This is a genomic window from Variovorax sp. UMC13, assembly GCF_014170375.1.
Classification (GTDB): Bacteria; Pseudomonadota; Gammaproteobacteria; order Burkholderiales; family Burkholderiaceae_C; genus Variovorax.
This window is the reverse complement of the sequence record NZ_LZZW01000016.1, coordinates 111,722-165,932: the sequence shown is the minus strand read 5'-3', so window position 1 is coordinate 165,932 and position 54,211 is coordinate 111,722. Positions and strand designations below refer to the sequence as shown.

Genomic DNA, 54,211 nt, shown 5'->3' with positions numbered 1-54,211 from the left:
ACATTTAGCAATGAACAACGAAACTGGCTCAGTCGAGGTCGCTGTCGAATTTGTCGACGGGAGCCGCAGGGACTTCACCCAGCCGGTAGGCATCCTGGCGACCCATGAGCGCCTGGCGCACCGAGGCCTCCAAGGCAAGGCACTCGTTGATTGCCTGTTCGGCGATGACTGGGGGCCGGCGCCGGTCCGCGTCACCTTCACCTACCAGGGCGATGGCGAAACGCATTCCTTCGATATCCGGTATGAATGACTGTTGGGCGATGAGTCAAGCTCGCATAGATGGGGTCGTCCGGGGCCAAGGATGAAGAAGTTTCTCCTAGGCCTTGCGTCGGTGGGCGTTCTGCTGATCGCAGCTATTTATGGGGTGCTCTCTGAGTTCCCAGCCGTCAGGCTGAAGGCTGCGGCAGTTGGGCGATACCTCTACCAAAATCCCGTGATCATCGGCGCACTGGTGGGTGGCGTGATCGCTGTCACAGTAGCTGCTATGACGTTGTTCGGCGTCTGGCTAACGCTCAGGGCCGCAGAGGCGCGAATGAAGGTCGAGTTAGGGCATTCAGCGGGTCAGGGATCGCGGGAACGCGATCACCGGGCGACTCAGGCGCATATCGATCGGCAGCATGCTGCAGACGAAGCGCAGCGCGAACGCCTTGCGGCCATTCGCCGCGAGGTTTATGTGAAGGCAATCGCAGAGCTTGTAGGGGTGCAGCTCTTCATTGGCAGCTTGCCTAAGCAGGACATTCAGACCCTCGACACCTCGAAGGCTCTCGGCGACATGGCCACCGCAGTCAGCAGGGTTGCAGTCGTTGGCGAGACCGGGACTGCCCTCATCGCGCGGGAGATCGGCGCGTTCTATAACGCGTTGATTTTGAGGCACTTGCCACGTCTCATGGAACTGAGCGCGCTCCGTGCGGCGGCGAAGGAAGCCAATGAATCTTTCGCGAAGGCGCGCGCCGACATCGCCTCACTGTCTGAGACAGCGCCTGCGGATCGATCCCCACAGCAAAGGGCGCAGCTGTCTGAAGCGCACAGCGCGGCCGTTGAGCACTCGACAAAGGCTGCTGCAATCATGAAATCCGTTGCCTTTGCCGAGCTCCATTTTGCCGAGGCTCATCGTGCGGAAACGCGGCCGGCAATCGATCGCCTGGACGACCTAGCAATCGCCGTGAGGGCCGAGCTTGGACTGCCGAGCGACGTTGAGAGTCTGAGGGCGCAGACCGATGAAATACAGCGTCGGCTCTCCCTGTTGTTCGACGATCTTCGTGCGCAGCTTGTCGAAATGCTTGGAGCGGAGGAATGAGCGCAGGTTGCCCTAAGGCAGAAGTCACTTTACCCTTTCTTCGGTTTACGCCCTCCCGGGCGAGAACGACTGTCGACGCATTTCGTCGGCAGTAACGCGTGACTCACGCATTAGTCGCGTGTGACAGACGCGGGACAGACCGCTGGTGTCCCGCGGGACAACCAGGGGACAGCGACCGGCTGTCCGGCGGACAAGTCGCGGACAGCCGCCGACCGTAAGGGTGAAGTGGCTTCACCCTTACCGCTGGTTTACACCCTCGTGGGTGAGAACCCAATCGAACGATAGCCGTCCGAAGGCCGCCGACCGAGGAACTCACCCAAACGGGTGACCAGCCCGACGAAATTCGTCGTCTTGCCATCACCCGGTCGGGAGGCATCGCCCTGCAGCCGCTGCTCCTAGAGCGAGTCCGGGAAAGACGCGAGCACCTTGTATCTGATTCGAGTATTGGTGGCCTCGATGACCTGGATCCGCACGCTCTTGAAGCCAATCGTCTGTTCAGCAGTCAAATCGTACTGAGCTTCCTGGGTGAATCCTGGTCTGATGAGATCGCCTGCAAACTCGCGATACGTGACCTTGATCTGGTTGCCAATTCGCCCGCCATACAGCAGTTCCTGCCTGAAGTTCGGCTGGGTCTTGTCGATGATCTTGCCGACGCGGTGCCGTGGCGCCGCCGGGGTGATCTGGCCGGCCCCTGTCATGTCGTAAGAGCCGACCAGCTGCAATGTGCCGTTCCTCTTTTTTGTGAGGTAGCCACCGAAAGGTTCAGCGCGGCGACGTGTGTACTTGTCGTTGATCCAGTAGGCGCCCGGTGACGCGAAAAAAAACTGAGTTCCTTCTGCGTCTTCCCTCTCAAGTCGCATTGCGTTCGGCTCCACGATGTACTCGCGCATGATGCCGTTGTCAGTGATGCGCTCCTGGAGCTCCAAGCCATCGAAGACGTAGAGCTTGCCCTTCGCCACCAACGTCTCGCCAATGTCCGCAGTCGACTCGACACTAAGCGGCGGGATGTTTGTGATCTGAATTTCCGGAGGCTTGATGGGCGGCGCTGTGACGCATCCAGCAAGCAGCAACGCCATGACGATGGCGGCAGTCTTCTTCATCTCGGTCTCTCCTCGTTGTGGACCGCAGATCGTAGCGGTTGCCAATCCGACGGGCTCACTTTCGAGCCTGTCCAGAAAGCGCCCTAGCTTTCACCAGCCGCTTCACGATCGCCTGATAGGTCGGCCCAGCGCGCACGTCGGCCATGCTGACAGTTCCGTGCACGGCGTAGAAGCGCTCGACGGCGGCAATGTAGGCTTCGCAGGTCAGCACCTCGCGGCGGTAGTCCTTCGCCCGCCTGAGAAGGATGGCCACCCGCTCGAACCAGTGCGGCGCCGGCACCCACTGCCTGGTCTCGGCCTCCGCCAGTTCCTCTCGGCACCCGGCGCACCATGGCCTCGAGGCACTGTTCGTCCATAGGGTTTTCAACCACAAAATAAATTGCGCATCGCTCGATTAATGTTTACATTACTCCCATGGCACCACAGAAACCAGCAGCGAAAAAGAAGCCCGGGAGGCCGGCGATTGATCCCGGCCAGGCAACACAGGTTATGGCGATTCGCCTGACGAAGGGCCAGAAGGACAAGCTGGATAAATTGGGCGGCCCGCCATGGGTGCGAGATCGCATCGACAAGGCGAAGCTGCCGAAGGAATGACGCCGCGCCTCAGGGTGCAAGGTGGACCCGGGGTCCACCTTAGATCTGAGGCAAATCTAGGCGGCCGGAAGGGTGGTGGAACACCCAACCGGCCTAACCACAACGTGCATACCAGCAAGGAGCGCACATCATGGCTACCGCTATTCTCGCCCGCACTCGGGCAACTGCTCAACCCACGCCCATGCAGGGCATCACGAAGCCCCGCCTGACCCTGGTCAGCGATGTCCGGCAGTTCGCCGGTGTCGAGGGGCCTTTCTCGCCTCTGGCCGGCGGCGACAGCCTCACGTTTTGCGGCGGGCGCAAGGCGCTGGCCGACTCGCACGCCGTCGACGTGCCGACGCTCGACGCGCTGGCGGAGGATCGCGTCACCGAGGCCACCGACGCGGCTGGGCACACCTGGTTCCTGCGCCTGTCCGGGACGTGGCTGATCGTTGCCTTTCGGGAGCGCACCGCGGCCGAGCTGGTTGAGGAAAACGACCGCGCCGACGACATGCGCCTAACCGCCATCCCTAGCAACCGGGTGCAGGCCTGCCGTCGGATTGCTTTCGAGCTCGGACGCATGGCCGGGGCAATGGCACCAGACCGCTGCCCGCCGCGCAGCCGCCGCCGCGCCCTGCAGCGACGGATTGCCGACCTTGCCGCGCTGCAGGCCGATTTGCTCTACGGCCGCTCGACACCCATGTCGGAGGTTCGTCGGCGGATGGGGGCGCTCGGGCTCTGACGGTTCCTCGTTGGTCGCCACGAACGACCGCCGAGGAAGATCACTCTTCAGGCGACCGCTCTACCATGGCGCGAATGCGTGCCATGCGATCGACAAGGTCCGCGCTCTGCTCGGCAAACTGGGCTCGAGCGTGCTGAACCTTCGCGAGCTCCGCGCGCAACTCGTTGGCCTGCTGGGTCAGCTCCGCAGCGAGTGCGGCCGTGGGGGCTTGCTCGATTCGTGACTGCAGGCGATCCAGACGCGAGTGCAGCAGTTCAGCCCGGAGGTCGAGCATCTCGCCGCGGGCCGCGACTTCGGAGACGCCGAGCTCGATCTCGCGCGCCCTGGCCGCGATCCGGTCGCGCGGAGCTTGGTAGCTCGCCTCGATCCTGGCCACTACCTCGGCATTGAGCGTGCGGTTGTTCTCCTCAGCCGACGCCTTCAGCCGATCACGCATGCCGTCGGGCAGCCGCAGCATGAATTTGTCCGAGTCACGTCCGGTCTTCGCGGTTTCAGTTGCCATCCCACAAGCATACGGCACGGTGACACGTTTTTACTTGCCGACTGAAAGTCACGGTGACATACTCAAGTCTTTAAGTCACGGTGACATATGAGGTAACTATGGAAATTGCACCAGTCGCACCGCCGAACCCGAAGGCGGCCAAATTCATGCTCCGATTCGAGGACGATGCCCAGCACGTCCGATTGAAGGCCACGGCGCGCAAGGAAAAGCGCAGCCTTAACAAGCAGATCCTGCTGCTGCTCGAGGCTGGCGAGGCCGCGCTGCGCCAGGTCCCAGGGGCGAGCAAATGAGCGCGGCCGCTGCCCCTACGCCGGATCGGCTGCTGCGCCTGCCCGATGTCCTCCAGCGCATCCCGATCGCGAAGTCGGAGTGGTGGAAGGGCGTGAAGTCGGGCAAGTACCCGGCTCCCGTGAAACTCGGTCCCCGCACCACCTGCTGGCGCGCGTCGGAGATCGACAAGCTGATCGCATCGCTATGAACGCGGTCGATCACGAAAAGGCGTTCGCCACGTTGCAGGCGAAAGCTGCACTCGTCGGGCTTGAATGCCGGGAGCGCAAGGCGCGGCAGAACGCCATCGTCCTCTTCCGCCGTCGCGCGCTGATCGACCGCCACGGCCGGCCGATAGGGTGGATCTCGCGCGCCTCGGAGTACTGGCTGTTCCCTGACGTGGCCTGCGCCGATCTCTGGCTGCGCAACCGTGAGGCCGCCGGGGACAAGCCGAGGGTGGGCGAATGAATGGCGGGCAAGTACAAGAAAGGCGCGCTTTCCTTCGAGTTCGTGCCGATTCCGAAGGAGATCCTGTTGTCCGCGGAGTGGCAGTCGCTGCCCCCCAACACGGTTTGCCTGGTCATGGACCTGACGGCGCAGTACACCGGCAAGAACAACGGCCGGCTGAACCCGTCGTTCACCGCGATGGAGAAGCACGGATGGAAGTCCGAGACGACGCTTATCAAGGCCAAGCGTGCCTTGCTGGAGTGCTCGTTCGTCGTGCACACCCGGCAGGGACACGCGCCGCATACGTCGGACTGGATCGCCTTCACATGGTGGAAGTTGGACTGGGAAAAGACGATGGACATCGAGCCTCGAGGATTCCCGTACCTCAATTTCATCAAGCTGCAGCCGCCGACAAAAACAATTCCTGCCCTCCAGAAACTGCAGGACAAACTTCCAAACAGACAAACCAGACCTACAGAAACTGCAGGGCTGGTGCCCCCATGAGAACCGTCAGTCCTCTAATTTCTACAGGTCTGTCATTGGAGAACATCGATTTCTTCAGACCTGCAGTTTCTGTAGGAGTTCTAGAGTTGCCATCTCTGCGGTGTGCTGGAGCAGCGCGTGTGCCCTTTGGGCTTTCACCATGAGAGCCCGAATGACTCGGGTCCGCGGAGCTGAATTTCTGCGGGAGCAGATCAGTGAGAACCGGTGCGTGCCTCGCTACAAGCAGCTCCAAGTGGCGCGTGCCGACGGGTGCTACGGGCTGCCCGGCCTGAACATGCGCCGCCTCTTCGATCAACCAGCCTACAAGCAGCGCCGTCTGCTGCACGACCACATCGCGATGCGCGCGTGGAGCTTTCGCGACCCAGTGGAATACCACCTGCCGGGCCAAGCCCGACCCACCATCCACAAGGAACCCCCATCATGGCTAAGAACAACTTGGACGAAGCCGCGGTCCAGTCGGTAATCGCCCTGGCTCAGGAGCTGAAGCCGTGGGGCGCTGAGTTCACGAAACAGTCCGCCCACGTGCTGGCCGGGTATGCGGACCAAGCCCATCCGGCGGTCGACACGCTCGAACTGCTGCTCACTGTTTACCTGCGAGTGCTGTCGGCCCGGCAAGGCCCTCAACGAGCCGCTGCAGCCCGTGCAGCAATCCTGCTGGCATCGATGTCGAAAGGTGATGTCGATGAATGAAAGCGCCTCGTCGCCGGGGACCTCGCACGTTCGTTGTGCCGTGACAGGCGTTGCAGGTGCCGTTGCAGATCGTGAGCAGCTCCCCCTTTTGGGTGAGCAGCTATCGTTCGGAACGCGGGATGGTGACCGCGGGGGCCTCTTCGAATGACTCCCGCCCAGCTCGTCGACAAGCTGCGCCTGGTGCAGTCACTCCTGCATGAGTTGCTGCCGGCCGCGCTGGCGCTGCAGGGCGAGCCGGTAGACAGCGTGCCCCGCAAGTACAGCGCGGCCGATCGCGCGCGGTGGCGAGAGATGGCCACGAAGCCCGACCTGATGATGCTCTCGGCCAGGGGCAAGGCCAGGCTGATCGCCTTGCGCGAGGGTCTGCCGCAGGGCGCCGCCGAGACGATCCGGCGAGAGCTGAGGATTCTGGGTAACGGGCGCTGATACCCACCTTACCCAGCTCACAGTGGAGTCATTCCAAGGGACTGATTCCATGACCACGAAACCGCGAACGCCGACCACTGCCGAGCTCGAACTCGTGAAGGCGCGCGCTGAGATCCGCAGCCTGCTGGGCGAGATCGAGCAATCGTTCGCCGTGATCCGCAAGGCCGCCGGCTTGCCTGCCCGCACCACTGCGACCACTCGGGGCAAGACACCCGTCGAGATGAAGCGCATCGAGGCCATGGAGCTCATGAAGAGCATGGGCTGCCGCATTGATCACAGCGACATCAAGCACGGCGCTGTGCGAATCGTCGGCCCCAGCTTCTCTGCCGAGTTCTTCGACATCGCCGACTTTGACGGCACCACCCGCAACGCAATCAACTAAGGGCAACACATGTTCTTCAAACCCAAATCCGCCCAGGCCGCCAGTGACTTCATCGCGCGCCTGAAGACCACGCCTGTTGTGCAGGAAGCACTGCGAGAGATCGAGGCCGGAGAGCTGGTCGAACGTCAGGCGTTGATCGCCGAAAGGGATGCGCTGCTCGCGACGCTGGGCACCTTCATGGGTAAGCGCACCAAGCGTCAGGCTGAGATCAATGCCGAGATCCTCGCTATTGAACAGCGGCGCACTGACCTCGGCAATGAGCTGCTGGCGCTGGACTGCACTGGCTCGAGCTTCCGGAGCACCACCGGTCGCGATCTCGATGCGCTGGCTTCGCAGATCAAGGCAGGTGCTGACCCGCGCATCAACAACTTCGTGGTCTGGGCGCAATTCGCACATGCACAAGCGGTGGAGCACACCTGGCGCCAAAGCGGTCAGAGCAAGCTCTACGCTGTCGAAAGAGGAAGCGAGGCCCGCGTTGCGCTCGATGCCCGCCTTGGCATCGAGTCGGTGGCGCGCCTCGCCCGCCTCGTGGGCGAGAGCCTTGAACGCGCGGAAGCCATGCGCATGGAGGCCGCGATGCCCGACGACGTGCTGCTCGAGCTGCAATCGATGGCCGCCGCGATCCATGCCGAGTACACCAGCCAACCGCGCAGCCCGCAGCTGTCGCCCAACTTCTTGGCGCGCATCCCGGGCTTCGTTGTCCTGCAGGTCAACGAATTCAACGAGGCGGTCGAGGGATGACCGCCGCTGAATGGCGCCGGCGCGTGACCGCTGAGCTGCACCTTGCGGGCGTCGCGGTGGAGAAGCTGCCCAGCGGCGTCTACCGGCTGTCGAACACCCACGGGCACATCCTCACCGCTGACATCCAAAACCTCACAGAGTCGGACCTCAAGACCTTCCGCGGTGGGAACCAGCATCGTGGCCGCGCCAAGGCTCTCCCGGCCGCCTCGACGCAGTAGGCCGAAGACCCACCCATACGAGACCCACCATGGCAGACACCGTCATCCTTGCACCTGGCCTGACCGCGGCCGATAGCGCCGAGTTCGTGATTCCCTGGACCCTGAACCGCCAGAACACCCGGGCATACCTGTTCGTGGCCAGCGGCACCCTGTCCCCGCTCGCACGCGTCGGCCGCTTCAGAAAGACGCTACGGCGCGTCAACCCGACCGACGCTGAGCCCACCGTCGCGCAGTACGAATCCCTTGATGGCTTGGACGCCTGGCATGCGCCCCAGCTGTGGTTCTGCGAGCACGGCACCTGGATCTTTCGTCGGCCCGACCTGACCGGCTCGGGCATGACGCCCTTCGGCGTGGCCATCGGCGAGATCGGCCAGGGGTGACAGGGCGATCGGCGACCACGCACGCGTTTCGACCGTCTAAATGCGACTTTCTCTCATTTATCTCGTCAGATGCGAAATATTCTCATTTGGACGGGGTAGGGGGTAAAAAAGTCGGTTTTCGAGCCTTTGGAAACCAGGCGTCCAGTCGTTTTTTTGTGTCCACAAAACCAGAAACATCATGTCCCGACCTCGCACCCCTACCAACGTCCTTGAGCTGAGGGGCTCCTTCAAGCGGAACCCTCAGCGCGGACGAGCTCGCGCGAACGAGCCTGAGCCGGCTGGCGACATCGGCGACCCGCCGGCGCACCTGACAGCCGTAGAGCGCGACTGCTGGGTCGAATTGGTCGGGCTCTGTCATGAGGGCGTGCTCTGCGCTGCCGATCGGCCCTTCGTGGAATACGGGGCGCGCGTGTTTGCGCAGCTACGCAGCGATCCGTTCATCGACACCAAGCTCGCCACCCGATTCGAGGCGATATGCGGTCGGCTTGGCATGACGCCGGCAGACCGGTCCAAGGTGCAGATCTCAAGATCCGCACGCGCAAAAGACCCCTACAGCGAGTTCGGCTCTACACAAGGATGACGCCATGACCATCGGAACAATCACAGTTGATCTTCTTGCCAAGACGGGTAGTTTCGAGACGGACATCAATCGATCGGCGAAGCTCGCAGCGAAGCGTGCCAAGGAGATCGACGATGCCGTATCGAAGGCGGGTGAGCGCGTAGGCGCATCCCTGGGCGCCGCGGGTGTTGCCGCGGTCTACTTCGGCAAGAGGTTGATCGACGGCTTGGACGCCCTCAACGACTACAAGGACGCGACCGGCGCGAGCATCGAGAAGCTGAGCGCGCTCGAGGACGTGGCCGGCCGGACCGGCGCAGGCATGGACACGGTCTCGAGCATCCTGACCAAGTTCAATAGCGTCCTCAAGGAGGCTGACGGCAAGAATGGCGCCTCAATGGCCCTCAAGGCCATCGGTCTCAGCGCCGAGGAGCTCAAGCGCCTGGATCCGGCTGAGGCGTTGCGAGTCACGGCCGTTGCCCTGTCGGGCTTTGCTGACGATGGCAATAAGGCGCGCCTGGTGCAGGAACTCTTCGGCAAGTCGGTCAAGGAGGCAGCGCCGTTCCTGAACGATCTGGCGCAGCAAACCGCGTTGGTGGGCAAGGTGACTGCCGAGCAGACCCAGGCCGCAGAGGACTTCAACAAGCAACTTTTTGCCATCCAGAAGAATGCGACTGACGCGGGCCGCTCGCTGCTGAACGACCTGCTTCCTTCGATGAATCTTTTTCTACAGAACGCGCGCGAGATCGGCAAGTTGGGCGGCTTCGGGTTGATCGTGAAGGATGCTGCAAAGGACCTCGTGGGCCTGGGCAAGATGACAGGCGACAACGGGGCCGACATCAAGCAGTTCATGCGCGAGCGCGATCGCCTGCAGAAAGACCTGGACTTTGCATCGCGCAAGGGTCTTCCCACACGAGACCTGCAGAGCGATCTGGCAGAGAACGCGCGTTACCTCGAGATCCTGAGGGCGAAGCAGCTCAACGAGGTAGCTGCCCGGTACGCCGGCGACAACGACGACGCGACGCTGCGCAAGTTCTCGCCCCAAGTGCGCTCCGTCGGCGATGTGCCAAAGCCAGCGAAGGCTGGAGCGGCACAGAAGGAATCCGAGTTCCAGAAGTACCTCGAGAACCTCGGCAAGCAGCTCGACAAGACCAAGGAGCTGACCGTCGCCGAGATGGTGCTTGCCGACATCGCCGGCGGCCGGCTCAAGTTGGCCAAGGGCGAGAGCGCGGAAGCGTTGCTGATCGTCGCTCGCCAGGTTGACGCGGCCAAGGCCATGGAAGAGTACAAGAAGCTCAGCGTCGCGGGCGAGGATGCGCGCGCTGCGGCGCTTCTCAAGGCGACTGTCGAGCAAGAGAACCAGGCGCTTAGTCTGGTCGAGGGGAACAAGTCCCTTATCGAAGAAATCCAGCTGATCGGAAAGAGTGCTGAGGCCCAGGCCGTCATTGAGCAGGCGCGCATCACAAGCTCGATCGCGATCAAGGAGGAAGAGCTCGCCAGGCGCGAGAACGCCGACGCGCTTATCCGCGAGACCGATGCGATCCGCGCGCAGATCACAGCCCTCAACGAGCGGAAGGACCTTGTCGGCCTGAAGGGAATGGCCGAGAAGCTGAAGACTGACGCCGACGAAGCGAAGGCTTTCGCAACGCAGATCGGCGCCGCGTTCGAGAGCTCGTTCGAAAAGGCCATTCTCGAGGGCGGCAAGCTGAGTGATGTGCTCACCGGCTTGGCAAAGGATGTGGCCGCGCTCTACATCCGCAACTCGATCACCGGGCCGATGGCCAAGTCGATCGGCGAAGCGGCCGGGGGCTTCGACTTCGGCAAGATCCTCAAGGGTGTGGCGGGCGTGTTTGGCATTGAGGGCTTCGCAGACGGGGGTAACCCGCCCGTCGGTCGCGTGAGCCTCGTGGGCGAGAACGGCCCGGAGCTATTCGTACCTCGCACGGCCGGCACCATCATCCCAAACCATGCACTCGGCGGAGGTGGTGCTCCCGTCAATGTCACGATCAACAACACTGTCGGCGACGTTGCCACCCTGTCGATGCTGAAAGAGGCTCAGGCAGGCACGGAGCGCCGCATTCAGGGCGCGCTCGGCCGCAGCCAGCGGTATGGTGGCGCGCTGGCTTAAGCGCTCCAGGCTCGCGTCACTGCTCTATCAACCGGATGTGTTCGCCCGACGGCGGGCGAGGTGGTCGAGCGCATACCTGGGCCCACATTTGCCTGAGGTCCTCATTGACATAGCCATCACGCACGTAGTGGATGTGTGGACCGCCTTGCTTCCAGTGATTGCCGTACCGAGAACGGTCACGCTGATCGAAGTAGAGCAAGTGCCAATGCTCGCCTCCTGGAACGTAGAACAAGTGAGCGGCGAAGAGCCGCCGCTCGATCATGGCCTGGTCAACCTTGCGGATGACTTTCCGAAGTGCTGGCGATGCGACGCCTACCTTTGCATCGCTCAAGTTCTGCAGATCCGCGTCCGTGAGATGCCGCGTTGCAGGCACGAGCTGGTCGAAGTGACAGGCGTAGCGGTAAGGCTCCAGCACTCCCGCTCGCCCTCCCAAGATCAGACTGTAGAGATCGTCTCGGGTGATGGTCAGTTGTCGACAGAACTTGGACACCTCGTTTTTCTTCGAGAGGTTGAACAGCTCCAGAAGTTGGTCGAAGCCCGGGCCCATCACGTGCCTTCCAAGTGAGGCCCCATCCTAGCGCCCTACCCGATTTCGCCCAGGTGACTTCGGACGAAATTCGTCGTCAGTGGCGGGGCCAAGGATGGGGATAGCGATCTGGTCGAAGGACATGGGGGATTGTGGTGGTGGGTAGCGCCGGGCGTGATACCAAGGCGACGAATTTCGTCGGGTTGCCCCGGGCGTGGTGCGCGAACGAATTTCGTCCGCGCTCATCGGGAGCCCCCTGCGCGGGACTCCTTTGCGACCCGCTATCTGCGGTGTGCAAAACCTGCACCTCGCCGGTTCTGAGATCTCCTTGAAATTCAGGACATCCCCGACGAGATCGGGGAGGTCGAACATGCGGGATTTCCCCTGATGTTCCAGCACGCGCCCACGCCTAGTTCCGACGCATTTCGTCGGAACAACCTGGGCGATGCACAGCGGCGTGCATCGATCGACTGGCGACGAAATTCGTCGACGGTCCATCGAACGAATTTCGTCCGAAGGGAGCCCCCAGCCCAGGGGCTCCTTTGCGACCCGATAACGTCGGGGCGCAAACCTGCATCGGGTCGGTCCGAATGGGGGTGCAGCTTTTGCACCCCCTTGCACTGCCCCGCTGATAGCGGGGTAGTGACCGGCACAGGGGTCAGATCAGTCCTGACCCCTTCATCGGACCGGCGCGCAGCCGTTGAGCGAGGGCCGGGACGCTCGCGCGCGGCGCCAGCGCGAGGCAACTGCCGCTCTACCCCGGCGCGCGAGCGGGGTGCCTGCCGCCTTGTTCCGGCGCAGCAACGGGGGGTTCGCCAGATCTGGCCGGCGCGAGCCGCCCCGAAGTGCAGGCGATGCAGGTCGAGCACAAGACAGCAGGTGGTGCACGCGGTGCGCCGTCACATCGCAGGCGTAGACTGCCGCCATGACCTACACCGTCACCCTTGTGGACTTCCCAGCTGCGCCGCCGGATGTGATCCATGCGGCTGAGGCCCGGTTCCGGGCCGCCTTGGATAAGGCGCTGGCCGACCAGGTCGCGCCGACGCTTCGGGCCTTCCAGAGCGCCAGCGAATCGAGTGCCAATGAGCTCACCAAGGACGAGGTGAAGCTGGCGGGGGACTGGGCCGCCGCCTACGCCAAGGCGAAGGAAGCCGGGTTCCGCGGCCTGGGCGATGCCGACGAGCCCTACTTCGAGGTTCGTCTCCAAGAAGGGCTTGAGCGATGAAGCGAGACTGGGACCTGATACGCCGCCTTCTTACTGACATTGAAGAGGGTCGCGATTTTCTTGCGGACGCACCGGCTGAACCGAAGTGGCTCGACCAATCGGAAGAAGCCTTCGCCAAAGAGATGCGGGCCTATCGTTCGGCGGATGAACGCCTATTCGGACATCTGGAATTGCTCCGCGAAGCGGGTTACACAGACGGCTATGAAGTCTTGCGGGGTGCCGATGGCACCATCAGCTTCGGTCTGGCCTCACCACGATTAACGATGGCCGGCCACGATCTGCTTGATACCGTGCGGTCGTCGAAGGTCTGGGCTTGGATCAAGTCGACCGCTAGCGCAAAGGGCCTCGAGCTGACCGTGGATGCCGTGAAGGCACTTGGTCCACTTGCGCTCAAACACATTCTCAGCTGACCCTTGACTACGCGGCTGGTGCCCGGTCGGGTTGGAGTTGGCTCTATTGAAGCGTGAACGTTTCGCGGCCGAGCAGCATGCGGTCGTTTCGCACGATGCCCAGCAGCAGGCTCACTTCGGCGTCTCGCCGCTCGAGAGCGCGTCGAGTTTTCGCAAGCAGCCCTGCGAACAGCGGCGGAGCCGATGAAGCTGCAGCGCGCTTGCCGCAAACGTGGCACGGGGCTCGTGGCATGAATCTCTGATGATGGACCGTATGATGGAAGAGCTTGCGAGGACGAGCCACAGCCCGCATGAACTGGTGAAACTATGCGGACACACTCTCCGCCAACTTTTCCCGAGCCCCCCAATGAAAACGGCCACGGCAGTGCCGTGGCGCCGGAGCAGGGGGGGGGCGCAAGCACACGCGACGCCTGCGGACTCCGCCGCCGCCCGATCCCCGCTTTCAAGCCCCCGCCGCCGCGTCCCGCAAGGGCACCGGCGACGCCGATGCGAAGGTGTCGCCCAAAATCTGATTGCGCCCGCTCGACTTGCTCAGGTAGAGCTGGCGATCGGCATTGGCGATCCAGAGTTCGGCCGCCATGCCGGGCAGGCAGCGCGCGGTGGCGATGCCGATGCTGACGGTGACGTACGAGCTGACGGTCGACGACGTGTGCGGGATGCCCAGTGAATGCACCTGCGCATGTATTTCCCTGGCCACCGCCATGGCGGTGTCGAGGTCGGAGCCTGGCAGGACACAGGCGAATTCCTCGCCGCCGTAGCGTGCCGTCAGGTCGGAGGCGCGGCGCACCGCGCGGTTGAGCGCTGAGGCGACCATCGCGATGCAGCGATCACCGGCCGGGTGCCCATAGGTGTCGTTGAACAGCTTGAAGAAATCGATGTCGAGCATGATCACCGAGAGCCAGTCGGACGTGCGCGCGAGCCGCGCCGTCTCCACGGCCAGGGTCTGTTCCAGCCGCCTGCGATTGCTCAATCCCGTCAGCGCATCGGTCACGGCCATCTGGGCCAACTGGTCGCGCAGCCGCTTGAGCTCGATGTGGTTGCGCACCCGTGCCCGCAGCACGACGGGCTGGATGGGCTTGGTGACATAGTCGATCGCGCCGAGCAGCAGCCCTTTCGCTTCCGCCTCCTGGTCGCTCAGGCCGGTGGTGAAGATGATCGGAACGTCGGCGAGCAGCATGTCGCCCTTCAGCATTCGGCAGACTTCGTAGCCGTCGATGCCCGGCATCAGCACGTCGAGGAGGATCAGGTCGGGCAGCACGGACCGCGCGACTTCGAGGGCCTGCTCGCCCGAGGTCGCGAAGCAGATCTCGTAGTCGTCCTCCAGCGCTGCATTCATGATCTCGATGTTCGAGATCTCGTCGTCGACGACCAAAATCACGGCCCGCTCATTCATGGGTGCGTCCTGGGTGGGGGAGGGAATCACCGGGGAGGGCGCTCGCGCCGGTTCCCTGGTCCAGCAGCGCGAGGGCGCCGGCGTAGTCGAGCCGGTCCAGTGCGATCTTCACCGGATGCGCGAGCGCTGCTTCGGCCGACAGGCCCAGCGCCTGCGCGAGCTTGTCGAAGGACGCGCGCGCGCCCAGGCTGCGGCGCTTGAGCGCCGTCCGCAGCGCCTCGCCCGCGCCTTCGACGGCCGCGCTGTCCGCTGCGGGCGCGGCGGCCGGCACCATGGCGGTTTGGGTGGATGGCGTCAGGCCGGCAGCCGCTGCGAGCGCGGGCGACAGCAGCCGTTCGAGTGCGTCGAGGCGCTCCCCGATGTCCTGCGGAGGGCTGCCGTCCGCCAGCAGAGTCTCGATGGCCGCGGCCGCGTCCGCCACGGTGCCGATCTCCAGCGATGCCGCCACGCCCTTGAGCGTGTGGGCCAGGCGCCTCGCCTCGACCAGGGCGCCTTCCGCGATCTGGCGGCGCAGCGTGGGCACGGCATCGGCGAAGCCGTCGGCGAAACCGACGATCAGCTTGCGCAGCAGGGGGCGCTTGCCGTTGACGCGCTTGAGCGCCGCGGGAATGTCGAACGGCGGCAGGCTGTCCGGCAGCGCGTCCACCGGGGCCGCGGCCGCGGGGGGCGCCGGTGCCGTCGACGGCGGTGCCGCGCCCTGTGTTGCAGGCGCCTTCAGCCAGCGGTCGAGCGTGCGGACCAGGAGCGCCGGATCGACCGGCTTGGCGATGTGATCGTTCATGCCCGCCGCGAAGCAGCGATCGCGTTCCGCGGCATAGGCGTGGGCTGTCATGGCGATGATCGGCAGGCGCTCCGAGGTCCAGCGCTGGCGGATGCGGGTGGTGGCCTCGATGCCGTCCATCTCGGGCATTTGGACGTCCATCAGGATCGCGGCATAGCCCGCACTGTCCTGTGCTTCCACGCGCTCGCAGGCGATGCGCCCGTTCTCCGCGATGTCGACCGCCAGGCCGGCATCGCTCAGCAGCTCGATCGCGATTTCCCGGTTGATGTCGTTGTCCTCGACCAGCAGCACGCGCAGGCCGCGCAGGGCCGCGCTCACCATGGGCACCGTGGGGGCCTCGTCCTGGCCGGCAGCCTTCGGGGCGCCGCCCGGGGCAAACAGCCCGGTGATGGTTTCGAGCAGCACGTGCGGATCGACCGGCTTGACCAGAAACGCCGCGATGTCACTGGCTTCGGCCTCGCTGCGGAATTCCTCGTGCCGGTAGGCCGTGACCAGCAGCACCACCGGCAGCCGGGTCAGCGTCTTGCTCGCGCGCATGGCCTTGACGGTTTCGATGCCGTCGAGCCCCGGCATCTTCCAGTCGATCAGGGCCAGGTCGTAGGGCTGGCCCTGGGCGCTCGCCATTTCGACGGCGCCCAGCACTTCCTCGCCGGAGGCGACCAGGTCCACCGCCATCGACCACGAGGCGAACACGCTCTGCAGGATCTCGCGCGAGGCCGGGTTGTCGTCGGCGACCAGCACGCGCAGCTTCAGGATCTCCGGCGACGGCTGCGCGAAGGCCGACAGGGCGGCCTCGTCGCTGATGCCCATGACCACGGTGAAGGAGAAGGTGCTGCCGGTGCCGGGATGGCTCTCGACCCGGATCGATCCGCCCATCAGCTCGACGATCTGCTTGCTGATCGCCAGACCCAGCCCGGTGCCGCCGAAGCGCCGGGTCGTGGAGCTGTCGGCCTGGGTGAAGGAGTTGAACAGCGAGGCCTGTTGCGCCGCCGTCATGCCGATGCCCGTGTCCTGGACGGACACGTTCAGGGTGACGTCCTTGTCGTTGCGCTCCAGCAGGTTGACCGACACCGTGACGGCGCCGCTGTCGGTGAACTTGACGGCGTTGCTGACGAGGTTCAGCACGACCTGGTTGAAGCGGAACTCGTCGCCGATCAGCGTGGCGGGCACGTCCTTGCCCACCACCGACCGGATCACCACGCCCTTGGCTTCCGCATCGACCGCGGCCAGGTGCAGCTGGTTGTCGAGCGAGGCCCGCAGCGTGAACGACCGGTGCTCCAGCGACAGCTTGCCCGCCTCGTTCTTGGAGAAGTCCAGGATGTCGTTGATCAGGCGCAGCAGCGCGATGCCCGCATCGTTGATCTTGGAGACATAGGCCTGCTGCCTCGGCGTCATGTCGGTGCGCAGCGCCAGATGGCAAAAGCCCAGGATCGCGTTCATCGGCGTGCGGATCTCGTGGCTCATGTTGGCGAGGAACATGCTCTTGGCCCGGTTGGCTTCCTCGGCCTCCTGCGTGCGCGCCTCGAGCGCGTCGTTCTTGGCCATGATCTCCGCGCTCATCGTGCCGATGCGGCCGAAGGTCTCGACCAGCATGTCGCTCAGCCAGACCAGCACCGCGGTCTGGAAGGCCACGATGCCCGCGTGAAGCAGGACCCGCATCAGGTTACTGCCGCCCGGGAACACCGCATAGGGCAGCACGAAGTCCAGCAGCAGATGGTGCAGGGCGATGGCGGACGCCGCGACGATGATCGCCCGCCGGTCGCACCAGGCGATCGTGAGCGCCAGCGTGGCGAAGAAATACATGTGCATGTCGATCTGCCAGGACGAGCCCGACATCAGCGCCACCAGCAGCGCGGGCTCCCCCATCAGCGCCACCGCCGACAGGTAGCGCGTGGCCGGTGCGATGCCCTTGCGCCACCAGCTCAGGTGGTAGGCGCCGGCGAGCAGCGCGCCCGCCAGCGCGGCCCCGATGGCGGATTGCCCCGCGGCCATGGCCACGAACACCAGGATCGGCACATGCAGCCAGAACAGAAGCAGCAGGAAGCGCCCGAAGCGTTCGCGCACCTTGTCGAGTTCGATCGTCATTTCGAGAGTTCCAGGGCTGTGGGTTGGAAGCCGAGGCAGCCCCGCAGCCGCAGCGGATCGAGCACGAGCCATGCGCCCGCGCCATAGAGCGCGCGGACCGCATCGGGCCGCGTCGATTGGATGATCAGCAGGTTCGACGAGGCGCCGAAATCCATCACGCGGCCGTCGACCGATTGCACGAGCGCCACGCTCTGGTCCACGCTGTACCCGGCCGGGGCGACGACGGCGAACTGGCCGTCCTTGCCGGAAGGGTGGAGCGTGGCAACGGCCAGTCCGATGAGCAAGGCGAACAGCAGGCCCGCGGCCTGCCAGAGATCACTCAGCTTGAAACCCGGGTCGACCGCGCAAATGCCGAATTGCATGGGGGGTCGCGGCGTGCTTTGGGGCATCAGTGAATCTGGCACAGTCATGCAATACAAAAGAATTAATTTTCATTCTGTTCGCTGGATGGCGAGGCATGAAATTTTAATCGATCGTGAACTGGGACGGCCCCGATCTTGAATCGATTCCAAGTGCGAAATCGATTCATCGACTCGGAATGAGCGAACTGTGATCGCCTGTCGCGGCGCCGGGAAATTCCGCGAGTAACGACGCTGTTGTCGAATTCCCGTGTTTCCGATGGGTTGGGGGCAGGTCGCGAGCGACTGTCTTGCGAGACAGATCGGTACGCCTGGCTATACGGCGGATGGACATCTGCCCATGCCAAGCCAACGTCGATGACCGTCAATGGCGCCACGTCTTTCACGCCCAGGATCCGCGGATTCAAAATGGGCCGGATTGCGCTTCACATGGGGCGGTATGGGGCAGAAATCACCGCGCTGAAGGAGAAATTCTTGTCGGAGATAAAAATTCTGCGGGTCAAGTCACGGCGGAAATTTCGGACTTGGAAAATAAAAAGTCCAATTTTTTGCGCGGATTCGCCAGGGTCGGAGATCGCGAAATTCGACAGCCGGCCCCGCAAACATCCAATTGCGGGAGGTGGGGCGAAGGCCAGTGGCTGGTTTGTTTTGACCCCAGCGCCTGGGTACGGCATGGGCCGTCGAACCCAGGCGTTCAAACGCATCCATCGAGCCGCAGGATGAACCGTGCCTGAGGAGGCGGCCGCAGTCCCGAGAATCCCGCGATCTCGGCCCGGTGCTGCGCCATCAGGTACTGCACCGCCGACTTCGCCTGCATCGGTGTGGGCTCGTCCTCGGGCGCCTGTGCCAGGCGCATGTACGCGGTGAATGTGGGCCGGACCTGCGCGGCGCCTCCCAGTTCCGCTTCGAGGGTCAGGCCGTAGCGTTGCTCGGCGTTCCTTCGCTCGGCGCTCGGCAGGTCCGGGAAATCGATCAAGGCAACGGTGTAAGTCATGCACCGCGAACCGACGCCATGTCGATGTCGGCACTCGCCATCTGCCCCAGAACTTCCATCGCGTCGAGCCGGGCGACCTCCTCGCTGTCGAACGCGAGGGTGCTCTGTGCGAGAGGCGTCGCGTCGTCCGCCTCGAATCGCCAGGACCACATCGCCAGGCCGGTGCTGAAAACTTCGATCACGTGTGAATCAGGCGCCCGGCGTACTCACTTGGTGGTGTAGCCGCCATTGATCAGGATGGTCTGGCCGGTGATCCACCAGCCGTCGCTGACCAGGTGGCGGATGAACGGAACCACGTCTTCGATGTCGGTCAGGCCGGTCTTGCTGAAGGGCGAGAGCGCGGCTGCGGTCTTGTGATACGCCACCGCCTCCGGGCCTTCGGCCGGATAGAAGAAGGGCGTGTCCATCGGACCCGGCCCCACGGCCGTGACCGAGATCCCGCGGGCGCCGAACTCCTTGGCAGCCGCCCGGGTGTAGTGTTCGACGGGCGCCTTGGTGCCGGCATAGGCGGCATAGAAGGGCGTGAAGGCGCCGAGCAGCGAGGTCACCAGCGTGCAGACCTTGCCGTTGTCGTTGACGTGCTGGCCCGCTTCCTTGAGGAAGAAGAAGGCCGCCTTCGAGTTCACCGCCGTCATCTCGTCGTACTCCGCCTCGCTGATCTCGGCCAGCGGCTTCTTGAGCACCTTGCCGACGGTGTTGATGGCGATGTCCGGCCGGCCCACCGCGGCGATGGCGTCGGCAAAAAGCTTTTCGACCGCGCCGGCCGTGCCCAGGTCGGCCTGGAGGGCGACCGCCTGCGCGCCCGCGGCCTTCACCGCGGCAACGGTGGCGTCGGCATCCGCCTGGCTGCTGGTGCTGTTGTAGTGAATCGCCACAGCCCTGGCGCCGTGCCGGGCCAGGTCGCGGGCGATCAGTCCGCCCAGGTTCTTGGCGCCGCCTGCGATGAGCACGACTTTGCCTTGGATGGCATGGTCCGCCATGGGATCTCCTTCGATGGATTGAGCAGCCTTCAGTCTAGGCAGCAACGCAGCGGCGGATCAGCCCGGAGAAGCTGGATAGATTGTCCAGAAAATCGCGCCAATCGCATCGACCCGCCGATGAACCGCCGCTGCGTTCCGGCCATTCCCCTGGGCACCGGCAGTTGCCCGGGCCATGGGCGCCCCTACACTGTCGCCCGCCGGAATCAGGGACAACACCGTCGAACGAAGAGCAGAAGGACAGCACAAGGATATGGACAAGCTCGACCAGTACCGCGTCTTCGTCCAGGTGGCCGAGATGGGCAGTTTCATCAAGGCGGCGCACACGCTGGCCTTGCCCCGTGCCTCGGTCTCCGCGGCCGTGCAGCAACTGGAGTCGCAGGCCGGCACCCGCCTGCTGCATCGCACGACACGGCGGGTTCACCTGACCAGCGATGGGTCGCAGCTGCTGGAGCGCGTGCGCCAGTTGCTGGCCGATGCCGAAGACATCGGTGGGCTGTTCCGGGCCAGCCAGCACAAGGTCAGCGGGCGCCTCACCGTGGACGTCCCCAGCCGCATTGCGCGCCGCCTGATCGCGCCCGCGCTGCCCGGGTTGCTGCGGCGCCATCCCAGGCTGCTGCTCACGCTCGGGTCGACCGACCGGTCCATCGACCTGGTGCAGGAGGGCGTGGATTGCGCGGTGCGGATCGGCACGCTGCACGACAGCAGCCTGGCGGTGCGTCCGCTGGGGCACATCGCCTTGATCAACTGCGCCGCCCCGAGCTACCTGCACGAGCACGGCGTGCCGGAGAAGCCCGAGGACCTGGCATCCGGTCACTGGGCGGTGGGCTATGCGTCACCGACAACGGGCCGGGAACTGCCTTGGGAGTACCTGTCGGAGGGTGGGCAGGAGCAGACGAGCAGGGTTGCCAGCCGCGTGATCGTCAACAACGCCGAAAGCTATATCGCGTGCTGCCGCGCAGGGGGCGGCCTGATCCAGATCCCGCGCTTCGACGTCCAGTACCTGCTGGACAGTGGCGAACTGGTCGAGGTGATGCCAGCCTTCCGTCCGGCGCCGATGCCGGTGTCCCTGCTGTACCCGCACCGGCGCCAGCGATCGAACCGGCTGGCGTTGTTCGTCGAATGGTTCGGGGACCTGATTCGACCGCACCTCGAACGCTGATGCCTGCGATGCGCTTGAGCGTCAAGCCGACGAAGCTGAGGGTTGAGACGCTCAAGGCCCGCAACCGGGCCTTGCTTGGGGTGGCGTGAGCGAAGCGACAGCACCGCTATCGAATCACCCCCCACTGCTTCGCCCCCCAGGGCGCGCTCAGATGGCTGCCGACGAAGCAGCATAGAAAGGCCAGCGGAACCGTCACGAGGGCCGGCGGGTCGAGCGTCACGACAGGCGCCGCATGGCCGAGCACCTTGACCCAGACCGACGGCCCCAGCACGGTGAGGACGAGCGAGCCGACGATGCCCGCGCTGCCGCCCAGCACCGCACCGAAGGCCGTGAGCTTCTGCCAGTAGATGGCCAGCAGCAGCACCGGGAAGGTCGAGGAACAGGCGATGGAGAAGGCCAGGCTGATCATGTAGGCCACGTTCTGCCCCTTGAACGCGATGCCCAGCGCCACCGCGAGCAGGCCGAGCGCCACCGTGGCGATCCGGATGATCCGGAACTCCTCCTGCTCCGACGCGACGCGCTTCTTGAAGATGGCGCCGTAGATGTCGTGGCTCACGGCCGAGGCGCCGGACAGGGTCAGGCCCGCGACCACCGCGAGGATGGTGGCGAAGGCCACCGCTGCCACCACGCCGAACATCGCGTCGCCGCCCAGCAGGCGCGACAGGTGCAGCGCCGCGGTGTTGCCGCCGCCGATCAATGCACCGCTGGCGTCCAGGTAGGTCTTGTCCGAGCGGACCAGTGCCAGGGCGCCGAAGCCGATGATGAAGAGCAGGGCGTAGAAGCCGTTCATGAACACCGTCGCCCACAGCACCGAGCTGCGCGCGGCCCTGGCGTCCGGCACGGTGAAGAAGCGCATCAGCACATGCGGCAGGCCGGCGGTCCCGAACATGACGGCCAGGCCGAGCGAGAACGCCGACCACGGGTCTCTCGCCATCGTGGCGGTGCCGAGGATGGCGCCGCCCCGCGGATGGACCTCGACGGCGCTCGACAGCAAAGCCGCGAAGCTGAAGTCGAAGCGGGCCAGCACCAGGACCGAGATCACGCAGCCCACGCACAGCATCAGGACCGCCTTCACGATCTGCACCCAGGTCGTGGCCAGCATGCCGCCGAAGGCCACGTACAGGATCATCAACACGCCGACCAGCATGATGGCGATGCTGTAGTCGATGCCGAACAGCAGTTGCACCAGCTGGCCGGCCCCGACCATCTGGGCCACCAGGTAGAACGCCACGATGGTCAGGGAGGCGCAGGCGGAGAAGATGCGGATGCCGTTGCCGCCGAGCCGGGAGCAGACCACGTCCGTGAAGGTGTACTTCCCCATCTTGCGCAGCTTGCCCGCCATCAGGAAGACCACGACCGGCAGGCCGGTGGTGTAGCCGATGGCATAGAACAGGCCATCGAAGCCGCTGCTGAAGACCAGCGCCGACAGGCCCAGGAACGCGCCGGCCGAGAGCGCATCTCCGGTGATCGCCAGGCCGTTCTGGAAGCCGGAGATGTTGCCGCCCGCGGCATAGAAGTCGCTGGTCGAGGAGGTGCGCCTGGCCGCCCACCAGGTGATGAACAGGGTGCTGCCGATGACCAGGGCAAACAGGGACAGCGCGATGGCACTGGGGGCGGGCGCGCCGCTCCCCTGCGCCGCGGCGTGGCTGCATGCCAGGAGCATGGCGAACGCAAGGGCCAGGGTTTTCATCGCGCGCCCTCCCGGTTTGTGACGGCGACGTAGACGATGGTCAGCACCACGCCCAGCGCGATCACGCCCAGGCCTAGCGAGAAGGACACGGGGATGCCGCTCGAGAAGCGCCGGCCCGTGATGAAGGCCGGGGCGAAGCAGCAGGCGGCAACGAAGGAGAAGTACGACAGGACCTGCAGCGCCGTGAGCGCCAGGCCCAGGGCGACGTTGTCGCCCTCGTGGGGTTGAACTCGATGCATGTAAACCTCTTGGGAATGAAGAAAAAAAACAGGCGCAGGCCGGCCCACGCGGCGCTGGTGCAGCGCCGCTGGACGGAAGAGCGTTGGGTGTCGGACCCGGCTCAGAGCTCGCCGGTCAGGAACTGGGCGCGGCCCTTGCCGAACGACCAGTCCGCGTCGGCGTTCTCCACCACCGAGACCACCAGGTCGCCGGGCGCGAGGCCGCACTGCTCCCACAGATGGCGGCTGAGCAGCGCATAGAAGCGCAGCTTCGCCGCCTCGGGCCGCGGGCGCGTGACCACGGTGACCAGCACCGCATCGGGCGTGCGCGACATGCCGAGCCCGGTGTCGTCGAGCACCAGTTCGCCCGCGCGATGCCGCGTGACGGTCTGGTAGCGGTCGGTGGATGGAACGTCGAAGGCCTCGACCATGGCGCGGTGCGCGGCATCGAGCAGCGCACGGACGGCGGCGGCGTCGCGTCCTTCACCGATGTGGAAGTTCAGCAGGGGCATGGCTTGTTCCTCAGCCGCGGGTGCGCAGCAGGCGTGCGGCCTGCTCGGCGATGCCTTGCACGACCAGCGCCGCGGGCGGGATGTCGGCGATCAAACCGATGGCCTGGCCCACCGTGACATTCGCACAGTCGCAGTCGCCCGCGTCGTAGGCGCTCTCGACGCGGACTTTCTCTTCATCGCGCACGGCCTTCAGGGCCTCTTCCTGGCCATGCCATTGGCGGATGAAGTCGTTGACCATGAGGCGGCCGGTGTACTCCGCCGGCCAGTCGCGTCCGCGCGCGATGTCGTAGACCGAGGTGCGCACGGTCTGGCCGCCCTTCGCGCCGACCACGAGCTGCTTGGCCTTCGGGTGGATCAGCGCTTCCTGCGTGGCCCAGAAGCGCGTGCCGATCAGCACGCCGTCGGCCCCCAGCATGAGCGCCGCCGCCAGGCCGCGGCCGTCGGCGATGCCGCCGGCGCTCAGCAGCAGGGTGTCGGGCGACTTGCCCGCCAGGTAGTCGGCCGTTTCGGGTGTGAAGGTCATGGTGGTCTGGCGGTCGAAGCCGTGGCCGCCGGCTTCCGTTCCCTGCGCGACGATCACCGATGCGCCGCAGTCAATGGCGCGCTGCACATGCGCGAGCGTCTGCACCTGGCAGATCAGCGGCACGCCCGCATCGGTGACCTTGCGGGCATACGGCTCGGGGTCGGAGAAGGAGAGCATCAAGGCCTTGGGGCGGCGCTCGAGGGCCTTGTCCAGCAGCGACACGTCGTGGCCCATGGACCAGGTGATGAAGCCGCAGCCGATGGCGGCGTCCCCGGCCAGGTCGAACTCGCGTTGCAGCGTGTCGTGGCTGCCGTAGCCGCCGCCGAGCAAGCCCAGCGCGCCCGCGTTGGACACCGCGGCCGCGAGCCGTCCGCCGGAGGCGGGGTCCATGGGGGCGAGGGCGATGGGGTGGTTGAGGCCGAAGCGTCGTGTGAACCGGGTGTCGAGCATGGAGGCGTCTCCGCAGGTGGTTGAACTCGGCCGGATGCTAGGGAGTAGACGCCATCGTGAGAAACGATTTATTAAGATTCAAACCATGCTCAGAATGGATGGGTGAAAGCGGTGCTGCGCAGGCGTCGGCGTGCACCATGGCCGTGCCACGATGCGCCCGAGAGGGAAATCCCTAGCAGGCAGGGTCGGCATGCATCGTGCATCATCGATTTTTCAGATGGATGTGTTCAATGACCATCGTGAAGGGGAATTGAATGGAAGTGGCTGACCTGACGACCTTTGCCGCCGTGGCGCGCTGCGAGGGGATCACGCGCGCGGCGAAGGAACTGCACACGGTGCAGTCCAACGTGACCAACCGGATCCGCGCCCTGGAGGAAGAGGTGGGCGTGCGCCTGTTCGAGCGGCACAGCCGGGGCGTCGTGCTGACCAGCGCCGGGGTGCGCCTGCTGCCCTACGCCGCGCGTGCCGCGGCCCTGCTGCAGGAAGCGACGGCCATGGCCCGTGACGATGGCGAGGCCAACGGCACGCTGACCATCGGCACCATGGAAACGACCGTGGCGGTGCGCCTGCCGCCCGTGCTGGCGCGTTTCAGCGCGCTGTGCCCGGCGGTCGAGCTGGTTGTGCGGTCGGGGCCGACGGCCGAGCTGGTCGAGAAGGTCCTGGACGGAGAGATCGACGGGGCGTTCGTCGCCGGCCCCATCGACCATCCCTCGCTGCGGGTGGAGCGTGCGTTCGAGGAAGAGCTGGTGCTGGTGACTTCGCGCCGCTGGCCGGACCTCGCGGCGCTGCGCAACGACCGGGGCCCGATCGCGGCCCTGATGTTCCGCACGGGCTGCTCCTACCGGCAAAAGCTCGAGCAGCTGCTCGTGCAGCTGGGCAAGCCGGCGTTCAGGCGCCTGGAGTTCGGTTCGCTGGATGGCATCCTGGGCTGCGTCGCGGCCGACGTGGGCATCACGCTGCTGCCGCAGCAGGTGGTCGACCGCAGCCCCTCCGCGTCCGACCTGTTCGTGCACCAGGTTGATGTGAGCATCGCCCGCGCGCCGACGGTCTTCATCCAGCGCCGGGAAGCCTACGAGACGAGCGCGATGAAGGCCTTCGGGAAGTGTTTCGCATCGGCATCGGGTTTTGCCGCATCGCCCTATCCGGTGGCCGGGCGGGACGCGGCCATGGGCCTGGCGGCGGGCGCGCTCCTGCAGTCCTGAAGCGCCTCGCGGTGGGCGGCGCAACGGTCCGGCGGGGGCCGGGCGATGGCCGAGCCGTCCGCATGGCTGGCGATGGCCGTGGACTCGACAAGGACCGCATATCGACATGCGGTTTTCTTTCTTGCTCCATCGCCGGGAGATCCCGACGATCGACCTTTCGCCATCCCTCTCTCGCGACCCCATGTCTTTTCAGCAACAGCGCCGGCCAGGACGTTTCCTCCCCATTCTTCTCCTGACGGTCGCCTCGCTCGCAGGTGCCGTGCATGCCCAGCAGGGCGGCACCCTGAACCTCATCGTCCAGCCCGAGCCGATCTCCATCAATCCCGGTGTCAATCGCCTGGGACCCGCGACCTTCGTCGGCAGCAAGATCTACGACTCCCTGCTGGGCTACACGCAGAAGGACGTCGCACCGGTCCCGCGCCTGGCGCAAAGCTGGAGCATTTCACCGGACGGGCTGACCTACACCTTCAAGCTGCGCCCCAACGTGGTCTGGCACGACGGCAAGCCCTTCACCTCCAAGGACGTGGCCTTCAGCATCGGCGACTTCCTGCCGGCGATGTATGCCAACTCCCGCCACCTGCGCGAAGAGATCGCGCGCATCGAGACGCCCGACAGCCTGACGGTCACGGTCGTGCTCAAGGCGCCGTCGCCGGCCTACATCCGCACCTTCAACCTGCCGATCCTGCCCGCCCACAAGTACGTGGGCGTCACGGATTTCCGCAATGCGCCCGCCAACGCCGAGTTCGTCGGCACCGGGCCCTTCAAGTTCGCCGAGTGGAAGAAGGGCAGCTTCATCCGCCTGGTGCGCAACGAGAACTACTGGGACAAGGGCAAGCCGCACCTGGATGCCGTGCTGTTCCAGATCATCCCCGACGCGAACTCGCGCGCCATCGCCTTCGAGACGGGCAAGGTGGACGTGCTGCGCGCGGGCGACGTGGAGAACTTCGACATCAAGCGCCTGGCCGCGCTGCCCGGCGTGAGCCTGCGCGAGGACGGCTGGGAGTACCTGCAGCCCGTCGGCTATGTGCACCTGAACAACCGCATTCCGCAACTCTCCAATCTCAAGGTGCGGCAGGCGATCGTGCACGCGATCGACCGGGACTTCATCATCAACACGATCTTCTCGGGCTTCGGCAAGCCGATCAACGGGCCGCTGTCGCGCCTGTCGCCCTACAAGGATGCCAGCGTGGAGACCCAATACCGGTTCGATCCCAAGCTGGCCGCCAGGCTGCTGGACGAGGCGGGCTATCCGGTCGGCGCCAACGGCGTGCGCTTCGAACTGCGTCTGGTGCCCTTACCCTACGGCGAGCTGTGGTCGCGCCAGGCGGAGTACCTGCGCGAGGCCCTCGGGGCCGTGGGCATCAAGGTCAACATCGTGTCCACCGACGTGGCGGGCTGGTACAAGCGGCTGGTCAGCTTCGACTACGACATCGCGCAGAACTTCGTCTACACCACACCGGACCCGGACATCACGCCGACCTTCACCTACAAGACCCTCAAGGGCAACGACACCGGCTCGACGGGCGGCAACGTCAACGGCTACTCCAATGCCGAAGTGGACGCGTTGCTGGAGAAGGGCGCGCACGAGCGGGACGAGGCCAAGCGCCGGCAGATCTATTCCAAGGTGCAGCAGATCGTCTCCCGTGAAGTGCCCATGGTCTGGACGCACGACATCGTGTTTCCCACGCTCTACCGCAGCAAGGTCAAGAACCTGATCACCTCGGCCCTGGGCACCGACGACAACTTCGCGACGGTCGAGCTCGGCAAATGAACGCCATGGCGGCCGTGGCGGCACGGCTGGGCAAGGCGGCCCTGACCCTGTTGGCCGTGATCGTCGTCAGCTTCCTGCTGATCCGGCTGGCGCCTGGCGATCCGGCGCAGATGCTGGCCGGCGACTCCGGCTCGGCGGATGCCGCCTTCGTGGCGGAGATACGCCGCGACCTGGGCCTGGACCAGGGGCTGGACGTGCAACTGAGCCGCTACCTGAAGGCGGTGCTGCGCCTGGACTTCGGCGTGTCCTATCGCGAGAAGCGGCCCGTCGCCGACATGGTGCTGGAGCGCCTGCCCTCGACCCTGCTGCTCACGACCTCCGCGCTCGTCTTCTCGATCGTGGCGGGCATCGCCCTGGGGGCCCTGGCGGCCCGAAGGCCCGGCTCGCTGCTCGACGGCGCCATCACGGCCGTGTCCGTCACCTTCTTCGCCATGCCCATGTTCTGGGTCGGGCTCATGTTCATCATCGTCTTCGCGGTGCGCCTGGGGTGGCTCCCCTCCTATGGGATGCTGGATGCCAGCGCCGAGGCGCAGGGCGAATGGACTGCCCTTGCAGACCTGCTCAAGCACATGGTGCTGCCCGTGCTGACCCTGGGGCTCTACTACATGTCCATCCTTGCGCGGGTCAGCCGGGCCGCCTTGCTGCAGGTGGCCGGGGCCGACTTCATCCGAACCGCCCGGGCCAAGGGGCTGTCGCCGGGCCTGATCTGGCGCGACCACCTGTTTCGCAACGCCTTGCTGCCCATCCTCACCGTGGTCGCATTGCAGGCGGCCCAGCTGGTCGGCGGCTCGGTGCTGGTGGAAACCGTGTTCGCGTGGCCGGGCATCGGGCGCTTCGCCTTCGAGGCTTTGATGACACGCGACTACAACGTGCTGCTGGCCGTGTTCATCCTCACGTCCTTCGGCGTCATCGTCGTCAACCTGCTGGCGGACATGCTCTACCAGGCCATCGACCCGCGCATCGACCGGGCCAGCGCGACATGAGCCGGCATTCACGACACCCCCTGCGGCGGCCGCTGGTGCTGTTCGGCTTCGCGGTGCTCGCGCTGCTCCTGTGTTGCGTGGTGTTCGCGGACTGGCTGTACCCCGGCAACCCCTGGCGCATGGTTGCGCAGCCCAACCTTCCGCCGCTGTCGCCGGGCTTCCCCGCGGGCACCGACATGCTGGGCCGCGACCTGGCGGCCGGGCTGGTGCATGGCTCGCGCGCCACGCTGGCGGTGGCCTTCAGCGTGGTCGCCATCGCGATCGGCGTGGGCGTGCTGCTGGGCCTGGCGGCGGGCTACCTGGGCGGGCGCGTGGACGCTTCGATCATGCTCGCCACCGAATTCTTCCAGTCGATTCCCGGCCTGCTGCTGACCATCATCATCGTCGCCATCCTGTCCGCGACGCCCGCGCACATCGTCTTCTCCATCGCGTTGATCGCATGGCCGCCGATCGTGCGCGTGGTGCGGGCCGAGGTGCTGACGCTGCGCGCGCTGGACTGGGTGCGTGCCGCGCGCGTCAGCGGCCTGTCGCCGGCGCGCATCGCGCTCCTGCATGTGCTGCCCAACGTGCTGCCGCAGGTCATGGTGCAGGCCTCGCTGATGCTGGCGGGCGCCATCATGATCGAGTCCGCGATCAGCTTCCTCGGCCTGGGCAGCCGCGATTTCATCTCCTGGGGCTTCCTGCTGGGCTCCGGGCGCACGTCCTTCCAGGTGAACTGGTGGCTGTCCACCTTGCCCGGCCTGGCCATCTTCTTCACCGTGCTGGCCTTCAACCTGATCGGCGATGGCCTGGAACGCTGGCTGCATCCGAAGTCGGCCCGGGGGCACGCATGACCCGGCAGCCGCCGCCGATCGAGCGCGTGAACGCGCCCCTGGTGCAGATCCATGACCTGGACATCGCGCTGCCGGCCGATGCCGACCGGGCCCTGGCCGTGGAAGCCGCATCGCTGACCATCGCGCGCGGCGAAGTGCTGTGCATCGTCGGCGAGAGCGGCTCCGGCAAATCGGTGCTCGCATCGGCCATCGCCGGACTGCTGCCCGGCGACACCCTGCGCGTCGCGCGCGGCAGCCTTCACTTCGACGGGCAGGACGTGCTCGCCATGCGCGAGCCCGCGCTGCGCCGCCTGCGCGGCGCGCGCATCGGCTACGTCTTCCAGGAGCCCATGACAGCGCTCAATCCGCTGCTGACGGTGGGCCGCCAGATCGCCGAGGCCCTGGCGGCGCACGGGCTGCCGGCCGCGCCGGACCAGATCGCCGAACTGCTGGCGGCCATGCAGCTGCCCGAGCCGCGGACCCTGGCCAGGCGCTATCCGCACGAGCTGTCCGGCGGCCAGCGGCAGCGCGTGGCCATCGCCATCGCGGTGGCCTGCGGGCCGGAACTGCTGATCGCCGACGAGCCCACCACCGCGCTGGACGTGACGACGCAGGCCGAGATCCTGAAGCTGATCCTGGACCTGCGTGCGCAACGTGGGCTCAGCGTGCTGTTCATCACGCACGACTTCGGCGTGGTGCGGGACATCGCCGACCGCGTCGCGGTCATGCAGCACGGCCGCATCGTCGAGCAGGGGCCCGCCGCCGCGCTGCTGGGCCAGCCGCGGCACGACTACACGCGGCGCCTGCTGGCCGCGGTTCCCAAACTGCAGGCCGACCGACCCGCGCCCGCGCCGGGCCGTCCGGTGGTCCTGGCCCTGGACGGCATCGAGAAGCACTATGCGGGCCGGCGCCATGTCCTGAGCCGGCAACGCAAGATCACGCATGCATTGCACGGTGTCGACCTGAACCTGCGCGCGGGCGAGACCGTAGCACTGGTCGGGGAGAGCGGTTCCGGCAAGTCCACGCTGGGGCAGATCATCGTCGGCCTGCTGGACCGGAATGCCGGCAGCTTCGCCCTGGAAGGGGAGCCCATCCACAAGGCCCGCGACCTGTTCACGCCCCGATGGCGCCCCGCGGTGCAGATGGTGTTCCAGGACCCGCAGTCTTCGCTCAACCCGCGCCACACCATCCGCCGCATCCTGACCGAGCCGGTGCTGCTGCAGGGCGTCCCGCGCGCGGAGGCCGAGGCCCGCATGGCGGACCTGCTGGTGCGCGTGGGCCTGGAGCCTTCCGTGGCCGACCGGCGTCCGCATGCCTTCTCCGGCGGACAGCGGCAACGCATCGGTCTGGCGCGCGCGCTCATGATGCGCCCGCGCCTGCTGGTCGCCGACGAGCCCGTCTCGGCGCTGGACGTCTCGGTGCAGGCCCAGGTGCTGCAACTGCTCGACGAGCTGCAGCGCGAACTCGGGCTGGCCATGCTGTTCATCACCCACGACCTGCGCGTGGCCGCCCAGGTGGCCGACCGCATCGCCGTCATGCAGCACGGCCGCATCGTCGAAGAGGCCGCCACGGCCGCGCTGTTGCGCGCACCGCGGTCGGACTACACCCGGGCCCTGCTGGCGGCCATCCCCGGCGAGCGCGCGCACGCGCCTGCGCACGACCTTGCGCGCCCGCCGGCCAGCACTTCCGCGTCGTCCCTCCGGATCCCCGACGCATCCACCGTCTGAAGGAAAGAACCATGAACACTGCAGTGAAGGCCCACGCTTCGCTGACCTACCTGCGCGCCGCGACCGCGCAGGAAGAGGCCCTCGTCGCGCGCTTCCAGCCGATCTTCGACCGCATCGCCGAGGGCAACGTCGAGCGCGAACGCCACCGCACCTTCCCCTACGAGCAGGTGCAGTGGCTCAAGGACGCCGACTTCGCGCTGCTGCGCATCCCCGAGGCGTTCGGCGGCTGGGGGGCGTCGCTGGAGCAGACCTTCTACCTGCTGGCCTTGCTGGCCGAGGCGGATGCCAACGTGGCCCATGTCTGGCGCAACCACCTGGCCTTCATCGAGGACCGCCTCAACGCCGCGCCGTCGCCGACCAACGAACGCTGGCTTCAGCGTTTCAAGGACCGCGAGTTCGTCGGTGGCGGATGGACGGAAGCCAACAACGGCACCTACGCCAACATCCAGACGAGGGTGACGCAGGAAGAGGGCCTCTACAAGGTCACGGGCGCCAAGTTCTATGCCACCGGCAGCCTCTACGCCGACTGGCTCGACGTGATCGGCAAGGGCGAGGACGGTTCGCTCATCACCACGCTGGTCAGCCGCCACCAGCCCGGCGTGGTGCTGAGCGACGACTGGCCGGGCTTCGGCCAGCGCACCACGGCCAGCGGCAGCGTCACCTACCAGGAGGCCGTGGCGCACGAGGGCGATGTGTTTCCGGCCAGCGAGCGCGTGGTCTACCAGGGCCACTTCTATCAGACGGCACTGCTGGCCGTGCTCACCGGCATCACCCGAGCCATCCAGCGCGACGGCATCGCCTCGCTCCGGTCGCGGGGGCGCAACTATCCGCAGGGCCTGGACCCGGTGCCCGCGCTGGACGCGCAGCTGCTGCAGGTGATCGGCGAAGTGTCGGCGCGCGTGTTCTCGACCGAAGCCGCCTTGCGCCAGGCCGCGCGCTCGCTCGACCGCATCGCCGCCGCCCATGCCGCGGGCGACCTCGCGCTGCGCGACCAGCGTGCCATTGCCGGGGAAGTTTCCGTCGCGCAGGCGCAGCTCGCGATCGTGGACGGCGTGCTGTACGCGGCCACGCATGTCTTCGGTGCGCTGGGCGCGTCCGCCACCTCCGAGCTCAGCGCGCTCGACCGCCACTGGCGCAATGCGCGCACGCTCGCATCGCACAACCCGGTCGCCTACAAGGCGCGCATCCTCGGCGACTATCTGGTCAACGGCAAGTCGCCGGTGTCGAGCATCGCCCGGCTCGGCCGCGGCGGCCAGGGAAACTGAGGGGCCCGCGAGATGACCCGTCCCTACCTTGCGCTCGGGCTCGCCGGGCCGCACCTGATCGAACTGACCGCCAGCCGCGCCTTGCTCGCGCGCTGGGACGCCTTGCCGCTGGCCTTCAGCGTGCTGGGCATCGACCGCGTGGACGGCAGCGCGCCGGCCGCCACCACGCTGGCGAGCAGTGCCGTGGGCGCCACCCTCGCGGGCGCGACGCAGCGGGGGCGCTTCTTCGTCACCGCCACGCCGCAGCGCGACCATCCCTACAACATCGCACGCCGCGTCGCTTCGCTGGCCCATCTGTCGCGGGGCCGCAGCGGCCTGCTGATCGGTGTGCGCGATGCCTATGCGCCCGCAGGCCCGAAGGAGGCGCCGGCCTGGGGCGGCGCGGGGCTGGGCGGCGGCACCGCGCTCGACGCGCAGACGGCCTTCGACGCGGCCCGTGCGGTGCGCGCCCTGGAACAGAGCTGGCCCTACGACACCATCGTCGGCAACCGCGAGAAGGGGGTGCTGGTGGAGGCCCACCGCATCGTGCACGTCGATCTGGCGAACCGCTTCTCGATCGCGGGGCCCCTGAACGCGCCCGAGCCCGCGACGGGCGCCTCGGTGATCGCGTGGTACGCGGCCACCCCGGCGGACCGGGCCCCGACAGCCGACGACGACCCCATCGAACTGGTGCTGGGCGGTGCCGGCACGGTGCCGGTGCTGCCGCTGGGCCAGGAGCCGCCGCCCGGGCCCTGGCCCGGCCTGGTGCTGCGGGCCGGCCTCGAGCAGTCGGTGGATGCGCTGCTCGACACGGCCGAACGCTGGCTGGCCGACGGCCTTGTCGTGCCCGTGGCGGCCGGCGGGTCGCTGCGCGCCGCGCTCCGGCTGCCCGCACCCGCGCCGCTCGCTGTCACCGCGCGCGCGGCCTTCCCGGTGCCCCAGCCCCATGTTCCTCCTTCGCACCCCGCGGTACGGCACCCATGACGAACAAACGATCCGGCCATGTCCTCCTGGGCATCAACGTGCTGGTGCTGGGCTACCTGCCCGCCGCATGGAAGACGCCGCTGCTGAAGAAGGACGCCTTCATCGACCCCGACTACTGGGCGAGCCTGGGGCGGACCGCCGAACGCGGCACCCTCGATGCCCTGTTCCTGGCGGATGGACCGCTGCTGGGCAATCCCGCCCACGACGCCAACCCGATCCGGCTCGAACCGACGGTGAACTGGGGCCAGGTGGCCGCGGCCACCTCGCATGTGGGCCTGGTGGCCACCGCCTCGTCGACCTTCAACGACCCCTTCGAGCTGGCCGAACGCGTGCTGTCGTGGGACCACCAGACGGGCGGGCGCGCAGCGGTCAATGTTGTCACCACCCGGGGCGTGCCCGCCGCGCGCAACTTCGGCCTGCCGGACATCCCGCAGCGCGACGACCGCTACGAGCGTGCCAGCGAATTCGTGGACGTGGTGCGGGCGCTGTGGGCGTCGGCCGCCACGGGGCAGGACGTGCATCACCACGGCGCCTTCTTCGACATCGAGGGTCGATTGCGCGTCCCGCCGTCACGGCAGGGCCAGCCCGTCATCTTCCAGGCCGGCGGCTCGCCACAGGGGCGTGCACTGGCCGGGCGGGTGGCCGAGGGCGTCTTCGCGGCCGAACTGACGAAGGAACAGGCCATCGCGCACTACAAGATGGTCAAGGGCCTGGCCCGCGACCATGGCCGTTCGCCCGACGACATCAAGATCCTTCCCGGCCTGCTGCTGAGCCTGGGCAGCACCGAGGAAGAGGCGCGTCGTCGCTGCGACGAGATCCACGATGCCGGGCCGGCGTCGTATTCGATCGGCTGGCTGTCGCAGGCGATCGGTTACGACGCCTCGACCCTCGAACTCGATGCGCCGTTTCCCGAGGAGGTGCTGGGCCCGCTGAAGAACAGCCAGACCTTCCTGGGCAGCATCGGTTTTCGCGAGTCGATCGTCGCGCAGATCCGCAAGACCCGGCCCACGGTGCGGGAGTACCTGCAGCAGACGCGCTACACCGGCTCAGGCCACGCCGGCTTCGTCGGCACGCCCGAACAGCTGGCCGACCACATCGAGGACTGGTTCCGTGCCGGCGCCATCGACGGCTTCAACCTGCAGCCGGATCGGCTGATCGACGGGCTCGACGTGATCGTCGACGAGCTGGTGCCGATCCTGCGCAAGCGCGGCCTGTACCGCCACGCCTACGAGACGCAGACCTTGCGCGAGCATTTCCGGGCGAGCGCACCGACGGCTGCGCTGTGAAGAGGGATCGCCCGGCACGCGCGCCGACGCGCTGGCCGCCTCAAGCGGTGCCGCGGCGCAGGAACATGTGCGTGGCGCGCTCGCCGGCCACCTGCCGTTCGCAGCGGTAGCCCAGCGCCGGCAGATCGAGGCCCGAGAACAGCGCCTCGCCGCGGCCCAGCAGCACGGGGCGCACGGCCAGGTGCAGTTCGTCGATCAGCCCGGCCTGCAGGTACGCGCGCACGGTGGCCACGCCGCCGCCCACGCGGACATCGCGCCCACCCGCGGCGGCCCGCGCCTGCGCCAGCGCATCGTGGATGCCGCCGGTGACGAAGTGGAAGGTGGTGCCGCCCCGCATCTTCAGGGGCGCGCGGGCATGGTGGGTCAGCACGAAGACCGGCACATGGTAGGGCGGCTCGTCGCCCCACCAGCCTTTCCACTGCGCGTCGGGCCAGGGGCCGCGCACCGGCCCGAACATGTTGCGCCCGAGGATCCAGGCGCCCATCTCGGCGAAGCCTTGCTCGGCGATCTCGTTGTCGATGCCGGTCTCGCCGTCGGCCTCGCTCCCCTGCTGCATCCGCTGCCAGACGCGCGTGGGAAAGAACCAGTCCATGAGTTCGGGGCCACGAACACCCAGCGGGTGCGCCAGGCTCTGGTCGGGGCCGGCGGCAAAGCCGTCGAGCGAAAGGCCGAAGCTGCGCACGAGCAATCGGGTCATGGCGTCGTCTCCTGCAGGAAGGGGATGGCAGTCTAGCGCCGGTGCGCGCCCACGCTGCGGTCGGCGCGAGCAGGCGCTGTATCCGACCGTCGAATGGCTCGGGTACGCTTGCCGCCATGCTCAGCATTCACGCCGACACCTCCCATGTCATTCAGCTGGCCGTGGGGCCCTCCTTCATGCTGGCTGCCATCGGCGGCACCCTGACCGTGCTCACGAACCGCCTGGCGCGCGTCAATGACCGCATGCACAAGTGCCGCGACGAGCGCGACGATGCCGATCCGGTCCGCTGCGGCGAGATCGACGGCGAAATGGCGACGCTCAACCGCCGGGCGAAGATCCTCAATGCCGCGGTCTCCACCGGCGCGCTGTGCGGCGTCATCGTCTGCCTGCTCATCGGCTCGCTGTTCGTGGCGAACGAACTCGCGTTGGCCTTCGACCGGCCGGTCGCCGTCCTCTTCGTGGTCGCCATGCTCGCGCTGATCGCCACCTATGCGCTGCTGCTGGTCGAGGTGTTCGTGACCCAGCGCAGCATCCATCCGACCTAGCGCACGGCGGCACGCGGAGCGGCCATCGCCTCGCCCCGATCCTGGCAGGCGGCAACGAACGAAAGCCGATTGACAGGTCCCCGCGCGATACTCCGCAGCCCCTCAGCCTGCGCGAAAGAGCAATGAAAGAAGCCACCGCCTCGATCCCTTCCGTCTCACGCCGCGGCCTGCTGCGCCTGTCGCTGGGCGGCACCGTCATGGCCGCCATGCCCGGCCTCGGCTGGGCCGCCACCGGCGCCGCCGCGCCGGCCTTCACCGATGGCCTGCCGCGCAGCCGGCCCGAGGCGCAGGGCATCTCGCCCGCCGCGATCCTCGCCTTCCTCGACGACGCGGAGCGCAGCGCGTTCGAGCTGCACGGCTTCATGCTGTGGCGCAACGGCCATGTGGTGGCCGAAGGCTGGTGGGACCCGTACCGGGCCGAGCGCCGCCACATGACGCACTCGCTCACCAAGAGCGTGACCGTGTGCGCCGTCGGCATGGCCATCGCGGATGGCCGGTTCGGGCTCGACGACGAGGTGGTGTCCTTCTTCCCCGAGCACCTGCCGCCGGAGGTCAGCCCCCATCTCGCGGCCATGACCGTGCGCGACCTGCTGAGCATGCGCACCGGCCACGAGGCCATGGTGTCGGGCTCGGTGTGGCGGCAGATCCGCACCAGCTGGATCGCCGAGTTCTTCAAGATCCCGGTGGTCTACACCCCGGGCAGCAAGTTCGTCTACACCAGCGCGGCCACCTACATGCTGTCGGCCATCGTCACGAAGACCACCGGGCAGTCGGTGGCCGACTACCTCAAGCCCCGCTTCTTCGAACCGCTGGGCATCACCGGCTACGAATGGGACGTGGGCCCCGAGGGCATCTCGCCCGGCGCCAACGGCCTGAGCTGGAAGACCGTCGACTCGCTCAAGCTGGGCATCCTGCATGCCCAGAACGGCGTGTGGAACGGTCGGCAGATCCTGACGCGGGAGTGGGTCGACGCCGTGCATGCGCCGCACACCAAGGACAGGTACGGCTACCAGTGGTGGCTGGGCCCGCGCGGCGCCTACAACGCCGACGGCCTGTTCGGCCAGTACGCGGTGGTGTTCCCCGAGCAGAACGCGGTGCTCGCGCTCAACAGCGCGCTGCCGCCCAAGGCCGGCTTCAACGCGGGCCTGCTGTACAAGCACTTTCCCGACGCGTTCGGCGACCGCGTGCCCGCGAGCGACCGGGACAACGCCGCGCTCAGGGCCCGCACGCGCACGCTGCAACTGCTGCCGCCGGTCAAGCCCGGCAGTTCGCCCGTGGCCGCGGCCGTCTCGGGCCGGCGCTACGACTTTCCCGAGAACGCCGAGAAGATCAAGTCGGCGCAGCTCGACTTCGGCGCCGACACCTGCACCTTCACGCTGGACGACGAGCGCGGCACGCACACGGTGCGCGTCGGTCTGCGCCAACCTGTGGAGGGCGACACCACCGTCACCGGCAACAAGCTGCACCACGAGTACCAGCCCGAGGTGATGCGCGTGGTGGCCAGCGGCGAGTGGCGCGATGCGCGCACCTTCGTCATGACCTGGACCTTCGTCGAGTCGGCCTTCCGCGACACGGTGGTGTGCCGTTTCGCGGGGCCCTACCTGCGCTTCGACCGCAGCGTGAACGTCAACTCGAGCGCGACCGAGATGCCGACGCTGACCGGGACGCGGGCGAAGGCCTAAGGCGTTCGCGGGCGCCGCGGCTGCGCGCCGGGCGGGCACGGCGCGGCGCGCCGTGTCATCGCGCTCGATGCACCATCACCGCCGCGCCGCCGGCCGACCATGCCCTGTTGCGGCCGCGCGCGGTGGCCGATCGACAGAGCCTCTTCCACCCTCTCGAACGCGAGGCGCGAGCCGTCGCCAAAGTCATTGCGTTGGCGCGCACGGGATAGCGACGCCCGCAGCTGCGTTCTTAGAATTTTTTGGGTTCGACGCGCTGCAGGGCGGCATCGAACGCCGATACCCAAAAAAAGGGGTCGACCACGCGCGCTGGCAGCAGCGCCGGTGCGCGTTCCTCAACAAGAACGGAGACAAGAATGAAGGCTTCCAAGCCTCTGAAACGATGGCAGTTCGCGGCCTCGCTGGCCGCAATGTCGACGCTCGCCGTGGGCCTCGCCGCCTGCGGTGGTGGTTCGTCCGGTGGCGCATCGGCCCCGACCCCCACGGTGCCGCCAGTGGCCACGGGGCCCGACACGCCATCGGTGAAGCCGCCCACGCCCCAGCCCGAAGAGCCGGTCGTGACACCCGAGACCGAGCCGGTCCGCAAGTGGGGCTACATCACGCTGCCCGACGGCAACAAGATGCGCTATTCGCTGCTCCTGCCGCCCGGCCCCGGCCCCTTCCCCGTGCTGGTGGAGTACGACGGCTACATCGCGGGCTCCACGCCCGGGCTCAGCCAGCGTTGGGTGGCCGAAGGCTATGCCGCGATGGGCATCAACGTGCCGGGCACCGGTTGCTCCACCGGCGATGACCATGTGTTCGACGCCTCGACCGGCGCGGCCGGCGCCTTCGCCGTCGAATGGGCCGGCAAGCAGCCGTGGTCGAACGGCCGGATCGGCATGATCGGTGCGTCCTACTCGGGCTACAACCAGCTGTGGGTGGCGGCGCAACGTCCCAAGGGCCTGCTCGCGATCACGCCGGCCAAGAACGTGGCCGATCCGTACCGCGACGTCGGCTATCCGGGCGGCATCAAGAACATCGGCTTCCCGGCCGCCTGGTGGGGGAACTTCCCGCCGATCTGGAGCCAGGCGGCAGCGGTCGCGGCGCAGCTCGACGGCGACACCGAGTGCGCCCAGACCGTGGCCGACAACATCGAGAAGATCAAGCGGCCCGAGCTGGACCTGACGCAGTGGCTCCAGAACCCCTATGCCGACGGCCTCTACGTGCAGCGCAGCGCGTACCTGGAGACCCCCAAGATCGACATTCCGGTGCTGACCAACGTGTCCTGGCAGGACGAGCAGGTGGGGCCGCGCGCCGGCTACTACGAGGACACCATCGCACGGGACAAGATGTGGTTCCTCGGCTCCAACGGCGAGCACGGCACCAATATCACCGACGACACGTACAAGCGCTTCCTCGACCATTTCGTGAAGGGCCACGACAACGGCTTCGAGAAGGAGCCGCACGTGCGCCTGCTGCAGGAGATGCAGAAAACGGGCGTGCCGAACGCGGTGGCGACCTTCGATCGCCTGCCGCTGCCGGTCAAGCCGATGCGCCTGTGGATGCAGGCGGGGGGTGGCCTCGGCGACATCGCGCCGGTCAATGCCTCCCTGCCGTCGACCTACCGCTATCCGGTCAGCAGCCCGGCCGTCAACAACCCGGCGGACGAGGGGTGGCAATCGGTGGCGGCCGCTGACGGCCAGCTGAGCTTCACCACGCCCAAGCTGCCGGAAGACCTGAGCTTCTTCGGCGAAGGCTCGGCCGACGTGTGGATCAGTGCCACCGCGGACGACACCGACCTGCAGGTCACTGTGTCCGAAGTGCGGCCCGATGGCAAGGAGATGTTCGTGCAGCGCGGATGGCTGCGGGCCTCCAAGCGCGCCCTGGACCCGACCCGGACGACCGAACTGCGGCCCTGGCAGATCTTCACGGCCGACGCGCTGCGCCCGCTGACGGCAAACGTGCCGGTGCTGGCGCGGGTGGAGATCCAGCGCTTCGCCCACGTGTTCCGCGCGGGCTCGGCGATCCGGGTGACCATCGATTCGCCCTCGCAGACCGGTTTCTGGGTCTTCGGCCACAACCCCACGCCCTCGACCAACAGCATCTGGCACAACAGCCAGTTCCCTTCGAGCGTCGTGCTGGGACACCTGCGCTACCCGCATGCCGCCGCACTCCCGAGTTGCGACAAGACGCTGCGCCAGCCCTGCCGCGACAGCGTAACCGCGGTGCCGGCCGGCGTGGGGCCGCGCCCGCCGGCCTGAGCTGGGGCCTACCGCCGCGGGCGAGCGGCATGCGCGTCATGCACCTGCATCACATGCTGCAGCGTCAAGGCTGGACCGAGGTGCGACAGCTGGACGGCCGCGGCATCGGCCGATCCCTGCGCGGCCTCGGTGACGCGTTCGAACATCTCCGCTTCGTAGGACGCCACGGCGGCGTCCCAGTCGCCGCCGCCCGCCAGCCGCGCCGCCAGTTCGACCGCATCGCGCATGGCCGTGTTGACGCCTTCGCCGCCGAAGGGCGACATCACATGGGCCGCATCGCCGAGCAGCGTGAGGCCGCGCCGGTGGGCCCAGCAATGGCCCACGGGCAAGGCGTGGATCGGGCGTGCCTCGAAGCGGTCGTTGGCGGCGCGGAAGAGGTCGGTGACGCTCTCGTCGAAGCCCTGGAATTCCTCGAGCAGGCCGCTGCGCACGGCCGCCGGTGAAGCGAAGTCGAAGCGTTGCGCGGCCCAGTCCGCCGGCACGCGGAAGATCGCATAGCCGCGGATGTGGGCGTTGCCGTTGCGTTGCGCGATGATCTCCTTGCTCCGACCCTCCACCCCGACCTTGCCCCGTCCCACGAGCTTCGAGATCGCCGGATGGCTGGCATCGACGTCGTCGATGCCGAATTCGACGAAGGTCAGGCCGCTGTACTGCGGCTTGTAGGGCGAGAGCAGCGGCCGCACGCGCGACCAGGCGCCGTCCGCGCCCACCACCAGGTCGAAGGGCCCGGCCGGGCCGTTGGCCAGGTCCAGCTGCCAGCGCCCGTCCGCCAGCGGCTGCAGTGCGCGCAGGCTGCTGCCCCAGCGCACGCAGCCCGTTGGCAGCGCATCCAGCAGCATCTCGCGCAGCGCGGTGCGGTCGATCTCGGGGCGGTCGCCGGCCGCCGCATCGGGTTGTTCGAACAGCAGCCGGCCCGACATGTCGAGCAGGCGCGAGCCCTGGTCGTCGTAGCGTGCCAGACGCAGGAAGGCGGCCTCGAGTCCGGCGCGGCGCACGGCCAGCAGGCCCGAGTCTTCGTGCAGGTCGAGCGTGCCGCCCTGGGGGCGCTCGAGCGGATGGGCGTCGCGTTCGAACACCGTGGCCTCGATGCCCGACAGGTGGAGCAGACGTGCCAGCGTGAGCCCGCCGGGGCCGCCGCCGACGATGGCGATGCGTGGATGCTTGTGCATTTCGGATCCTTCTCAAAAACGATAGGTGCCTATTTATGTATCAATAGGCTCCTATGAAGATAGAATGACCCCATGAACGATGCAGAGACATTCAATCCCCTGAGGCTCCTCGGCCGCGTGACGCGCGGCTTCACGCGCCTGGCCGACGACGGGCTGCGCGAGTTCGGATTCGCTGTGGGTCAGCTGCCGGTGCTGGTCTCGCTCAAGCAGCAGAAGGCGCTGTCGCAGGCCGAGCTGGCGCGCATCGCCCAGGTCGAGCAGCCGAGCATGGCGCAGCTGCTGGCCCGCATGGAGCGCGACGGCCTGGTCGAACGCGTGCCCGACCCCGACGACAAACGCAGCCGCCTGATCTCGCTGACCCCGCTGGCCACGCGCCGCCTGCCCAAGGCCAAGGCGGTCATGGATGCGCATGCGCAGCAGGTGCTGGAAGGCTTCTCGGCCGAGGACCTTGCGCAGCTGACGGCGCTGCTGACGCGGCTCAACGCCAACGTCGAGCACATGGGCGGGATGTAGCCGGTCGCCGGGGCGCTTTGCTCGACGAATCGGCAGGGTCTTGCGCTGCGATGGTCTCCGGGCGCCTTTAAGCTGGGGCCCATGAACCTGTCCTTCCGACGCGCCCTTGCCCTGTTCCTGACCGTCGTCGTGCTGCTGGGCGCGTGGACCACCTCCTTCAACGCGCCCGCCCGCGAGGGCCTGCAGGCTGGCATGAAGCGCGCGCTGGTGGCCTTCGCGGCCGCGCGCACGCTGGGCGCGGTGATCTCCGTGGCGCAGGGCACGCAGATCGACATCAAGCCCGGCGGCGTGGGCGTGGGCACCACGCCGGGCCAGGTGCTGCAGCCGTTGAACCAGCTGGTGGACCATTTCGCGAGTGCGATGCTGGCGGCCAGCGTGGCCTTCGGCGTGCAGCTGGTGCTGCTTGACTTCGGCGGCAGCCAGGCCGTGGCCGTGCTGCTGAGCATCGCGGTCGTGGGCTGGCTCGCGCTCACCTTTTTACAACAAGGCCGCTACGCGCGCTGGCTGCAGCCGGTGCTGGTGGTGCTGCTGCTGGCCCGCTTCGCGGTGCCGCTGACGGCGGTGGCCAACGAGGCGCTGTACGAGCGCTACATGAAGGGCAAGCACGACCAGGCGCTGACGCTGGTGGAGCGCACGCCGCAGGAGGTGGCGTCGGCCACGCCGGCCGTGCCTTCCAAGGAAACGATGCGTGAGCGCTTCGAGCGCTGGTGGAGCGGCCTGCCGGACCTCAAGGCCGGCTACCAGCTGCTGCTGGATTCCGCGAGCGGCTGGGCCGACAAGATCGTCGACCTGATGGTGGTCTTCCTGGTCCAGACCCTGATCGTGCCGGTGGGCATGCTGTGGCTCACCTGGCGGGCGGCGCGGCTGGCGACGGCATCGCCGTGGCGGGGCGAGCGTGCGGCAGTCTAGAAGTCTGCCGGGACGAACCGGCGCTCGCGCATCCACTTCGTCATGACCCACTTCTCGCCGCCGGTCACGGGCGCGCTGGCGTGCAGGCAGCGCGCATCGACCCGGCCGTGGCCGTCGCCGTACTCGAAGTAGCAGGCATTGCCGCGGATCGGCGAGAAGGCCAGGCCCAGCTGCGGGAAGACGGTCCGGCCGCCCTCGGGCACGTCGTTCAGATAGGTGACCAGCGTGCTCACGCGCTGGCCGCTGCGCGCGATGGACGCGCGGTTGGCGGCATTGGTGGGCGCCAGGTAGTCGTGGTGCGGCTCGCTGCCCGCGCCGGTGGGGTAGTACAGCAGCTGCAGCCCCTCGCCGTTCTCCAGCGGCAGGTTCATCAGCGCCGACAGGCGCCGGTCGAGCCGGGCCACCAGCTCGTTCTCGCCCAGGCGGAAGAACATGCCCCAGCTGGCGCGCCGGTCGCTGACCACGTCGCGGCCGCTGGTCGGATCGACCAGCGTGGAAGGCGTCAGGCGCGGCCGCGCCATGGCGATCAGGGCCTGGCATTCGCCCGCATCGACGACGTTGCCGAGCGCAGCGAAGACCGGGTCCTCGCCGCGCGCATGCACGGCGATGTCGCGGTCGGCGGCGTGGAGGCGCGTGCCCGGCGCGAGGCGCGCCGCGGGTCGCGCAGGGGCCTCGTCCGGCAGCTCGATGGCGTCGACCGGCATCGCCGCACCGTTCTGCCGCGCCGCCACATGGGCCGCGACGATGGCCTGCGCGGCGCGCTCGTTCATGCCCTGTTTCAGCATCGTCGCCACCAGCGCCTGCGGCATCTGGCCGGCACCGAGGTGATGCGCGAGCCAGCGGCCCAGCTCGGGCGAGAAGCGGACGACGGTGCCCATCTCAGGCAGGACCCATGTGCGCGACCCAGCCCTTGTCGCCCAGCGTGAAGCCCTGGCGCAGCTGCAGCGCGCCGCCCGCGCCCTTCATGATGCGCGCGATCATCGGGAACACGCGTTGCGCGTCGGCGTCCTGCATCCAGGGCGCCGGATCGATCTGGTAGGTGTAGCTCACCACCGCCAGCGAATGTCGCGTGTCGGCGGCCTCGAGCTTCACGTCGACGATCTTCTCGCGCTTGAGGTGGGCCACGCAGAGGTCCTTGGCGTGTTCGGTGCCGCGGGCCGCGTAGGGGTGCGGCTTGTAGAAGGCGCGGCCCGCCTCGGTGAGCTCGAAGCGTTTGACCGCGCCGTCCGGGTTCTCGGCGCTCTTGGGCACCGGGACGATGCTGCTGTGCACCAGGCCCAGCTGTTCCATCACCGGGAACTGCACCGCATGGCGCGCGCCGGCACCGGCCTCGGCTTCGCTCAGGTCGATCGGCCAGTCGAACATGGCCAGGCAGAGGTCGCCGCGCTCCGCCAGGTAGTCGTCGAGCGGGCCGGCGAGGTTCTCGGCGGTGGGGGCCTTGGCATCGTGGCCGAGGCCGCAGGCGGCCAGCGCGCAGACCAGGGCGAGGCCTGTCAGCGCCTTGAGCGAGGTGTCGATGCGCGGGCGCGGGAGGAGGGAGCGGAGATTCATGAGGTTTCGGTTGGAGGGGTGGGGAGCCGCCGTGGCGGCTGCAATGCACGGATGCACAGCTTCAATGCAGATCGAGTTCGTCCGCGACCCAGCCGCGGCGTGTCAGGTGCGCGCCCAGGCGCACCTGCATCGTGCCCTCGCGCTGGATGGCGCGCGCGAGCAACGGAAAGGCCTGCTGCACTTCGGGGGCGGTGGCCCAGGCGTCGGTCGCGATGCGGTAGGTGAAGAGCAGCGAGGTCGCGGTGCGGCCGTCGCGCGTCTGTGGCGGGTCCCAGCCGATCAGGCGGTCCAGGCTCAGCGTGGCGGCGCAGAGGTCGGCCGGGTGCGTGAGCGTCTGCGTGGTGGTGCGCACCACCACCGGCACCTGCAGGTAGTGCTGGCGCCCTGCGTCGGTCAGCGCATATTCGCGCGCCGCAGCCAGGTCCTTGCCGCGCACCAGCCCCAGCTGCTCGAGCACCGGCATCTGCTGTGCGTCGGGTTCATGGGAGCCGGCCGGCACGGTGATCGGCCAGCTGTACTTGGCCAGGCACACATGGCCGCGTTGCGCGAGGTAGTCGTTGACCGTCGCGGTGAAATTCTCGTGGCTGGGAAAGCGCGCGGCCTCGTTGACGCAGCCCGCGAGCGAGACCAGCGCAGCCAGCAGCAGCAGGGAGGCGCCGACGCGTCGCATCGGGATCGAGCGGATGTTCGTCTTCATTTCACGCACCGGCCGGTGGTCGGCGCCTTGGCGGGCGGCTGGTAGCCGTCGCTCAGCACGCCCAGGAAGCAGACCAGGTCGGCGATCTGCTCCGGCGTCATGACGGGCGTGGCGCCGGGTGCGCGCGGCTGCGTGCCGCTGGCCAGCGTCTTGTCGCCGCCTTCGCCGGTGCCCAGCGGTACTTCCTCGTCGACGTTGCCCTGCTGCGCGCGCGGCAGGTCGTTGTACTTGCGCACCGTGGCGCCCGGCACATGGGTGGGCTGCAGCGCCCAGCCCGGGTTGGCCCGCGGCGCGCCGTTGCCGTCCGGGTCGGCGGGGTACCAGTACTCGGGGTTCGTGTCGCGGGTGTTGTAGAAGTTGACGACCTGGTCCAGCGAATGGAGCACGCCGTTGTGAAAGAAGGCGCCGCGCGTCGCCACGTTGCGCAGCGCCGGGACCTTGAACATGCCGCAGTAGGGGTTGGCCGTGCCCGGCGTGGCGGGCAGGTGGTCGGTGCGGTAGGGGCCGCACAGCCCCATGTCGAAGTAGGCCGGGTCGTCGTTGGCCGGGATCGGGTCCGGGTTGTTCGGGATCGACCGGTCGTTGCGCGGCGCGCCCAGGGCCTGGTAGGTGAAGTCGGTCATCAGGCCCGAGTTGCCGTTGAAGTTGGCGCCCGTGTAGTGGCAGCCCGAGCAGTTGGTCACGCCGGTGCTGTGGAACAGCACCTCGCCGCGCCGCTCGGCCGGGGTCAGCGTGCCGCCGGCCTTGTTGAAGACATAGAGGTCGTACTTGCTGCTGTAGGGATGGAAGCTCAGGTCTTCCGTCTCCAGCGCCTGGATCGCGCTGCCCACGGCGTCGAAGGCCTTGTCGGTATCGTCGAACACGTCGGCACCGTAGGCCTTCTTGAACAGCTCGGCGTAGCTGCTGCGCTGCACCGCCTTCACCACCGCTTCCTTCGAGGGATTGTTCATCTCGAGCGGGTTGAGCAGCGGCAGCGCGACCTGCGCGGCCATCGTCGCCGCGCGGCCGTCCGCCATGAAGCCGCCACCGGGCGAGTTGCTGGTCACGCCGTCGGGGTTCGGCGCGTCGTCGTCGAAGGCCGGCGTCGATTCGCGGTAGCGCAGCGAGGGCACGGCGCGCACGCCGTACAGCGTGGGGTCCGAACCCAGCTGCACCGACACGCTGTTCGGCGGCCCGTAGGCGTATTGCGGGTCATGGCAGCTCGCGCACGACATGTTGCCGCCGCCCGAGAGGTTCTTGTCGAAGAACACCATCTGCCCGACCTGGGCGGCCGGGCTCAGCGCCGGGGCACGCGGGCCGGCGCCGGCGGCACTGGCGGGGATGGCCGCCGTCGCCACGCTCCTGTCGTCGCAGCCCGCCAGGGCCAGCAGCGCCACCGAGAGCGCCAGGGCCGGCAGGGCCGTCTTTTGCATTCGCAGATTCATCATTCACCGTTGCATCGCGCGAGCGCTGCCTCACGAAAAAAAGTTCCAGGCGGCGCCGCGCGGGCGCCTGCCTGGAACATCACCGCCCCGAAGGGCGGCGTTCGGCTCAGTGCGTTGCCCAGACGTTGGTCTGGCTCGCGTCGGGTCCCACCTGCGGCGTGATCTGGCCCTGGAGCTTGCCCGTGAGGGTGTCGATCTGGCCCACGATGTCGGCGGCGTAGAGCTTCTGCGTGTAGTTGCCCGGGATCACGTAGGCATGGTTGATCGGCCGCACCGAGTCGAAGTGCGTGTCCGCGCTGCCCGCGAATTCCGGCAGGGCCGTGATGTTGGCCGTGATGAAGGCTTCGGTGTACTTGGCGCGGTTCAGGTAGCTCGCGTCGACCGCCGGGTCGGCGATCTGGAACATGTCCTGCAGCGTGCGCACGAAGGAGAAGTGGCTGTAGGCGTCGCTGTCGGCCACGTTCTTCTTGGCGGTGCCCACGTCCTGCTGGTTGGAGATGATGCCGAAGATCGAGTTGCCGTGGCCGAAGTTGCCCGCGGCGTAGTTGCTCGGCGCGGCGGTGGCCGTGGCCTTGCCGTTCGCATCCACCGTCACGGGTGCGGCGCCGGAGTTCTTGCCGCCCGCGTTCCAGCCGCAGCAGGAGCCGTTGCTGCCGCCTTCGCCTTCGTCGTACATCACGACGATCGCGACGCGCTTGTTCGGGTTCTTCCACAGCGCCGAGCTCTGGATCTTCTTGACCACCATGCCCAGGTAGATGTCGGCGCGCATCACGCCGTTGGCCTGGCCGTTGTTGTTGCTCACGCAGCTCGTGTCGCTGCCCACGCCGTGCATGTCGTCGCACTGGTCGGGCACGATGAAGTTGATGTTGCCCACGTCGCCCGTGGCCAGGTCCTTGCTGAACTGGTCGTAGACCCAGCCGCTGGGCACCGGGTAGGCCGTGGCCTTGAGCCAGTCCGCTTCCTGGTATTGCGTGCCGAAGATGGTGCGGTTGGTGGCCGCGAACTCGGGCAGGTTGCGCGCGCTCTGGTAGGCGATCGAGGGGCCGTGCTTGACCTTGTAGAGCCCGTTCACCACGCCGAAGTTGGGGGTGCCGGCGAGGTTGGGCGTCGAGCCGTCGAGGTTGGTGAAACCGTTGAGGCGATTGGTTGCGTCGTAGGTGGCGGTGACGGCCGCATCGGCGATGCTGTCGGCGCGCACGTCCTGGCCGGGGTTCATCGACTCGCTGTAGGTGCGGATGGTGCGGCCCGTCTTCGACATCAGCGTGAACAGGTTGTCGCCCGGGATGTTGTGCACGGTGCCACCGGTCGGGTTGTCGCCGCAGGTGGTGCTGGCCGCGCTGTAGCCGGCGCGGCTGGCGCTGGTCGCGGGCGGCAGCTTGCCCTGGGCGGGCAGGGGCTGGCCGTCGGAGGCCGTGCCGCCGGTGAAGGCGACGTCGGTCACGGCATAGGGGGTGCCGGCGACCGCGCCGCAGCCGAACCAGTTGTCGTCGGTGATGCCGAAGTCGTCGCCACCGCCCAGCGCGGTGTAGTTGGGCTCGGACGGGTTGCCGGTCGAGTAGTAGGTGCTGAGCTGGTTGTACTTGTTCAGGATGTAGTTGATGTTCACGGCCCGCGAGTTGCCGACGATCACGTCGGTCGACTTGTTTTCCTCGATGACCACGAAGATGTTGTCGTAGGCCGGCACGCCTTCCACGTTGAAGGCCGCCTGCTGGGCCTGCGCGAAGGTGATGGGCGCCTGCTTCTGCGTCGGCACCGAGGGCGTGGCGTTGCTGCCGTCGCGGTTGGTGAGGGTCACGCCCGTGAGGCCGACCAGGCGCGGGTCGCCGCCGGCGACCGCCAGGTTGTCGGGGAACATGTCCTTGCGGTCGAGCTTGGTCGTCGCATAGGTGTAGCGGTTGGTCAGCTCGTTGTCCTGGTACAGCGCCGCGTACTGGGTGGCGCCGCTCAGGGTGTTGACGTCGGCCAGCGGGTCGGTGACCGCGGCCGTGCCCAGATTGAAGGCCGGGCCGTTGAGGCGGGCGGCGAGGTTGGCCTTCTCGGCCGCGTAGCTGCTGCCGTTGGCTTCCACCAGGCGCTGTGCTTCGCTCGACAGCGGGCTGATCACGACCTGGCCCACGCCCTGGTCGGCGATCTGCTCGGCCGATGCGCGCAGGATCAGGTGGCTGGCCACCGGCGCGCCGGTGGCGGTGTTGGTCGCGGCGGTGCCGATGTCGGCCACCAGCGGGCCGGTGCTCGTAGTCGTCAGCGTGAACTTGCCGCTGGCGTCGGTGACCGCGGACGCTTCGCCGCTGTCGAGCACGCCGTTGCCGTTGCTGTCGACGAAGACCGTGGCCTTCTGGTAGTAGCCGGCCTTGAGCGTCGGATTGCCCGTGCTGCTGCCCGGCACGAAGCCGCTGGCGGCCACCACGCCGCTGTAGGTCGTGCTGCTGCTCGTGTTGGTGGGCGGAGGCGTGACCGGGACGGAGCCGCTGCTCCCGTCATTCCCGCCGCCGCAAGCGGCGAGCACGCAAGCCGCAATGGTCGTCAATGACGTAAGCCAGACTCTTTTTTCGAGAATCAACATATGGATCTTGGGGGTGTGGGTAATTGGAGGGTTGGGGCTGGCCGCGCGGGAATTCGGGCGTCGTTTTCTTTTCTGAATACGAGGCGCCACGTCGAGGGGCAATGTAGAAATGGCGGGTGACAGTTCTGTGTCAACGGCTCGCCAGTGGCGTCGCAAATTCAGCGGGAACTGGCGGCCAATTGCGCGCCCTATTCCAGTCGTCTGAACCATGCCTGACCTGCAGGCTCAATTAACTGACCGGAAGCTGACTTATTCGGCCTATTGGCTGACCCACGCCTGACGCAATTGAATGGCGCCCAATTTGCGTTGAATTGGAAACAATTTGCAAAATCCGATCCGCGCGCCAATGACGGCCGGTGCGCAGTCCCAGCCTGTTCCGGCAGCGTGTGCCCGTCCTGCCTCCGGCGCCGCATCGGCGCGCCGGCTCAGCCCGCCATCGACAGCGCCCCGGTCTGCTGCGCGATGGTCTTGCGCAGGCAGTCGCGCAGCAGCTTGGCGCTGGGCGACAGCGGCCGGCCGACGCTCCACAGCAGCCCCACCGGCCGCACCAGCGAGGGCAGCGGCAGGGGCAGCACCTCGATCACGCGGGCCTTGTCGAACTCCTTCGAGATCGAGGCCGGCAGCGTGGCGATCGCGTCGCTGTGCGCGAGGTAGCTGCGGATGAAGGACACCGACAGCGTCTCGATCGCGTTGGCCGGCTCGGGCAGGCCGCTGTCGCGGAACCACTGCGACAGCGGCTCGCGCAGCAGCGAGCCCTCGGGCGGCAGGATCCAGGCGTAGGGCGCGAGGTCCACCCACTCGAGGCTGCTCTGGCGCGCCAGCGGATGGCCCGCGCGCACCACCACCGTGGTCTGGTCCTCGAACAGCACCTCTTCCTCGACGCCGGTGTCGGCCTTCTGCACCGGCAGCGTGCCGAGGATCAGCTCGATGGCGCCCGAGCGCATCTCGTGCAGCAGCGCGTCCATCGTCGCCTCGCGCACGATCACCGGCGTGGCCGGCGAGAGCTTCTTGAGCTTGAGCAGGCTCGCGGGCAGCAGCGAGATGGCGGAGGAGGGCAGCACGCCGATGCGGATCTTGCCGGTGACGCCGTGCGACAGCGCATGCAGCTCGTCGCCCACCTCGGCCAGCCCGCGCATCATCATCTTCGCGCCGCGGATCATGCATTCGCCAAAAGGCGTGGGCGTGACGCCGCGCACGCTGCGGTCGAACAGCTTCATCTCCAGGCCTTCTTCCAGCTCGGTCAGGGCCTTGGAAACGGCGGGCGTGGTGACGTTCATCAGGGCCGCGACCTTGCCGATCTGCCGGTAGTCGTCCAGCGCCACCAGCAGCTGGAAGTGGCGCGGCTTGAGGCCGGCGCGGATGTACCAATCGAGCTTCGCCATGGACGGTGTTCCTTCTCGGGTCTGCACCTGGATGGTGCGTCTCCATTTACCAATTGGTTGGGTCTGGCGCGGCTGGCGGCTGCCCATCGCGCAGGAGAGAAGCGTAGCAACTCTCGGGTCAGCCTGTGGTGAGCCGCCGTGGTGCATGCGCTTGCCGCTTTTTCGGGCCTTAACCAGACGGTAAAGGGAAGCGGCTCAATATTCAATTGTCATAAATCGCAAGGCTTCTACGATCCGTCCCCGATCAAGCAGTGTTTTTTCTCATGGACCAGAGGAGCGAGTCGATGGAAGTGATTGTCGTCGGGGGTGGAATCGGAGGCATGTCTGCGGCATTGAGCCTGCATGCCGCGGGCATCGGGGCGCAGGTGTACGAAGCGGCGCCGCAGATCGCCGCCATGGGGCTGGGCATCCACCTGCAGCCGAACGCGGTGCGCGAACTGAGCGAACTGGGGCTGGCCGAGGCGCTCGACAGCCAGGCCGTCGCGATCCAGGAGCTGGCCTTCTACAGCAAGCGCGGCCAGCGCATCTGGAGCGAGCCGCGCGGCCGCGAGGCCGGCTACCACTGGCCGCAGTACGCGATCAACCGCGGCACGCTGCAGGTGATCCTGCTCGAGGCCGCGCGCGCGCGCCTGGGCGCCGGGCGCATCCACACCGGCCACCGGCTGGCGTCCTTCGAACAGGACGAAACCGGCGTCACGGCCCACTTCGTGGACAGCGTCACCGGCGCGGCGCTGCCCCCGGTGCGCGGCGACGTGCTGGTGGCGGCCGACGGCCTGCATTCCGTGGTGCGCAAGCATTTCTACCCCGACCAGCCGCTGCGCTACGGCGGCCAGCTGATGTGGCGCAGCGCGGTCAGCGCCGCGCCCTTCCTGGGCGGCAGCACCATGATCATCGCGGGCCACCGCAACCAGAAGCTGGTGTGCTACCCGATGCGCAACCAGGCCGACGGCACGGTGATCCTCAACTGGATCGCCGAGCTGGGCCAGAGCGGCGACGGCCCGCCGCGCGAGGAATGGAACCAGAAGGTCGACCGCAGCAAGTTCTCCGGCGCCTTCGACGCCTGGACCTTCGACTGGCTCGACGTGCCTGCGCTGATGAAGGCCGGCGCCGAGGTGTTCGAGTTCCCCAAGGTCGACCGCGATCCGGTGCCGCAATGGACCTTCGGCCGCGTCACGCTGCTGGGCGACGCGGCGCACCCGATGCACCCGGTGGGTTCGCAGGCCGGCTCGCAGGCGGTGGTCGACGGCCGCGTGCTGGCGCACCACCTGGCCGCCACGCGCGACAGGCCGCAGGAAGGCCTGCTGCGCTACGAGGCCGAGCGCCTGCCGCCGATGCGCGACATCGCGCTGCAGAACCGCACCCTGGGCCCGGAGCTGGTCATGGAGATCGTCGAGGAGCGCGCGCCCAACGGCTTCGCCCACATCCACGACGTGCTGAGCGCCGAAGACCTGCAGGAGCGTGCCGATGCCTTCAAGCGGCTCGCGGGCTTCGCGGTCGAGAGCCTCAACAACCGGCCTTCCTACAGCGTCGCGCGGCCCTGAGATCGCGCAGCTGTTCCTTCACTTTCCGTTACCACACCTCAGAAAGCCAGCCATGCCTCCACGCTTCAAGCCGATCCGCTCGCTGACCGCCGCGCTGTTTCTCGCAGCCTGCGCGGTGTCGGGCTTCGCGCAGCCACAACCACCCGCAGCCCAACCCGCGAGCACGATCGAATCGCGCCTGAAGACCGAGCTGCTCGCGCTCGGCTTCGCCGACGGCCAGCTGCCAGTGCTCAAGCCGGCCTTCGGCAACTACGTCGATGCGGTCAAGGTCGGCAACATGCTCTACCTGTCGAGCGCCGCGCCGCAGCGCCCCGACGGCCAGTTCGTCAAGGGCCGGGTGCCCGACCAGGTCGGCGTGGCCGACGCGATGGTCGCGGCGAAGCTGGCCTGCGTGCGGCAGATCGCGCGCCTGAAGCTGGTGCTGGGCGACCTGAACCAGGTCCAGCGCATCGTCTACGTGCGCGGCAAGGTCTATTCGCAGCCCGACTTCACCGACCAGACCAAGGTGACCGACGCCTGCTCGGCGCTCTACGTGTCGGTCTTCGGCGATGCCGGCCGCCATGCGCGCACCACCGAGGGCATCGTGGCCGGCCCCTTCGGCGTGGCGGTGGAGATGGAGACCTTCGTTGAACTGAAACCGACGGCGACGCTGGTGTCCGCCGCACCCGAGGAGAAGAAGTGAGCCCGCGTTCCACCCCCCGATTCGTCCGCCTCGCGGCCGGCCTGCTGTGCGGCCTCGCGCTGGTCGGCGGCGCCCTGGCCCAGACCACCACCAAGATCGGCTTCCAGGCCGGCCTCACCGGCCCCGCCGCGGCCGACGGCAATGCCGGGCTGGCCGCGGCCAAGCTCGCGGTCGAGCAGATCAACGGTGCCGGCGGTTTGAACGGCAAGACGCTCGAACTGGTGGTCTACGACGACCAGGGCAAGCCCGAGCAGGCCGTGCCCATCGCCAACCGCATGGTGGGTGACGGCGTGCGCGCCGTGGTGTCGGCCGGCTTCTCCGGCCCCTCGCGCGCGGCCGCGCCGGTGTTCCAGAAGGCCAAGATCCCCTACATCGCCTCGATCGCCTTCGCGCCCGAGATCACGCGCACCGGCAACTACATGTTCCGCGTGACCAGCGTGGGCGAGGTGCAGGGCCGGGCCGCGGCCAAGCTGGTGGGCGAGGTGCTGCGCAAGAAGCGCACCGTGCTGCTGACCATCAAGACCGACTTCGGCAAGACCCTGGCCGCGGGCTTCAAGGAGGCCGCGCCCAAGTTCGGCGTGCAGCTGTTGAAGGAGTATGAGTACGCGCCCAGCGACCGCCAGTTTGGCCCGCTGATCGCGAGCATCAAGGCCGACAACCCCGAGGTGATCTACGCCACCGGCTTCTACTTCACCGCCGGCCCGCTGGTCGCGCAGCTGCGCAGCGCGGGCATCACGGCCGACGTGGTGGGCGCCGAGTCGCTGAGCTCGCAGCAGTACATCGACATCGCGGGCCAGGCCGCCGAAGGCACGGTCATCACCAACGTGATCGACTGGGGCTCGCAGCTGCCCGAGATCGCCGACTTCCTCAAGGCCTACGAGAAGGCGACCAACAGCAAGGCCGAGGCCGCCGCCACCTCGACCCACGCGGCCGTGACCACGCTGGCCGCCGCGATCCGCAAGGCCAAATCGGACGAGCCCGAGAAGATCCGCGCCGCGCTGGAAAGCACCGAGGTGATGACCGCCATCGGCCGCATCAGCTTCAACAAGCTGCACGAAGTGAAGAAGAGCTTCCCGCTGAGCATCGTGCGCAACGGCAAGTGGGAACGCTTCGGCGTGATCGACGACGCCGCGCTGCTGGCGCCGCCCGAGCAATGAGCCTGTTCCTCAACCTCTCCTCGCAGGGGCTGATCAACGGCGCGGTCTACGCGCTGATCGCGATCGGCCTGGCGATGGTGTTCGGGCTGCTGCGCATCCTGCACATCGCGCATGCGGGGCTGTTCGCGCTCGGCGGCTACCTGGGGCTGGTGATCACCAACGCCACCGGCAGCTTCGCGCTCGGGCTGGTGCTGTCGATGGCGCTGGTCGCCGTCTGCGGCGTGCTGATGTACCGCCTGTGCTACGAGCCCATCCTCGACCAGCCGCCCTACGTGCCGCTGATCGCCTCGGTCGGCATGTTCCTCGCGATCGAGGAGCTGCTGCGGCTGGTGTTCGGCGACCACGGCCTGTCGTACCACGTGCCGCCGCTGGCCGGCGCCATCGAGGTGGGCAGCATGCGCATCAAGTACGCCGAGATCGCGGTGGTGGTGATGGCCTGCGTGCTGCTGGGCGGGCTGGCGCTGTTCGCCACCCGCACCCGCATCGGCATGGCCTGGCGCGCGACCGTGAGCGAGCCGCGCATGGCGGCCTCGTGCGGCGTGAGCCTGCGCCAGGTGCGCTACCTGAACTTCGCCATCGGCTCGGCCTTCGCCGCCGCCGCGGGCGTGATGGTGGGCGTGCTCAACAACCTGGTCGAGCCCTCGATGGGCGCGGTGCCCAGCTACAAGGCGCTGGCCATCATCGTGCTGGGCGGCCTGGGCAACATGGGCGGCACCCTGGTCGCGGCGCTGCTGCTGGGCCTGGTCGAAGCCTTCGGCGCGACCTACCTCTCGAACTACCTCGACCGCGACAGCATCGCGTTCGCGGCCATGCTGTGCGTGCTGCTGATCAGGCCCGAAGGCCTGTTCTCGGGGCCCGCGCGCGCCACCGGCGGGCTCGCCAAGACACTGCAACTGAAGGGAGCGGCCAAGTGGGTGCTTACGAAACGTCCATCCTGACCTTGGTGGCGATCAACGTGATCCTCGCGCTGAGCCTGAACCTGATCTCCGGCCTCTGCGGCCAAGTCAGCCTGGGCCACGCCGCCTTCTTCGGCGTCGGTGCCTACGCCACGGCCCTGCTGGCCAAGGCCGGCTTCGGCCTCGGGTTCACGCTGCCGCTGGCGCTGCTGGCGGCCGGCGCCTTCGGGCTGGTGGTGGGCTTCTGCAGCCTGCGGGTGCGCGACGACTTCCTGGCCATCGCGACCATGGCGGCGGGC

General features: G+C 67.4%; 59 protein-coding genes (1 of these 59 only partly in view). 37 read left to right on the top strand and 22 right to left on the bottom strand.

All coding sequences use genetic code 11. The features are described 5' to 3' along the window. Positions 1-10: 10 nt before the first annotated feature. Both A9977_RS34080 and A9977_RS14000 read left to right on the top strand, forming a co-directional pair. A complete protein-coding gene (locus tag A9977_RS34080; protein WP_220811772.1) occupies positions 11-250 on the top strand; it encodes a hypothetical protein in 240 nt (79 codons plus the stop codon). Positions 251-301: 51 nt separating this feature from the next. Continuing rightward, entirely contained in the window at positions 302-1,297 is a 996-nt protein-coding gene (locus tag A9977_RS14000; RefSeq protein WP_183025452.1) for a hypothetical protein, read from the top strand. A 395-nt stretch (positions 1,298-1,692) separates the two neighbouring features. Here A9977_RS14000 and A9977_RS13995 read toward each other — a convergent pair whose 3' ends face one another. After that, positions 1,693-2,397 carry a hypothetical protein gene (locus A9977_RS13995; RefSeq protein ID WP_183025451.1) on the bottom strand — a complete coding sequence of 235 codons (705 nt, stop codon included), beginning with the start codon at positions 2,395-2,397 and terminating at the stop codon, positions 1,693-1,695. A 55-nt stretch (positions 2,398-2,452) separates the two neighbouring features. Next, the gene (locus tag A9977_RS13990; protein WP_183025450.1) at positions 2,453-2,650 is read right to left on the bottom strand and encodes a hypothetical protein; all 198 of its coding nucleotides are present in this window, start codon (positions 2,648-2,650) and stop codon (positions 2,453-2,455) included. Between the two features lie 161 nt (positions 2,651-2,811). Here A9977_RS13990 and A9977_RS13985 point away from each other — a divergent pair, with 161 nt between their 5' ends. Next, entirely contained in the window at positions 2,812-2,991 is a 180-nt protein-coding gene (locus tag A9977_RS13985) for a hypothetical protein (protein WP_183025449.1), read from the top strand. A 181-nt stretch (positions 2,992-3,172) separates the two neighbouring features. Beyond that, on the top strand, positions 3,173-3,712 hold the full coding sequence (locus A9977_RS13980) for a hypothetical protein (RefSeq protein WP_183025448.1): 540 nt from the start codon (positions 3,173-3,175) through the stop codon (positions 3,710-3,712). A gap of 40 nt (positions 3,713-3,752) precedes the next feature. On the opposite strand, the gene A9977_RS13975 is transcribed toward A9977_RS13980, so the two are convergent. Next, positions 3,753-4,214 (bottom strand): Arc family DNA-binding protein, encoded by a 462-nt coding sequence (locus A9977_RS13975; RefSeq protein WP_183025447.1) that lies wholly within the window; start codon positions 4,212-4,214, stop codon positions 3,753-3,755. A gap of 146 nt (positions 4,215-4,360) precedes the next feature. On the opposite strand from A9977_RS13975, the gene A9977_RS13970 reads away from it, so the two are divergent. The 12 genes from A9977_RS13970 to A9977_RS13915 all read left to right on the top strand — a co-directional run bounded on the left by A9977_RS13970 (position 4,361) and on the right by A9977_RS13915 (position 10,953). Further along, entirely contained in the window at positions 4,361-4,504 is a 144-nt protein-coding gene (locus tag A9977_RS13970) for a hypothetical protein (RefSeq protein ID WP_183025446.1), read from the top strand. Continuing rightward, a complete protein-coding gene (locus A9977_RS13965; protein WP_183025445.1) occupies positions 4,501-4,692 on the top strand; it encodes an AlpA family transcriptional regulator in 192 nt (63 codons plus the stop codon). Before A9977_RS13970 ends, A9977_RS13965 begins: the two co-directional genes overlap by 4 nt. Further along, on the top strand, positions 4,689-4,949 hold the full coding sequence (locus tag A9977_RS13960; protein WP_183025444.1) for a hypothetical protein: 261 nt from the start codon (positions 4,689-4,691) through the stop codon (positions 4,947-4,949). The genes A9977_RS13965 and A9977_RS13960 overlap by 4 nt, the downstream gene beginning before the upstream one ends. Then, positions 4,950-5,432, top strand: coding sequence for a hypothetical protein (locus tag A9977_RS13955; protein WP_183025443.1), 483 nt, complete (start codon positions 4,950-4,952; stop codon positions 5,430-5,432). It abuts the gene before it with no gap. Positions 5,433-5,852: 420 nt separating this feature from the next. Next, the gene (locus A9977_RS13950) at positions 5,853-6,122 is read left to right on the top strand and encodes a hypothetical protein (RefSeq protein WP_183025442.1); all 270 of its coding nucleotides are present in this window, start codon (positions 5,853-5,855) and stop codon (positions 6,120-6,122) included. 144 nt (positions 6,123-6,266) lie between these two features. After that, the gene (locus tag A9977_RS13945) at positions 6,267-6,548 is read left to right on the top strand and encodes a hypothetical protein (protein ID WP_183025441.1); all 282 of its coding nucleotides are present in this window, start codon (positions 6,267-6,269) and stop codon (positions 6,546-6,548) included. A gap of 49 nt (positions 6,549-6,597) precedes the next feature. Next, the gene (locus tag A9977_RS13940) at positions 6,598-6,930 is read left to right on the top strand and encodes a hypothetical protein (RefSeq protein WP_183025440.1); all 333 of its coding nucleotides are present in this window, start codon (positions 6,598-6,600) and stop codon (positions 6,928-6,930) included. 9 nt (positions 6,931-6,939) lie between these two features. Further along, positions 6,940-7,671 carry a hypothetical protein gene (locus tag A9977_RS13935; protein ID WP_183025439.1) on the top strand — a complete coding sequence of 244 codons (732 nt, stop codon included), beginning with the start codon at positions 6,940-6,942 and terminating at the stop codon, positions 7,669-7,671. Further along, positions 7,668-7,889 carry a hypothetical protein gene (locus A9977_RS13930; RefSeq protein ID WP_183025438.1) on the top strand — a complete coding sequence of 74 codons (222 nt, stop codon included), beginning with the start codon at positions 7,668-7,670 and terminating at the stop codon, positions 7,887-7,889. Before A9977_RS13935 ends, A9977_RS13930 begins: the two co-directional genes overlap by 4 nt. A gap of 29 nt (positions 7,890-7,918) precedes the next feature. Further along, positions 7,919-8,269 carry a hypothetical protein gene (locus A9977_RS13925; RefSeq protein ID WP_183025437.1) on the top strand — a complete coding sequence of 117 codons (351 nt, stop codon included), beginning with the start codon at positions 7,919-7,921 and terminating at the stop codon, positions 8,267-8,269. Positions 8,270-8,447: 178 nt separating this feature from the next. Next, on the top strand, positions 8,448-8,849 hold the full coding sequence (locus A9977_RS13920; protein WP_183025436.1) for a hypothetical protein: 402 nt from the start codon (positions 8,448-8,450) through the stop codon (positions 8,847-8,849). Positions 8,850-8,853: 4 nt separating this feature from the next. Continuing rightward, positions 8,854-10,953, top strand: a complete 2,100-nt coding sequence (locus A9977_RS13915) for a hypothetical protein (RefSeq protein WP_183025435.1) — start codon at positions 8,854-8,856, stop codon at positions 10,951-10,953. Between the two features lie 16 nt (positions 10,954-10,969). Here the strand turns inward: A9977_RS13915 and A9977_RS13910 are convergent, their stop codons facing one another. Next, entirely contained in the window at positions 10,970-11,500 is a 531-nt protein-coding gene (locus A9977_RS13910; RefSeq protein WP_183025434.1) for a hypothetical protein, read from the bottom strand. A gap of 904 nt (positions 11,501-12,404) precedes the next feature. Between A9977_RS13910 and A9977_RS13905 the strand changes: the two genes are divergently transcribed. Both A9977_RS13905 and A9977_RS13900 read left to right on the top strand, forming a co-directional pair. Further along, on the top strand, positions 12,405-12,704 hold the full coding sequence (locus A9977_RS13905) for a hypothetical protein (protein ID WP_183025433.1): 300 nt from the start codon (positions 12,405-12,407) through the stop codon (positions 12,702-12,704). Then, on the top strand, positions 12,701-13,114 hold the full coding sequence (locus tag A9977_RS13900; RefSeq protein WP_183025432.1) for a DUF2513 domain-containing protein: 414 nt from the start codon (positions 12,701-12,703) through the stop codon (positions 13,112-13,114). Before A9977_RS13905 ends, A9977_RS13900 begins: the two co-directional genes overlap by 4 nt. A gap of 442 nt (positions 13,115-13,556) precedes the next feature. Here the strand turns inward: A9977_RS13900 and A9977_RS13895 are convergent, their stop codons facing one another. From A9977_RS13895 to A9977_RS13870, 6 genes are all read right to left on the bottom strand, one after another. Continuing rightward, the gene (locus tag A9977_RS13895; protein ID WP_183025431.1) at positions 13,557-14,507 is read right to left on the bottom strand and encodes a diguanylate cyclase; all 951 of its coding nucleotides are present in this window, start codon (positions 14,505-14,507) and stop codon (positions 13,557-13,559) included. Then, complete coding sequence (locus A9977_RS13890; protein ID WP_183025430.1) at positions 14,500-17,373, bottom strand: response regulator; 2,874 nt, start codon at positions 17,371-17,373, stop codon at positions 14,500-14,502. The genes A9977_RS13895 and A9977_RS13890 overlap by 8 nt, the downstream gene beginning before the upstream one ends. After that, on the bottom strand, positions 17,370-17,735 hold the full coding sequence (locus tag A9977_RS13885; protein WP_183025429.1) for a hypothetical protein: 366 nt from the start codon (positions 17,733-17,735) through the stop codon (positions 17,370-17,372). The genes A9977_RS13890 and A9977_RS13885 overlap by 4 nt, the downstream gene beginning before the upstream one ends. A gap of 691 nt (positions 17,736-18,426) precedes the next feature. Next, positions 18,427-18,726 (bottom strand): hypothetical protein, encoded by a 300-nt coding sequence (locus A9977_RS13880; RefSeq protein ID WP_183025428.1) that lies wholly within the window; start codon positions 18,724-18,726, stop codon positions 18,427-18,429. Further along, positions 18,723-18,908 (bottom strand): hypothetical protein, encoded by a 186-nt coding sequence (locus A9977_RS13875; protein ID WP_183025427.1) that lies wholly within the window; start codon positions 18,906-18,908, stop codon positions 18,723-18,725. Before A9977_RS13875 ends, A9977_RS13880 begins: the two co-directional genes overlap by 4 nt. A 24-nt stretch (positions 18,909-18,932) precedes the next feature. Then, on the bottom strand, positions 18,933-19,706 hold the full coding sequence (locus A9977_RS13870; protein ID WP_183025426.1) for an SDR family oxidoreductase: 774 nt from the start codon (positions 19,704-19,706) through the stop codon (positions 18,933-18,935). A 250-nt stretch (positions 19,707-19,956) separates the two neighbouring features. Here A9977_RS13870 and A9977_RS13865 point away from each other — a divergent pair, with 250 nt between their 5' ends. Continuing rightward, entirely contained in the window at positions 19,957-20,865 is a 909-nt protein-coding gene (locus A9977_RS13865) for a LysR family transcriptional regulator (protein WP_183025425.1), read from the top strand. Between the two features lie 106 nt (positions 20,866-20,971). Here A9977_RS13865 and A9977_RS13860 read toward each other — a convergent pair whose 3' ends face one another. From A9977_RS13860 to A9977_RS13845, 4 genes are all read right to left on the bottom strand, one after another. Further along, positions 20,972-22,555, bottom strand: coding sequence for a sodium:solute symporter family transporter (locus A9977_RS13860; protein WP_183025424.1), 1,584 nt, complete (start codon positions 22,553-22,555; stop codon positions 20,972-20,974). Then, positions 22,552-22,794, bottom strand: a complete 243-nt coding sequence (locus A9977_RS13855; protein ID WP_183025423.1) for a DUF485 domain-containing protein — start codon at positions 22,792-22,794, stop codon at positions 22,552-22,554. Before A9977_RS13855 ends, A9977_RS13860 begins: the two co-directional genes overlap by 4 nt. Positions 22,795-22,895: 101 nt before the next feature. Then, positions 22,896-23,285: a tautomerase family protein gene (locus tag A9977_RS13850; RefSeq protein WP_183025422.1), complete on the bottom strand. Its 390-nt coding sequence runs from the start codon at positions 23,283-23,285 to the stop codon at positions 22,896-22,898. A gap of 10 nt (positions 23,286-23,295) precedes the next feature. Continuing rightward, positions 23,296-24,258: a nitronate monooxygenase family protein gene (locus A9977_RS13845; RefSeq protein ID WP_183025421.1), complete on the bottom strand. Its 963-nt coding sequence runs from the start codon at positions 24,256-24,258 to the stop codon at positions 23,296-23,298. A gap of 254 nt (positions 24,259-24,512) precedes the next feature. Between A9977_RS13845 and A9977_RS13840 the strand changes: the two genes are divergently transcribed. From A9977_RS13840 to A9977_RS13805, 8 genes are all read left to right on the top strand, one after another. Further along, positions 24,513-25,460, top strand: a complete 948-nt coding sequence (locus tag A9977_RS13840) for a LysR family transcriptional regulator (protein ID WP_183025420.1) — start codon at positions 24,513-24,515, stop codon at positions 25,458-25,460. Between the two features lie 181 nt (positions 25,461-25,641). Next, positions 25,642-27,231, top strand: a complete 1,590-nt coding sequence (locus tag A9977_RS13835; RefSeq protein WP_183025419.1) for an ABC transporter substrate-binding protein — start codon at positions 25,642-25,644, stop codon at positions 27,229-27,231. Continuing rightward, positions 27,228-28,214 (top strand): ABC transporter permease, encoded by a 987-nt coding sequence (locus A9977_RS13830; RefSeq protein WP_220811769.1) that lies wholly within the window; start codon positions 27,228-27,230, stop codon positions 28,212-28,214. Before A9977_RS13835 ends, A9977_RS13830 begins: the two co-directional genes overlap by 4 nt. Continuing rightward, positions 28,211-29,047, top strand: coding sequence for an ABC transporter permease (locus A9977_RS13825; protein WP_183025418.1), 837 nt, complete (start codon positions 28,211-28,213; stop codon positions 29,045-29,047). Before A9977_RS13830 ends, A9977_RS13825 begins: the two co-directional genes overlap by 4 nt. Next, entirely contained in the window at positions 29,044-30,753 is a 1,710-nt protein-coding gene (locus A9977_RS13820) for an ABC transporter ATP-binding protein (RefSeq protein ID WP_183025417.1), read from the top strand. Before A9977_RS13825 ends, A9977_RS13820 begins: the two co-directional genes overlap by 4 nt. A gap of 11 nt (positions 30,754-30,764) precedes the next feature. After that, complete coding sequence (locus A9977_RS13815) at positions 30,765-32,018, top strand: acyl-CoA dehydrogenase (RefSeq protein WP_183025416.1); 1,254 nt, start codon at positions 30,765-30,767, stop codon at positions 32,016-32,018. Positions 32,019-32,030: 12 nt separating this feature from the next. Further along, positions 32,031-32,981 carry an LLM class flavin-dependent oxidoreductase gene (locus A9977_RS13810; protein ID WP_183025415.1) on the top strand — a complete coding sequence of 317 codons (951 nt, stop codon included), beginning with the start codon at positions 32,031-32,033 and terminating at the stop codon, positions 32,979-32,981. Next, positions 32,978-34,267, top strand: coding sequence for an NtaA/DmoA family FMN-dependent monooxygenase (locus A9977_RS13805; protein WP_183025414.1), 1,290 nt, complete (start codon positions 32,978-32,980; stop codon positions 34,265-34,267). Before A9977_RS13810 ends, A9977_RS13805 begins: the two co-directional genes overlap by 4 nt. 40 nt (positions 34,268-34,307) lie before the next feature. Here the strand turns inward: A9977_RS13805 and A9977_RS13800 are convergent, their stop codons facing one another. Beyond that, positions 34,308-34,964 (bottom strand): dihydrofolate reductase family protein, encoded by a 657-nt coding sequence (locus A9977_RS13800; protein ID WP_183025413.1) that lies wholly within the window; start codon positions 34,962-34,964, stop codon positions 34,308-34,310. Positions 34,965-35,080: 116 nt separating this feature from the next. On the opposite strand from A9977_RS13800, the gene A9977_RS13795 reads away from it, so the two are divergent. From A9977_RS13795 to A9977_RS13785, 3 genes are all read left to right on the top strand, one after another. After that, positions 35,081-35,509 carry a DUF2721 domain-containing protein gene (locus A9977_RS13795; protein WP_183025412.1) on the top strand — a complete coding sequence of 143 codons (429 nt, stop codon included), beginning with the start codon at positions 35,081-35,083 and terminating at the stop codon, positions 35,507-35,509. A 122-nt stretch (positions 35,510-35,631) separates the two neighbouring features. After that, positions 35,632-37,191, top strand: a complete 1,560-nt coding sequence (locus tag A9977_RS13790) for a serine hydrolase (protein WP_183025411.1) — start codon at positions 35,632-35,634, stop codon at positions 37,189-37,191. A 353-nt stretch (positions 37,192-37,544) separates the two neighbouring features. Beyond that, entirely contained in the window at positions 37,545-39,428 is a 1,884-nt protein-coding gene (locus tag A9977_RS13785; RefSeq protein WP_259651963.1) for a CocE/NonD family hydrolase, read from the top strand. Between the two features lie 8 nt (positions 39,429-39,436). On the opposite strand, the gene A9977_RS13780 is transcribed toward A9977_RS13785, so the two are convergent. Next, positions 39,437-40,597 carry an NAD(P)/FAD-dependent oxidoreductase gene (locus A9977_RS13780; RefSeq protein ID WP_183025410.1) on the bottom strand — a complete coding sequence of 387 codons (1,161 nt, stop codon included), beginning with the start codon at positions 40,595-40,597 and terminating at the stop codon, positions 39,437-39,439. Between the two features lie 72 nt (positions 40,598-40,669). Here A9977_RS13780 and A9977_RS13775 point away from each other — a divergent pair, with 72 nt between their 5' ends. Together A9977_RS13775 and A9977_RS13770 are read left to right on the top strand one after the other, a co-directional pair. Continuing rightward, positions 40,670-41,110 (top strand): MarR family winged helix-turn-helix transcriptional regulator, encoded by a 441-nt coding sequence (locus A9977_RS13775; protein WP_183025409.1) that lies wholly within the window; start codon positions 40,670-40,672, stop codon positions 41,108-41,110. Positions 41,111-41,191: 81 nt separating this feature from the next. After that, the gene (locus tag A9977_RS13770; protein WP_183025408.1) at positions 41,192-42,019 is read left to right on the top strand and encodes a hypothetical protein; all 828 of its coding nucleotides are present in this window, start codon (positions 41,192-41,194) and stop codon (positions 42,017-42,019) included. On the opposite strand, the gene A9977_RS13765 is transcribed toward A9977_RS13770, so the two are convergent. From A9977_RS13765 to A9977_RS13740, 6 genes are all read right to left on the bottom strand, one after another. Further along, complete coding sequence (locus A9977_RS13765; RefSeq protein WP_183025407.1) at positions 42,016-42,897, bottom strand: 2OG-Fe(II) oxygenase; 882 nt, start codon at positions 42,895-42,897, stop codon at positions 42,016-42,018. The two genes, A9977_RS13770 and A9977_RS13765, sit on opposite strands and share 4 nt — an antisense overlap. Position 42,898: 1 nt before the next feature. Continuing rightward, positions 42,899-43,570 (bottom strand): hypothetical protein, encoded by a 672-nt coding sequence (locus A9977_RS13760; RefSeq protein ID WP_183025406.1) that lies wholly within the window; start codon positions 43,568-43,570, stop codon positions 42,899-42,901. Positions 43,571-43,631: 61 nt separating this feature from the next. Next, positions 43,632-44,267 (bottom strand): hypothetical protein, encoded by a 636-nt coding sequence (locus tag A9977_RS13755; protein ID WP_259651962.1) that lies wholly within the window; start codon positions 44,265-44,267, stop codon positions 43,632-43,634. After that, positions 44,264-45,679, bottom strand: coding sequence for a cytochrome-c peroxidase (locus tag A9977_RS13750; protein ID WP_183025405.1), 1,416 nt, complete (start codon positions 45,677-45,679; stop codon positions 44,264-44,266). The genes A9977_RS13755 and A9977_RS13750 overlap by 4 nt, the downstream gene beginning before the upstream one ends. A 118-nt stretch (positions 45,680-45,797) precedes the next feature. After that, a complete protein-coding gene (locus A9977_RS13745; RefSeq protein WP_183025404.1) occupies positions 45,798-48,254 on the bottom strand; it encodes a phosphoesterase in 2,457 nt (818 codons plus the stop codon). 425 nt (positions 48,255-48,679) lie between these two features. Continuing rightward, complete coding sequence (locus A9977_RS13740; RefSeq protein WP_183025403.1) at positions 48,680-49,636, bottom strand: LysR substrate-binding domain-containing protein; 957 nt, start codon at positions 49,634-49,636, stop codon at positions 48,680-48,682. A gap of 263 nt (positions 49,637-49,899) precedes the next feature. On the opposite strand from A9977_RS13740, the gene A9977_RS13735 reads away from it, so the two are divergent. The 5 genes in view from A9977_RS13735 to A9977_RS13715 are tightly spaced (at most 52 nt apart) and all read left to right on the top strand, a layout consistent with a single transcriptional unit that may run on beyond the window. Next, positions 49,900-51,177, top strand: coding sequence for a flavin-dependent oxidoreductase (locus tag A9977_RS13735; protein ID WP_310936132.1), 1,278 nt, complete (start codon positions 49,900-49,902; stop codon positions 51,175-51,177). A gap of 52 nt (positions 51,178-51,229) precedes the next feature. Next, positions 51,230-51,859 carry a RidA family protein gene (locus A9977_RS13730; protein WP_183025401.1) on the top strand — a complete coding sequence of 210 codons (630 nt, stop codon included), beginning with the start codon at positions 51,230-51,232 and terminating at the stop codon, positions 51,857-51,859. Then, positions 51,856-53,016 (top strand): ABC transporter substrate-binding protein, encoded by a 1,161-nt coding sequence (locus A9977_RS13725; RefSeq protein WP_183025400.1) that lies wholly within the window; start codon positions 51,856-51,858, stop codon positions 53,014-53,016. Before A9977_RS13730 ends, A9977_RS13725 begins: the two co-directional genes overlap by 4 nt. Next, positions 53,013-53,954, top strand: coding sequence for a branched-chain amino acid ABC transporter permease (locus A9977_RS13720; protein ID WP_183025399.1), 942 nt, complete (start codon positions 53,013-53,015; stop codon positions 53,952-53,954). The genes A9977_RS13725 and A9977_RS13720 overlap by 4 nt, the downstream gene beginning before the upstream one ends. Then, positions 53,927-54,211 carry the 5' end (the start) of a branched-chain amino acid ABC transporter permease gene (locus A9977_RS13715; protein WP_310936131.1) on the top strand. Its footprint extends 570 nt past the window's final position, so the window shows 285 of its 855 coding nt (coding positions 1-285); the start codon lies at positions 53,927-53,929; its stop codon lies beyond the right edge, outside the window. The genes A9977_RS13720 and A9977_RS13715 overlap by 28 nt, the downstream gene beginning before the upstream one ends.

Bases quoted from the DNA above. Each gene is read 5' to 3' on its own strand.
- A9977_RS13785 (WP_259651963.1), top strand. From the start codon at position 37,545: ATGAAGGCTTCCAAGCCTCTGAAACGATGGCAGTTCGCGGCCTCGCTG.
- A9977_RS13830 (WP_220811769.1), top strand. From the start codon at position 27,228: ATGAACGCCATGGCGGCCGTGGCGGCACGGCTGGGCAAGGCGGCCCTG.
- A9977_RS13930 (WP_183025438.1), top strand. From the start codon at position 7,668: ATGACCGCCGCTGAATGGCGCCGGCGCGTGACCGCTGAGCTGCACCTT.
- A9977_RS13780 (WP_183025410.1), bottom strand. From the start codon at position 40,597: ATGCACAAGCATCCACGCATCGCCATCGTCGGCGGCGGCCCCGGCGGG.
- A9977_RS13920 (WP_183025436.1), top strand. From the start codon at position 8,448: ATGTCCCGACCTCGCACCCCTACCAACGTCCTTGAGCTGAGGGGCTCC.
- A9977_RS13870 (WP_183025426.1), bottom strand. From the start codon at position 19,706: ATGGCGGACCATGCCATCCAAGGCAAAGTCGTGCTCATCGCAGGCGGC.
- A9977_RS13790 (WP_183025411.1), top strand. From the start codon at position 35,632: ATGAAAGAAGCCACCGCCTCGATCCCTTCCGTCTCACGCCGCGGCCTG.
- A9977_RS13740 (WP_183025403.1), bottom strand. From the start codon at position 49,636: ATGGCGAAGCTCGATTGGTACATCCGCGCCGGCCTCAAGCCGCGCCAC.
- A9977_RS13915 (WP_183025435.1), top strand. From the start codon at position 8,854: ATGACCATCGGAACAATCACAGTTGATCTTCTTGCCAAGACGGGTAGT.
- A9977_RS13760 (WP_183025406.1), bottom strand. From the start codon at position 43,570: ATGAATCTCCGCTCCCTCCTCCCGCGCCCGCGCATCGACACCTCGCTC.
- A9977_RS13840 (WP_183025420.1), top strand. From the start codon at position 24,513: ATGGAAGTGGCTGACCTGACGACCTTTGCCGCCGTGGCGCGCTGCGAG.
- A9977_RS13835 (WP_183025419.1), top strand. From the start codon at position 25,642: ATGTCTTTTCAGCAACAGCGCCGGCCAGGACGTTTCCTCCCCATTCTT.
- A9977_RS13995 (WP_183025451.1), bottom strand. From the start codon at position 2,397: ATGAAGAAGACTGCCGCCATCGTCATGGCGTTGCTGCTTGCTGGATGC.
- A9977_RS13730 (WP_183025401.1), top strand. From the start codon at position 51,230: ATGCCTCCACGCTTCAAGCCGATCCGCTCGCTGACCGCCGCGCTGTTT.
- A9977_RS13860 (WP_183025424.1), bottom strand. From the start codon at position 22,555: ATGAAAACCCTGGCCCTTGCGTTCGCCATGCTCCTGGCATGCAGCCAC.
- A9977_RS13925 (WP_183025437.1), top strand. From the start codon at position 7,919: ATGGCAGACACCGTCATCCTTGCACCTGGCCTGACCGCGGCCGATAGC.
- A9977_RS13800 (WP_183025413.1), bottom strand. From the start codon at position 34,964: ATGACCCGATTGCTCGTGCGCAGCTTCGGCCTTTCGCTCGACGGCTTT.
- A9977_RS13980 (WP_183025448.1), top strand. From the start codon at position 3,173: ATGCAGGGCATCACGAAGCCCCGCCTGACCCTGGTCAGCGATGTCCGG.
- A9977_RS13865 (WP_183025425.1), top strand. From the start codon at position 19,957: ATGGACAAGCTCGACCAGTACCGCGTCTTCGTCCAGGTGGCCGAGATG.
- A9977_RS13825 (WP_183025418.1), top strand. From the start codon at position 28,211: ATGAGCCGGCATTCACGACACCCCCTGCGGCGGCCGCTGGTGCTGTTC.
- A9977_RS13945 (WP_183025441.1), top strand. From the start codon at position 6,267: ATGACTCCCGCCCAGCTCGTCGACAAGCTGCGCCTGGTGCAGTCACTC.
- A9977_RS13940 (WP_183025440.1), top strand. From the start codon at position 6,598: ATGACCACGAAACCGCGAACGCCGACCACTGCCGAGCTCGAACTCGTG.
- A9977_RS13765 (WP_183025407.1), bottom strand. From the start codon at position 42,897: ATGGGCACCGTCGTCCGCTTCTCGCCCGAGCTGGGCCGCTGGCTCGCG.
- A9977_RS13955 (WP_183025443.1), top strand. From the start codon at position 4,950: ATGGCGGGCAAGTACAAGAAAGGCGCGCTTTCCTTCGAGTTCGTGCCG.
- A9977_RS13795 (WP_183025412.1), top strand. From the start codon at position 35,081: ATGCTCAGCATTCACGCCGACACCTCCCATGTCATTCAGCTGGCCGTG.
- A9977_RS13850 (WP_183025422.1), bottom strand. From the start codon at position 23,285: ATGCCCCTGCTGAACTTCCACATCGGTGAAGGACGCGACGCCGCCGCC.
- A9977_RS13910 (WP_183025434.1), bottom strand. From the start codon at position 11,500: ATGGGCCCGGGCTTCGACCAACTTCTGGAGCTGTTCAACCTCTCGAAG.
- A9977_RS13880 (WP_183025428.1), bottom strand. From the start codon at position 18,726: ATGACTTACACCGTTGCCTTGATCGATTTCCCGGACCTGCCGAGCGCC.
- A9977_RS13805 (WP_183025414.1), top strand. From the start codon at position 32,978: ATGACGAACAAACGATCCGGCCATGTCCTCCTGGGCATCAACGTGCTG.
- A9977_RS13885 (WP_183025429.1), bottom strand. From the start codon at position 17,735: ATGCAATTCGGCATTTGCGCGGTCGACCCGGGTTTCAAGCTGAGTGAT.
- A9977_RS13775 (WP_183025409.1), top strand. From the start codon at position 40,670: ATGAACGATGCAGAGACATTCAATCCCCTGAGGCTCCTCGGCCGCGTG.
- A9977_RS13950 (WP_183025442.1), top strand. From the start codon at position 5,853: ATGGCTAAGAACAACTTGGACGAAGCCGCGGTCCAGTCGGTAATCGCC.
- A9977_RS13985 (WP_183025449.1), top strand. From the start codon at position 2,812: ATGGCACCACAGAAACCAGCAGCGAAAAAGAAGCCCGGGAGGCCGGCG.
- A9977_RS13815 (WP_183025416.1), top strand. From the start codon at position 30,765: ATGAACACTGCAGTGAAGGCCCACGCTTCGCTGACCTACCTGCGCGCC.
- A9977_RS13720 (WP_183025399.1), top strand. From the start codon at position 53,013: ATGAGCCTGTTCCTCAACCTCTCCTCGCAGGGGCTGATCAACGGCGCG.
- A9977_RS13965 (WP_183025445.1), top strand. From the start codon at position 4,501: ATGAGCGCGGCCGCTGCCCCTACGCCGGATCGGCTGCTGCGCCTGCCC.
- A9977_RS13735 (WP_310936132.1), top strand. From the start codon at position 49,900: ATGGACCAGAGGAGCGAGTCGATGGAAGTGATTGTCGTCGGGGGTGGA.
- A9977_RS13845 (WP_183025421.1), bottom strand. From the start codon at position 24,258: ATGCTCGACACCCGGTTCACACGACGCTTCGGCCTCAACCACCCCATC.
- A9977_RS13810 (WP_183025415.1), top strand. From the start codon at position 32,031: ATGACCCGTCCCTACCTTGCGCTCGGGCTCGCCGGGCCGCACCTGATC.
- A9977_RS13750 (WP_183025405.1), bottom strand. From the start codon at position 45,679: ATGCAAAAGACGGCCCTGCCGGCCCTGGCGCTCTCGGTGGCGCTGCTG.
- A9977_RS13755 (WP_259651962.1), bottom strand. From the start codon at position 44,267: ATGAAGACGAACATCCGCTCGATCCCGATGCGACGCGTCGGCGCCTCC.
- A9977_RS13895 (WP_183025431.1), bottom strand. From the start codon at position 14,507: ATGAATGAGCGGGCCGTGATTTTGGTCGTCGACGACGAGATCTCGAAC.
- A9977_RS13970 (WP_183025446.1), top strand. From the start codon at position 4,361: ATGCTCCGATTCGAGGACGATGCCCAGCACGTCCGATTGAAGGCCACG.
- A9977_RS13770 (WP_183025408.1), top strand. From the start codon at position 41,192: ATGAACCTGTCCTTCCGACGCGCCCTTGCCCTGTTCCTGACCGTCGTC.
- A9977_RS13855 (WP_183025423.1), bottom strand. From the start codon at position 22,794: ATGCATCGAGTTCAACCCCACGAGGGCGACAACGTCGCCCTGGGCCTG.
- A9977_RS14000 (WP_183025452.1), top strand. From the start codon at position 302: ATGAAGAAGTTTCTCCTAGGCCTTGCGTCGGTGGGCGTTCTGCTGATC.
- A9977_RS13890 (WP_183025430.1), bottom strand. From the start codon at position 17,373: ATGACGATCGAACTCGACAAGGTGCGCGAACGCTTCGGGCGCTTCCTG.
- A9977_RS13900 (WP_183025432.1), top strand. From the start codon at position 12,701: ATGAAGCGAGACTGGGACCTGATACGCCGCCTTCTTACTGACATTGAA.
- A9977_RS13960 (WP_183025444.1), top strand. From the start codon at position 4,689: ATGAACGCGGTCGATCACGAAAAGGCGTTCGCCACGTTGCAGGCGAAA.
- A9977_RS13905 (WP_183025433.1), top strand. From the start codon at position 12,405: ATGACCTACACCGTCACCCTTGTGGACTTCCCAGCTGCGCCGCCGGAT.
- A9977_RS13975 (WP_183025447.1), bottom strand. From the start codon at position 4,214: ATGGCAACTGAAACCGCGAAGACCGGACGTGACTCGGACAAATTCATG.
- A9977_RS34080 (WP_220811772.1), top strand. From the start codon at position 11: ATGAACAACGAAACTGGCTCAGTCGAGGTCGCTGTCGAATTTGTCGAC.
- A9977_RS13820 (WP_183025417.1), top strand. From the start codon at position 29,044: ATGACCCGGCAGCCGCCGCCGATCGAGCGCGTGAACGCGCCCCTGGTG.
- A9977_RS13935 (WP_183025439.1), top strand. From the start codon at position 6,940: ATGTTCTTCAAACCCAAATCCGCCCAGGCCGCCAGTGACTTCATCGCG.
- A9977_RS13745 (WP_183025404.1), bottom strand. From the start codon at position 48,254: ATGTTGATTCTCGAAAAAAGAGTCTGGCTTACGTCATTGACGACCATT.